The following is a 54440-nucleotide window of genomic DNA, read 5'->3' on the forward strand; positions in this document are numbered from 1 at the left end:
AAGTATGGGTGGTATTTGGCTTGAGGTTTGAATGGAGATATTCATTTTTGTCCAGTTCAATTACCTGGGAGCCGTCTATCTCCAATTCATATGAGGCAGCACCTGCCTGCGCATCCCATGTAACCTTTAATTTGTCATCCCATCCCTGAATTTGCATATTCAGAGCCGAATCAGGCAAAGTCGATTTGACAACCAGCTCACTCCATTGTCCTGCTCCGCTTGAATTTTTGGCTCTTACGCGATATGTCCTCTGTGAGTTTGACTGTAAGTCATACTGCGTGTATGTGGTATTATTCAAGTTATCCTCAGGTGAACCGTAAACCTCAACATCATAACCTGATGCTCCCTTTACAGGATTCCAATTCAAAGTTATAGTTGATTTTGTAGATGTTATTGATATAGCCTCAGGTGCTTCAGGCAATGTCCAGATTTCATATAACTCCGACCATTCTCCGAGCAGAGCATCGCCTTTTGCCTGAATTCTAACAGATTTCATGGTACCCGGCTCAAGACCGTCTATCTTATATGATGTCTGTTGTCCGTTGTCAATTCTATCCCCGTCGACCTCTATAAAATACTGCCTGGCACCTTCGACTTTATCCCATGAAATAGAGATGGCACTTTCAGATGCAGTTTGAATCAGCTTAAACTTATCGCTTATCGGCACTATACCTGTGACATAATTACTCCAGGGGCCTGCTATTATGGCATTTCTGAGTCTAACTCTATATGTATGCCTGGTCCCGGGTATCAGGTTTAAATTTGTATAGGTATTTGATGTAATATTTCTAACCAGGACCCCGTCTGCTTCAACTTCATAACCTGTACAACCGATTGCTTCATCCCAGTCAAGTGTTATTTGCCTGTCCGACTCTGTAATTTTGAGATTCAGAGGTGCAGCTATGGGCTCTACACCATAAACCAACTTATCATTAATATATCCTGTTACTCTGTTATAATCGGCATAGGTGTCACCGGATTTCCTGAATGAATAGTCGTCAGTCTGAATAAATTCAGTTTTATCCTTTTTTTCTATTCTGCATTGCAATTCAACAACATCATTTTGATTTAATAATCCCGCACCTTCCTTAAAGGTTATTTCAAGGCAATAATCCACCCCATCCGTTTTACCGGGTATTTTTACAAATCTCCCGGTCACATTGCCATTGCCTATATTTGACAGATCACAAAAAAAGTTTTGTTCACTTTCCCCATTTACTGTATAGTAATATCTGATTTTTACACTTGATAGTTTAATTGGGGTATTTCCGTTATTATACAGCTTGTATCTCGGAAATAAAGTATTTATATTGGAGGATTTATTAGGGCTGTATGTCTCAAGCTTTATTGATTCCAAAACCTTACTTCCCTGCTTTTCTCTGACAGTCTTTATCTTCTGGTAGCCGTTATTGTTTTTATCCTTGGCATTAACAGGATAAGTATTTGAACTGCCGGCTTCCTCGGCCATAACAATACTTCCTGCAGCAACCGTTTGAAATAACATAATTACACTCAATATTACCGCCAGCTTTTTTTTATGTAACAGCTTCTTCACGCTCTTTTCCTCCATTAAATAACAAGATTATTGTCTGCAGTCACTCTAATTTAAGGAACAATCGTTATCGGCACATCTTCAAAACCACCAAATGGCATACCCGACTTATATGTCAGTTGAGAGTCACTATCCAAATTGTCATGAATTGATGCTGAATAGGTAAGTGACGCCGTCGACCAGTCAATCTTTGATAATTCAACCGGTACATTTTTTTGGTTTATCACTATTTGACCATTATTATTAAAGACCTTCCCTCTCAAAGTGTAACTGACCCCATCAACCTTCAGGGTAAACAAACATCCGAACATGCCTCCGTCACTATACAAATTGTTAACCTGCGGAAGATTTACTTTTATTGAATTGGTACTGCTGCTGTAAGTTATGGAATCGGGCATTATACCGGCTTCCTGGGTAGTACCTGGAGTTATTTCTATGGCTATTTTAAAATTAACTGTTTCTCCGCTAAAGTTTGTAGCTGTCGTTCCGTCTTTAGGCGCCGGTGTCAGCATAATAAAGTACTTGTCACCCTCGGAAAGCGAAGGAACATTGTCCAAACAAATATACAGTTTATGATAATCTCCTGAATTGCTCCAGATCCTGAGAACGTCCGATTCAGTATTTACAGGTGTCAAATGCTGGCGGTCAGGTCCCTTGTCTATGGTAAAGTCATATGAATTGTAGTCCAATAAAGCAAAGTTCATTTTTATATAGATGTATTTCCCCTGGCTGGACACAGCTGTGTCATTTGATGAAATACCATAGTTTACAGTTTTTACAGGTATATTTAAAAAGCTTTCCACCTTGTTCGGTGCAGCAGCATTATCCTGTAGTGAGTCTCCCTGATACAGTTTGTTATAGCTTATTGTCAAATCGTTATTAAAATCATTTATACCGTCAACTGAGAGCTCCACAGTCCCCTTGTCCGGGGCAATATTCCTTAGGCTGATTCCGGTTATGCTTATTGCAGCCGGACTTGTTACATCACCGTCTGTTGTAATAGCTCCTGGACTTGTAGTATTGTTAGTTATTGTAAAAGCACCCGTCTCAGGTATTGAGTCGGTATTTAAAGCTTCATCAAAGTAGAGAGTTATTTTATTGTAGCTCCTGTTTATGTATATACCGTTGTTGTATACGACCGGAGCGGTATTATCCTGCTGAGCAGTGTCGGCAGACAGAAATTCTATCATCACGGGTTCTTGAGAAATGACGCCTGTGCTTCCCTTAAGTACAAAATACATCTTAATGTTATTAATACCTTTAACCGTAACCTGGGTTGCTACCTCATGCTCATTTGTGTCGCATACTTGGAGGAAAGGTGCCTCATCGACCTCAACCAGGCCATCTTCTGCACCGCAATGACCGTGTATGACTTCTTCTGACGTAGCATCAAAAAGCGGATTCATCTGATTTACAAGCATAAATACATCTACAGGATTTTCATTGCTTGCATCCTTAAGTTTTACTATCAGTTTTATTTTTTTATCGCCGGTCACCGAAAACTTCGGATATCCTTCTTCAAAACGTTCATCCAACGTTACCGGCTTGTTCCACCCACTCCATTTGGCATATAAAGTAATGTTTGAAGTAATAGGCATATTCTGATTAAATTCCGTTGTCAGATCCTTGTCAGTGAACCATCCCATAAAAATATAACCGCTGTATGAAGGAGCTGACGGTAAGGTTATTTTTTCTCCGCTCAATACCGACATAGCTGGGACAGTTGTACCGCCATTAGCTTGAAATGTAACAATATAACTCGTTTTAGCCGAAGACTGATTTGAGGATGAGGAAGCCGTTGAAGAAGCAGCATTGCTTTCAGGAACTTTTTTTCCATTGATAACTGAATCTGCACCCTCAGCAACCGATATGCTTTTTATGTATGCTCCGCCTTTTAATATGCATTTTTGATTGAGCTGCAGCTTTTCTATCGTACCGGTTGCTTCAATATCAATATCTTTAGCATTATTTATAACAAGCTTGAATATTCCATACAATTTGACAATATGCCCTTTTGGTATACTTGAAGATATCTCAACACACCTTATTTCTCCGGATTTTAAATCTCTTGAATCTATTATTGCTCCACTATTAAGTAAAATCTTTTCAATAGCAGTAGTTCCTGATGCTGTAAGACTTATTTTTCCGTCAGCTTTATTTATCGTTATTGTACCCGATACTGAAGAATTGCCAATATACACGTTGGCTCCGCCTTTTACAATAATATCTCCGTTTATTTTCACGTTTTCAAGGCGTACATTTCCGTCGGCAGCTCCCTGGGAAATAATAATATTCCCATTTACAGTCATATCCTTAAGGGTAATGCCGGGGTTGTTGATAATGATATTTCCATTAACTATATCGCTATTATATATACCTTCTTTGGAATAGATTGCTTTAATGCAATTATCAAGTATGGTAACAATTTCTGCACGGGTAATATTGGATTTTGGGTTAAACCTTTTCTTCTGATCCCCGTTTACATAACCATTACCAGCCATTGCATTCACACTGGATACAGCCCAACTGGAAATTTGGGCGGAATCGCTGAACTTCAAATAGTCATTTTCTGTGTTTGCTTTTATTGAAAATGCATTTACCAGTATGGCAGCAGCTTCTTCACGGGTAGCATTATCCTTTGGACGGATTTCTTTATTGCTTCCGTTTATAATCCCTGCATAATTTGCCTTTAACAACGCATCGGTATAAAATTTCTGATCAAGATCTTTAAAGGTATTTTCAGCTTTATCCTGGTATTTCATTATATTGTTTATGACAACAGCAAGTTCGCCCCTTGTTATATAATCATTGGGGCGAAATTTATTATTATAGCCGTTAAAAATTCCAAGACCTGTCCATCTGTCAATTCTATCCTTGGCCCAGTGTGTTTTGGTATCAGAATAATTGGATGCAACTACGGGAGAAATAGTAGATGAAATCACAACACAAGCAATTATAATTACAGACAACAGTTTCTTTACACTCCGACTCATAAGCTGACCTCCAGATATTTAATGCTGCTTTGTGAAATACAAAATGTTATAGAATTAAGCTATATTTACTTTTTATCACATTTTTTATGAATCAATGCAACATAAAACATTTGTTTTAATATTGGCCATTTTATCATATTATAAGTAAACAAGTCAATTTATGTAAATGAATTTTTGTAAAAAATTATCAGTTAAAATATTTTATTATTTCGGTAAAAAAATAAAACCCTCCGATTATCAAATCGTGGGTTTTATATAGTAAATTCAAACCATCTTATTTATTCCGGCCTTACACCGTTATTCAGCCAGTCAGCAAACTGGTTTTCTGTTATTATGCTGATTCCCAGTTCCTTTGCCTTTTTGTTTTTTGACGAACCCGACAGGTTGTCGTTATTTATCAGGTAATTTGTCTTTGAGGTCACTGAACCTGTGACCTTTCCACCCTTTGCTTCTATAAGCTCCTTGAGCTCGTCACGGTTTTTAAACTGCTCCACCGAGCCGGTTATGACAAATACAACATCCTCAAATACCTGTTCGGTTTGAGCAGCTTCGATAATTTCAAACTCCAGCTCCTTAAGCAGATCTTCAATTATTATCTTTTTCTTTGGGTCGGCAAAAAACCTTACAAAGGCATCGGCCATAACGTCACCTATCCCGTTTATTTCTATCAATTCCGAAAATTCTGCCTTTTGTATGGCATTCCAGTCATACTTAAAGTTCCTGCATATTAATTTTGCGGTGGATAAGCCCACATTAGGTATTCCAAGACTATATAGAAGCCTCACCACAGTTGTATTTCTGGCTCTGTTGACCGAGGCAACCAGTTTGTTGAAAGACTTTTCACCCAAGCCCTCCATTTCAATAATTTCCTCTTTGAACCTATCAATATGGAATATGTCTGCAAGCTCTTTGATCAGACCTTTTGCAATAAGCTTTTCAATGGTGGCTTCAGACAGGCCTTCAATATTCATGGCATCCCTGCTCACAAAGTGGGTAAAGGACTTGATCTGCTTTGCAAGACATTCGTCATTTATGCAGTAGAGGAACTTGATGCCGTTTTCCTGCCGCAGTTCGGTTTCTCCCTGACAGACGGGACAATGCCCCGGGATATCTGCCATCCCGCTTCTTGTCAGATTTTCAGATATCTGCGGAATTATCATATTTGCCTTATAGACTCCTACGGTGTCGCCGACTCCCAGTTCCAGGCCTTCCATAATACTTATATTATGGATACTGGCTCTGCTGACTGTTGTCCCCTCCAGCTCCACAGGTTCAAATATTGCAATAGGATTTATAAGGCCTGTTCTTGAGGCACTCCATTCTATTTCCAGAAGCCTGGTTTCTTTTATTTCATCACGCCATTTGAAGGCAATTGCATCACGCGGGAACTTTGAGGTCGAGCCCAGAGATTCTCCGTATGCAATGTTGTCAAAGATCAGCACCAGCCCATCGGACGGGAAATCATTTCCTTCAATGCGGTCAAAAAACCACTGCACCGAGTCCTCAATATTTTCTGAATTGACCTCTTTAAATTCCACAACCTCAAAACCCTGATCCTTAAGCCATTTCATCTGAGCCAGCCTTGAATTGTTATATTCGGCATAATCGGCCTTAACCAGTGAAAAGGCAAAGAAATGTACATTTCTCTCTGCGGTAATTTTGTTGTTCAACTGGCGTACCGAGCCGCTGCACAAATTTCGCGGATTTTTATATTTTGCATCCACATCTTCTATTTCGCTGTTGATCTTCTCAAAATCCGAATAGCGGATTATTGCCTCTCCTCTCAAAATCAGAGTATCCTTGTAGGCAATATTTACAGGAAGATTTTTGAACACTTTTGCGTTGTTGGTGATGACTTCACCGATTTCTCCGCTTCCTCTGGTAACGGCCTTGACCAGATTTCCGCCCTCATAGGTCAATACTATGGTCAGCCCGTCCAGCTTCCAGGACAGCACACCGGTCTGATCCCCAAGCCATTCCTTCAAATCAGAAACCTCTTTTGTTTTATCCAGCGAGAGCATGGTTTTTTCATGCCGCTCCTTCGGAAGGTTTGACAGTACTTCATAACCGACATTTATTGTGGGACTGTTTGACAAAACAATTCCCGTTTCCTTTTCCATCTCTACAAGTTCGTCATAGAGCCTGTCGTATTCGATATTGGGCATAATCTCCCGGTCTTCCATATAATACGCCTTTGCAGCCTGATTCAGTATTTCAATTCTATCCTTCATTATCTGAAGCTTGTTATCCATTTCGGTTCTCCTTGTAAGATGTGTATATAAATCTGTCCTTAATACTTTTTGGCCGACCTTCCCGAACCGCCCTTTTTTCTGAACAGTATGGCATATACTGCAAAAACCGATATTGCCAGCCATAATATTCCCCAGACTACGGCAGGTATATGTGTAAGTCTGGCTATGAGTACTGCATCTGTGACAGGCATTGGTCCGACCCGGAACAGGCCGAACATGTCGTTTACCTGCAGCAGCACGGTATCTACAAAGGTGTCATATATGGCATATGTAACACTTCCTATGCCTATTATCTCAACAACCCAATCGTGGAGCCTCTCATTCTGGATCATGTACACAATAATCGCAAACGCTGCAAAAATAACCGAATAAAGCATTGTAAACGATATTATTCCCGAATACTTGAAGGTAACTCCAAGAAAAATTATTGCTATAAAACCGATTATGTATTTCTTGAACCTTGTATTCTTTAATACCAGAATAAATATTGCGAATAATACGCTTCCAAGATATCCTCCGTTTGCTATAAGAAAAGCTGACAGCCAATCTTTCGGCAGTGAGGTAACGTGCCCGCTTTCATTGAAATAAATGCTCAGACCGGTAATATTGCTTCCCGTAACCACAGCCATAAAGGCATGTCCGATTTCGTGCAGGAAAACTGTAAAAAGCTTTATGGGCTTTACGATAATAGTATTCCATAATGCCATAAGTACTACAAAAATAACAAGAACTCTCCAGGTTTGCTTCATGCTTGTTTACTCTCCATTCCAGGCTATTCAAACAGTGCCAGGGCACTCTTTTGACTCTGTAATAAATTATAACCTGCAACAGCGTAAAAGAAAAGATGTTCTAATAAATAGAGGCCTGCACGGCAGACCTCCAAGTAACCTTTTACATCAAATATTTCCCCATGTCCTCCATGCTTATACCCTGGTGCAGGGACATGTTTATGCCGTTAGCCACAACTTTTGAAACTCTGCTGATAATATCGTCTATTTCCTTGGGAGTAACTATAAGCTGTCCTACAAATGGATTAAGCGCTTGCTTTATAAGCTGGTATTTCTCCTCCCTGTCAATATTTTTGAGAGTATTGTAAAAGCTGGAATCTGAAGGCGACTCCTGCATCAGGCTGTCAATAATAAGGTCCATGGCGTCATTTGTAAGAGTTGCCGCATCTACCACAGTCGGGACACCAATGGCAATGACAGGCATTCCCAGTGTGGTCCTGCTCAGTTCCATTCTTTTGTTTCCGACTCCGCCGCCCGGGGCGATACCTGTATCAGCTATCTGGATCGTGGTACTGACACGCTCCATGCTCCTGGCTGCAAGGGCATCTATTGCTATCAAGGCATCCGGTTTTATTTTTTCCACCACACCCTTTACTATCTCACCTGTTTCTATGCCTGTAATACCCATGACACCGGGAGAGATGGCACAAACCGGATTGACACCTTCATCCACATGTTCCGGAACAAATTCCAGAAGATGCCTGGTCACTGCCAGATTTGATATTACCTTTGGCCCAAGCGCATCAGGAGTTACGTTCCAGTTTCCCAGCCCTACAACAAGTGTTGTGGCATTGGGCTTCAAACCAAGCATGGATTTTAACTCCCTGGACATGGCATCTATTGCCTTTTGGTTAACCTCGGGATTGTTATCCTTCAGCTGCGGTATTTCAAGAGTAATGTAATTTCCCATAGGCTTTCCGATTGACTGTTCACCGGTAGGTGAAGTAATTCGTACTCTTGTTATTTTTACATCTTCATCACCGGCATTTTCCACATCAACTCCCGGAGGAGATTTGTGTTCAGCTGCCTGTTCCCTCGCCTGACTGCTGTTCATGAAAATCTCATGAGCCTCAATTACAAGATCTGTCCGCCTATTCGATAAATTCACCATAAATGTGTCCTTTCTTCAAAAATTGAAATTATTTATATTGATTAGTATTTCAAATAAACTTGGATTTTAGTATTTATGTTGAGTAACATTTTCAAGTAAAAGTTATTTTTTCTCACAAGTTTCTCAAAAGTCAAATTAGAAAAATAAGGGTTAATACTTGCATTTTAAAAAAGTTCATGGTAAAATATCATCTGTTATGGGCAAGAAGCGGTTTGTTAACCGATTAAATATTATTGATTTTTTTTGCTCACGTTTTACGCGAAATTAGGCTCGCAGGAGGTGAATACTTTGCCAAATATTAAATCTGCAATAAAGAGAGTTAAGGTTTCTGAGACCAAAACTTTAAAGAATACTATCAGAAAGTCAGCTCTTAAGACTACTGTTAAGAAATGTAAAGAAGCTATTGCCAGCGGTGAGGGTGCTGCTGATGCTTACAAAGCAACTACCAAGGCTATAGATAAGGCTGCAGCTAAAAACTTGCTCCACAAAAACACCGCTGCGAGAAGAAAGTCAAGATTAGCAAAAGCTTTGAATGCGGCAAAATAATATTGAAAAAAGCAAAAACTCAGGAAAACAGCCTGAGTTTTTTTGTTTTAATATACCCTCTGTTGACAATGTATAACACGCTTCACGCCGGCTATTTTGCCACTTTTCTTTGTCGTCGTCCTTGCCTTGCGTCAGCAAGGCTGCATCCATCCTCCTCGAAAATTGTCAAAATATCTCGGTGTGAGGTCGGTGATTTTTGAGTGAGATAATTTGGCTTGCGACAAGGCAAAGGCGTGCAGTAAGGCTTTGTGCCTTGCAAGCGGCTTCAACGCAGCCGCAGGGCAAATTAACCACTCAAAAACGTATTGTACATTGTCAATAGAGGGTAAAGTACCTCAAACACTAAACACTGTTAAATTTGCCGAGGTAAATTCAATTCTTTATTTACTTCCCTGCTATCTATATTTAAAAAAGGCTAAACAAACTCAACAAAAACCTGATTTGCCAGATCCAGGCCCAACTGGGTCAGTCTGATACTTTTATCATCGGTTTCGATAAGCTGTTTCTTTTTCAACCTGTCGATCTTAGCTGCATAGGCGTCGAATATATTCTGATTGAACCTGTCCTCAAATTTTTCTCTGCTCACACCATCTATAAGCCTGAGTCCCAGGAACATATACTCCGACATTTTTTCACAAAAATCTCTGACATACCTTTCTTCAACCGGCTTTTGACCTTTTGACAAATATTCTATATAACCCTCGATGGTGGCCTGGTTTTCAAATCTGATATCCTGGAGGAATGAATGCGCACCTGCACCCAGTCCAAGATACTCCAGACAGTTCCAGTATATGAGATTATGTCGGCATTCGCAGCCTTCCTTTGCAAAATTGGAAAGTTCATAGTGGTTAAAACCCTGTTGCTTTAGATATTCGATTGCATAATGGTACATTTCCCTGTCAAGCTCATCCTCCATCTCAATAAGCTTGCCTGTATCGCGCATATCACCGAATCTTGTGCCTTCTTCAACCTTAAGGTCGTATGCTGAAATGTGGGTTACACCCAGGTCTGTCAATACACTCAGGGTATCCTTCCAATCCTTTAACGTCTGTCCCGGTATACCAAATATTATATCGGCATTTATATTATCAAAACCGGCTTTTTTGGCCATTTCCACACTGGAAACAAATTCACCTGCAGTATGTCGTCTGCCGAGGTATTTTAAAAGGTTTTCCTGATACGCCTGCAAACCGATGCTGATCCTGTTTATACCGTACTGTCCGTATTCCTTCAGCTTCTCTTCGTTTATTGTGCCGGGATTACTTTCAATGGTTATTTCACAGGGCTCCGATACATGATACTTTTCCCTGCACTCATTGAGAATCTCTCCTATAAACCGGGGTTCAACACAGGTTGGCGTCCCTCCTCCGATAAAAATGGTACCTATCTTGTTGAGTGCCATTTCATCCCGGTACAGATCAATCTCTTTTTTCATACAGGCAAAGTATTCTTCTGCCAAATCCATTTTTCCAACGTAGGAATTGAAATCACAATAGTTGCATTTTGAACCGCAAAAAGGAACATGAATATAAAGACCGGTTTTATTCATGAGTGACATGCTTTCATCTCCTTTTGGTAATATTTTGATACTCATGTATTTATACTACCATATCATGATATGGAGTTCCAGTTATTACTATACCATTTTTTATCATATTCCTTACTTTCTCTTTACTTTAAAATTTATAGACATTTGACAAAAATTTTGCTTATGCACTATTCGTGCTCTATGGTATACTGGATAGGATTATAATGAAAATGGTGATACTTATGAAAAAAATTACGAATATTACAAATGACACAAAAGCTTTTTATAAAATGGCCTTTACCCTTGTTGTTCCCATGGCAATTCAGAATCTGATCAACGTCGGAATTTCTTCCATCGATGTCCTCATGCTGGGAAAAATCAGTGAAACTGTTTTATCTGCCGCTTCACTTGCAGGCCAGGTTCAATTTATCATGGTACTGATATTCTTCGGCCTGACTTCGGGGGCGGCCGTACTAACCGCGCAATACTGGGGAAAAGGTGATAAGGAGAGCATCATAAAAATAATGGGAATCTGTATGAGGTTTTCATTGATTATCTCTGTTTTTTTCACATCGGCAGTGCTCATTTTTCCTCATCAGATAATGAGTATATTCACAAATGAAAAAGATGTTATTGCTGAAGGAGTTAAATATTTACGGATTGTTTCACTGTCTTATATATTCATGTCGGTAACAATGATTTACCTGAATGTGATGAGAAGTGTAGAGCGGGTAGTGGTGTCAACCGTCATATATCTCATTTCGCTGGTATCAAATGTGATAATAGCCTCTATTCTTATATTCGGCCTGTTTGGATTTCCTCAGATGGGTATACGGGGAGCAGCCATTGCAACTCTTTCCTCAAGAGGTATTGAGTTTTTATGTGTAATAATATATGCCAGAAAATTCAACGACGTTCTGCACTTTAGGATATCCAGCCTTTTTGTAAGGGACAGGCTGCTTTTCGGCGATTTTTTAAGGTACTCCATTCCTGTAACCCTCAATGAATTGATGTGGGGTGCCGGAGTGGCAACCAACGCTGTTATAATAGGACATCTGGGAAAGGCTGTAGTATCCTCCAATTCTGTTGCCCAGGTAGCCAGACAGCTTGCCACCGTCATAGCTTTCGGCCTTGCAAACGCCACTGCCATATCGGTTGGAAAAGCTATCGGTGAAAACAACCTGGATACCGCCAAAAATTATTCGAACAGATTTATCAAACTCAGCATTCTGGCAGGAGCCTGCGGTGCCATAATTATCCTCATAGCAAGGCCAATTGCCATTTCTGTTCTGAATCTGACACCGGTAACACAGGGATACCTGTCGGTAATGATGTACGTCATGTCCTACTTTGTTATAGCCCAGGCCTTTAATACCACCCTGGTTGTAGGAGTATTCCGTGCGGGAGGAGACACCCGCTTCGGCCTGTTCCTTGATGTAGCTACCATGTGGGGAGGTTCAATACTATTCAGTGCTCTGGCTGCCTTTGTCTTTAAGTGGAGTGTTCCGGTGGTTTATATTATCTTAATGAGTGACGAAATAATTAAAATACCTCTTACTTTAGCCCGTTTCAAGAGCCGGAAATGGCTGAACAATGTTACAAGGTAACCTGGCTGACCTTAATTTCAAGCAATTTAATAATATCTCCATGAAATCTATAAATTTATCGGCCTGCCAATTTTTTTTATCAATTCTCCATTGAGGTGGATTGCCATCTTCTCCCCAGTATTCATTCAGTAATTTTATTTTACCGTTTAAAAATTCAAAGAAGGAGGTTGCGTGAAATGATAATTCACCAGAACCAGGTTCAACTTTAACAACAGAGATTACCAGATTGTTGATTGTCTCCAACCGTTCAATAACAATCCTCCAATCCCCTGGATATTCTCTATTTGCAGTAACAAATTCCTCTGCATTAAACTTTTCATTTGTATTATTCCAGTTGATTATTGCCTCCTGGTCAAAATATGTGTGTATGTTATTCCAATTCTGATTGTTTATATCATTCCATAAAGCTATTACCTGATCTGTGTTATTCATTTGACAGCCTCCTTTTTAATAAATAATTTTATTAACCAATTCAATATTTCTGTCAATAAGCTTTTCATGGAAGTCAACATTGTCTGAATATTAATGTTTTCATAAAAATCCCTCCAGTTTTAAATGCTGATAATAACAGTATTATATATTTACATAATTTCATAATTAGTAACTATTTCTCTTATAGCACATAATATAATAATATAGTTTTTATTAGGAGGCCCTGAAATGCTGGATTGTTTTCCCAAGAATGTTTTATGCAGCCCCAAAAAAGATGATCTCCTGCCAATACCCTCAGAAAGTATGGATGGCATGGACGGCATGCATGGTATGCACTGTATGGATTGCATGGACTGCATACATGACATGGACGGTGTATATGATATGAATTATAATGATGTATTTCATCACCATGCCCACCACCACTTTCTTCATCGTCGGTACTAATTCAATTCTATAACCGGTGTTTGAATGGGCTTGTCGCATATGAAACAAAGCCCATTTTATAATATAAGCCGTCAAATAAAATTGTCATAGTGCTTTTACCATAATAAGGCAGGGACACTCTTCGCCCCATATCTCCTTCAATTCCTCCAAAGGATAGAAGCCCATTTTACAGTAAAATTTTCTGGTTTTCATATAGTATTCATCAGGATGTGAATCACCCAGGGTCTTTACCATAAGAAACTTGACATTTTTATTAATCAATTCTTCCTGTGCTGTCTCCAGAAGCTTTTTACCTATTCCCATGTGCTGATATTCCTTTAACACAGCTGTTACATATATTTCCGAAGTATAAATATTAATAGCCTTTATACTAATAAACCCAACAGGTTCATCGAGCCTGTATGCCGCGTAAAAATCTGTATTTCCCGACCCGCCCGCATACTCCACGATGGCCTCTTCAATCCCAAACCATTCAGGCAGCAGTCTCAATATTGAATTTGTAATATTTGATTTTTGTCCGCTGTCTGTTAATTTAATAATATTAATCATAAAAATCCCTACATTCATATGCTAATTAAAAACCACCGGCTTAATAAGCCAATGCTGTACCCGGTTATCATAAAACATAAAAGTCAGGTTTTAATATAAAATTATGTTACCCCCTTGGATAATACATAATAATCCCAACTCCAACCAAGGCAATTGCTCCGCCTATTAAGTCAATTTTGTCCGGAACAACCTTGTCCACCTGCCACCCCCATAAAATTGACAAAACAATAAATATCCCTCCGTAAGTAGCATAGACTCTCCCGAAGGAAGCACTCTGAGGCTGCAAGGTAGGAACGATTCCATATAATATGAGGATGATTGCGCCTGCAATTCCATATAATATGCCTCTTCCCTCACGCAGCCATAGCCAGATCAAGTATCCTCCTCCTATTTCGAATATTCCGGCTATTATAAAGTAAAACAGCGATTTGACTATTTCCAATGGCTTCCTCCCCCTTTAACCTCCAATAACTTATTATCCAATAACTTATTATTAATAAATACTTGAAATTAATTTTTAATTCTGTCGTTAAGATATTTCAGCTCTTCTGCAATATCTTTACTTAATGCTCTAAATCCAATCCCTGTTAATAAGGACAGGACAAATATTCCAAACGAAGCAAACATCAGTATGGTATGACCCGGACTATTCATAATGCCGTTCATTATCAATTCACTGCCGCCCACGGCAAATCCGATAAAAGATAATACCAATGAAACTGCTGAAAGGCAAAACATAGCAATTATTGTTTTCTTAGTTCTATCTAAATCAAACATTGTATTCCCTCCTCAAAAATTCGTATAAAAAAATATATTCCTTATAACTTTGTCAAGCTAGATTCAATTATACCATACCCGGATATTATTTTAGTCAAGCGAAATCAACTATCTCTTTACAAATAAAATTGTTTATGTTATATTTTGGTTAATGGGTTAAATCATTAACCTAACAACCATGGAGGTGAGTTATATTTTTGAATAGTGAAAAGCCTGTTTTCATTCAGATAATGGAAATGATCGAAGACGATATTATAACAGATGTTTATAAGACCGATGACATAATTATTTCAACAACTCAGATCTCAAAGCTACTTTCAGTTAATCCCACCACAGCTGTTAAAAGTATAAGCTTGCTGACAGATGCAGGTATTTTATATAAGAAAAGAGGGATTGGAATGTGTGTGACCAGGGAAGCCAAATCAAAAATACTTCAAAAAAGAAAAGATGAATTTTACAGCAATACCATATCGTCAATGCTTTCCGAAGCTCGTAAGCTGGGTATTTCAAAGGAAGATATTATTAATATAATAAAGGAGAATGGTGATGATCAGGTTTTGTAATGTAACAAAGGAATATAGAAGCACTATAGCACTGGATGACATCAATCTGGAAATAAGCCGGGACAAAATCTATTGCCTGCTTGGAAGGAACGGTGCCGGAAAGACAACCTTTCTGAAGCTCATTGCAGGACACATAAATGCCACCAAAGGCCATGTATCTGTTGATGATAAAAAAGTATCAACCTTTAATATGCCGGAATGCGTGAATTTTATTGAAAGCAGGGCTTCACAGTTTAACATGCGCATCGGAAAACTGCTTGACCTGGCATACAGCCTCCAGCCAGAGTTTGATATGGAATATGCAAAAAACATGATGAAGAAATTCAAACTGGATAAAAACAAGAAATATAAACAGCTGTCCTTTGGCATGCAGACCATGTTCACAACACTGTTAAGCCTTGCAAGCAGGACAAAAGTAGTCATACTTGATGAACCCGTACTTGGCTTTGATGCCATAATGCGTGAACGTTTCTATGAGCTGCTTCAGTTAAGTTTTGAGTACAATCCGAGAATTATCATTGTTTCAACCCATTTAATAGATGAGATATCAAGAGTTGCCGAAGATATAATCATTATAGATGAAGGGTCTATCCTGCTTCACTCAAACATAAATGACATCGATGAAAAAGCATATTCTCTGACCGGTCCCAGCAGTGATGTAAAAAATGCCGTAAAAGGCCTTAATGTTATCGGAGAAAAAACTCTGGGCGGCTATTCCACAGCCTATATATTCGGAGACAGAATCACACCTGCTGAAAATGTAAAGCTTCAGTCGCTTGGACTGCAGGAGTTCTTTGTAAATATCGTCGGAGGGGGAGAAGATAAAGATGAAAACTAATTTGAAAAGCATTTGTGCAATAACGCGTATAAACTTCTACAAAACTACCTGGATAGCTTATTGGGTTGCGCTGTTATCATTTGCCAGTTCAATAATACAGATATTTATCATGTACCTGCTAAATACTCCCGACAGCAGTCAGGTCAGCGAAGGTAATGAGCTTATATTGGTGATAATACTTGCTGCCATACTGATACCATCCGTCAATTTCAGCAGACTGATGCACTTGAACGGCAAAAAGGCCGACTTTTTTTGGGCCTGTGCAATAAACTACGTTATCTTCTCTGCGGCTCTCTCATTGATAATCCTCGTGCTGAACCTGACAATCGACAGAATGCTGAGCCCGGTAGTTGAACTTTTAGATATAATTGACATATTCGGGTGGACTGGCAGCGGAATAATATTTGCATTTTTCAGGCAATTTGCGTTTTATCTGCTTTTAGGAGTTGCCTTACACACTTTGACCGCTATCCAGACTTTCTGGTGGGGTTGGGTGGTTGATTTGATAATTGCCGCTATTATCAGCGTATTTATTCCTATTCCGATGCTGCGTAAACTTTTGATCGATTTCTTCTACTTAATTATTTTTAATCCCAACCCAATTGCACATATTGGTGCTTGTCTTTCACTGGCAGCAGGAATCTATGCTCTGAATATACCAATCTTGAGCAGAAAAAAAATATAAGTCAAAAAGAAGCTTTAAAACCTGATAATTACTGGTTTTAGAGCTTCTTTTCATGTCTGCCGGCTGGTTCCTGTTACATCTGTATGTTTTCTCCTGCAGCCTCCTGTTCAAGGGGTGATTTTACACCTTCCTTCCCCGTAAACATCACACCGGATATTATGGCTGTAAGCGGGGCTACCGCCACCAGTCCAAAGCTTCCCACAAGGGTGTGGAATATCTCGGCCGAAACGTACTTCAAATTTAATATATTTATTATGGGAGTCCCCTGTGCCATAAAAACCATAAGGAGTCCGATATAACCGCCTGAATAGGCAAGCAGCAGGGTAGTTGTCATTGTCCCCATGACCACCCTTCCGATATTGAAACCGGATTTGATTGCCTCTCTGGCAGTCATACGTGGATTTTTCTCCACCAGTTCATAAACAGCGGCCGCTATATCCACAGCTACATCCATAAGTGCACCTGCAGAGGCAATAAACGTTGCGGCAATAAAAATCTCTGTCAGGTTCAAATGTCCGTAGCCCGAATAAAGCAAGCTCTCGGAAAATGCCATTATGGCCCCGTGAATCTTAAACAGGTGTCCGAATATGACCGCCAAAATACAGCTCAATACCGTACCTGACAGAGTGCCGGCTATTGCCGCGAAAGACTTCCTGTTGTAGCCTCCTACCAGCGTAATTATTACTATGGTAAGAAAAGCTACAATAAACAGTGAAATCCATATGGGATTCCAGCCTTTCAGGAGGGCCGGCACCAATACCTTCCACATAACCACTACCGCAAGTATGAAGGAGAGAATGGCTTTAGCCCCCGTCCAACCGGCGAAAGCAATCAGTAATATTATGAAACCCGCAAAAAGAATCAGCTCAAGATTGATTCTGTAATGATCAATAAGTGTAACATACTTGATATTGTCCCCTTCATAATCAATTACAGCCAGTGCTTTATCTCCCGGCACGAATATTTTGTCCATTTCAAGCTTCCCCAGCAGATTATTCGTACCCTCGGCGGTTTTATTCCTGAACTTCCCGTCAAGTACCCTTACACTGCATTTTTGTTCTCCCTGTTTGATAATACCGGTGTCGTAAAGGTTTGAATTGTTTGTCCCGACAATCTCTACAACTGCTCTTGTGCTACCGTCATAGACGGCAGATTGGAACCCGGTGGGCAAAAAGCACAGAACAGCAATCAACAAGAGTACAACAATGGAGGTTACACTGTTAGTAGTAAAAAACTTTTTCGGCATCAATCTCTTCCCTTCTGTCAGTAGTTATGATGATAATCGGCCGGCTCTTTAATAAAAAATTTTAATATAGCTTAAACCGCTTTGCTACAGCAGTTTTCTGCTATAACACAGCGGTTTTAAGCATTGGCCGGATCAAATTGTAACAGGCTCTATGGGTATTTATGTGAGTTTATATGATTTAGTTTATTTGGTTCTGTTTATCTGATTTAGCCTATTTGACTTTAGTTATAGCTGCCAGCTTTTTATTGATGTCGGTGTCATCATAAGCACCGTAGAACAGCTGATAGCCTGCACCGATTGCATATACCGGTACTGCGAGACCCGAATGGGAATAAGTTGCGAAGCTTATTCCGGCCTTATTGTCCAGAATATGGTTGCAGGTGACTGTCAATGGTTCATATGTACCGTACAGCAAATAATCTGTTTCAGTGCTTGTAACTTTTGAGGCGCTCATTGACTTTCTCAACGCATCTCTCAGCTTAACCATTTCGTAATCATTGAGTACCAATTCCGGGAAACTTTTAGCTTCGGGATCTGTAGGAGCAATCAGTCCATATGAAGTTTTTATCTGGGGAAGGAGATCTTCCAGCTTTGCATCTGCTGCTTTTGTTTTCTCCTTGTATTCAGCAACTATTTTATCAAATTCTACATAGGACTTACTCTGCTTTTCAAGCTTTTCAAAAAAGGTTGAGTACTCGGTTCCTGCGAAACCAATGCTCATTCCTCCTGTTTCATGGTCTCCTGTAACAATTATAAGAGTTTCGTCAGGATGCTTTTCATAAACCTTTAATGCTTCCTTGACGGCATCATTTAAAGCTATGGTGTCATGAATAGCTGCAGCTGCATCATTTGCATGACAGGCCCAGTCAATCTTTCCGCCTTCAACCATCATAAAATAACCGTTGGGATTGTCCAGTACTTCAATTCCTTTTTTAACGAAATCAGCAAGACTTAACTGATCAGATTTGCGGTCAAGTTCGTAGGGCATTGCATAGCTGTCGTTTGAAGCCTGAGCCGCTGCCGGGTCAAGAGCCAGCACTTTTCCCGATTTGTTATCAAGGCTCAAAATATCGGCCTTGGTAGCGGCGACCTTATAACCGTTTTTCTTTGCCTGTTCAAGAATGTTTACCGGATTTTTTACGCTGGCTTTCTTTCCGTCAGGATCCAGGAAATATCCCCCTCCGAAATAGTCAAAACCGCTTGTTACCAATTGTGATGCAAGGTTGTAGTAATTGCCTCTTGAAGGTTCACTTGCATAGAAAACCGCCGGTGTAGCATGATCCAGAGTTACAGTTGTAACTATTCCTACCTTGTAGCCGGCTTTCTTCAATTTTTTTGAAATAGGCTCATAGCTTACTTTCTTTGCAGGGTCCATGTTAATGATTCCCCCGAAAGTCTTTACGCCCGATGCCAGGGCAGTACCTGTTGAAGCTGAATCAGGAATGAATGATTCGGCATCATATGTATCCGCGCTGCCTACACCCGGAAACCTTGTGAAATCCAGAGTTTTAATGGCAGGAGTATCAGGGCTGTCCATATTTCCCAAATACATCTGAGCGGCGTTTATCTGCGGTGTGCTCATTCCATCACCTATGAACATGAAAACATATTTTGGTGCTGTACCCGAATAGGTATTATTTGTCGAGTACAGGGATGGAGCGGCAGAAACCAGACCGGCTAACAATGCAACACTGATGAATACAAATACAAGCATGATTGACGAAACAGCAACTATCCTTCTTTTCATTAAGACACCTCCAATAAAATTAGTAGTACAATGATAGAATAATTAATTAGTTTTAAAAGGGTATTTGCCCCTTGTTAATTTCACATTAATTAATTCCAGTTTGTTGGAAAAATTATAGTATACTAATTTTATATAAGGCCGCCATTGCAATTTATTAAAATTCAGCCTGCTTACTTCTAAATATATCAAGCAGTTCTTTGGCGGCACCGCAAATATCCGTTTGGGAAATAATTGCAGAGACTACGGCAATACCATCGATTCCCGTTGTGGCAAGCTCGCCTGCATTCTGCCTGTTTATACCTCCAATTCCCACAACAGGAATGCTTACAGCCCTTCTTATCTCCAGCAGCTGTTCTCTTGCTATGACCCCGGCATCGGTTTTGGTATTTGTTGAATAAAGAGCTCCGACCCCTATGTAATCCGCCCCGTCCTGCTGCGCCTTAAGGGCAGACTCAACAGAATTTGCAGAGACACCCAGAATTTTCTTCCCGCCTGTTATTTTTCTTACAACCCCGGCAGGCAAATCACTTTGTCCCACATGAACACCGGCAGCATCTATTGCAAGAGCAATATCCAGCCTGTCGTTTACTATAAGCGGGACATTATATTTATCGGTTACGGCTTTGACTTTTAGTGCATTTTCATAAAATTCCAGTGATGAAGCGTTTTTTTCGCGGAGCTGTACCATGGTACAACCTCCGCAGATGGCCTTTTCGACTGCCTCTTCAAGTGTTGCGGTACTCATAAGGCCGCGGTCTGTGACCAGGTATAAGGTATAATCAACGGTAGGTTTCATTTATTCTGGCCCTTTCAAATAGTATTTTTTCATCAAGCCTGCTTATGGCATCTATTATTGCCATATGAAAACTGCCTGTTCCCTTACTTCCCGCATTTTCAAAGGCTATTTCGCCTGCTATGCCCATTGCCGCAATTCCAGCAACTGCCGCCACAAAAGCATCCCTGCCCGCTCCGCAGAAGGAGCCTACCAGAGCCGTGGTCATACAGCCCGTCCCTGTGACGTCCGACAACATCTTATGTCCATTGGAAACAGCGGCAATCCTTTTTCCATCTGTAATGATATCGGTCGCTCCGGTGATTGCCGCAACACATTCCAGCTTTTCAGCCACTGCAAGTGCAACGGCTGCCTGCGCGGCATCGCCCGAAGCAATATCCTCTTCTGCCGCATCCACTCCTTTTGTGTTGGCATTCAGTCCGGCTATAAAGGAAATTTCCGACATATTGCCCCTGACCACGCTCACTTTTATTTCCGAGAGAATAGCCCTGGTGGTTTCATTTCTCAGCCTGGAAGCACCGGCCCCCACAGGATCGAATACCACAGGTATCCCCAGCTCATTGGCCTTTTTGCCGGCTGCCAGCATGGATTCCACCGTCCTGTGGTTAAGAGTCCCGATATTAATTACCAATGCCGAGGAAATAGCTGTGATATCTACAGCTTCGCCTATGTCATCGGCCATTATTGGAGATGCACCGATTGCCAGAACAGCATTGGCACAGTCGTTGACCGTAACATAATTTGTTATGTTATGTACCAGAGGTTTATTGCTTCTCAGCTGACCCAGCAGTTCAGCCGCTGCTTTAATAATATCGCTCATGTTTGTACCCCTTTGAAATTATATTTTATAAAGTTCAGTTATGTCTGTCATAAATTTCGTTTACTTTTCAGAACAGAATTCTACAGCCTCACCGGCCAGAATTTTGTTGGTGGTTCTCATGGCACACATTTTTCCGCACATGGAGCAGGAATGTTTATCTGCCGGCGGTGCACTTTCAAAATACCTTCTTGCCTTCTCGCCGTCTATGGCATATGAAAACATTTCTTCCCAGTCTATCCTGCGGCGGGCATCGCTCATTTTGTTGTCTATCTCACGGGCGTGGGGGATGCCTTTTGCAATGTCGGCGGCGTGAGCTGCTATCCTTGAGGCCACTATACCTTCTTTTACATCCTCCAGGTCGGGCAGGCGCAGATGTTCCGCAGGTGTCACATAACACAGGAAATCTGCGCCGCTGGCTGCCGCTATGGCGCCGCCGATGGCCGAGGTGATGTGGTCGTAGCCCGGCGCAATGTCTGTCACGAGAGGCCCCAGCACATAAAAGGGTGCCCCGTGGCACAGTCTTTTCTGTATTGTCATATTGGCAGCTATTTCATTTATGGCCATGTGGCCGGGGCCTTCCACCATTACCTGCACATCCTTTTCCCAGGCCCGCTTTGTAAGGTCTCCAAGCTCTATAAGTTCACTCAGCTGTCCCGCGTCCGAGCTGTCATGTATGCTTCCGGGCCTCAGGGCATCACCAAGGCTGATGGTGACATCGTATTCCCTGAGGATTTCCAGAAATTCATCATAGTACTCATAGAAGGGGTTCTCATTCCCGGTCATCTCCATCCAGGCGAAGAGCAGTGAACCTCCCCGTGAAACGATATTTGTCAGCCTTTTGGAACGTTTGAAGCACTCCACCGCCCTCTTGTTTATTCCGGCGTGGATAGTCATAAAGTCAACGCCTTCCTTTGCATGTGCTTCTACCACCTTAAAGAAATCCTTTGCTTTGATTTCCATCAGGTCCTTTTCAAGATAGCCGATGGCATCGTACATGGGAACAGTTCCTATCATGGCCGGTGAACGCTCGATCAACTGCTTTCTGAAGGTGTTGGTCTTCCCGTAGTTGCTTAAGTCCATTATGGCCTCTACACCGAATTTAACAGCCATATCCACCTTTTCCATTTCCTTTGTATAATCGGCACAGTCGCCTGAAATACCCAGATTGACATTTATTTTTGTCTTGAGCCCTTCCCCTATACCCTCCGGACTTAAGGACCTGTGGTTGATATTTGCCGGAATGGCAATTTTCCCACAGGCAACCAAATCCCTGAGCTTTTCAGCCTCCATAAATTCCTTTTTGGCAACCACTGACATTTCCTTTGTTATAATTCCCTTTTTTGCCGCTTCCATTTGAGTTTTGTATGTCATAAAAATCTCCTTTTCCGCAGGTTACCGGCTTTTGCCGGCAGTACCCGTCATTGAACAATAGTTTTTTCGCTGAGCCCTTCCCTGTAAAGCCTGTAAAAATGATTTGTGGGGCCATGCCCCTTTCCGATTTCAAGCGAATGCTCTATAGCCATGGTCACATATTCCTTTGCCTTTTCAACGGCTCGGACACAATCCATCCCAAGTGCAAGATTGGAAGCTATGGCCGAAGAAAGCGTACAGCCCGTTCCATGAGTATTCTTTGTATCAATCCTTCTGGAATTGAAAAAATAAAACTCTTTTCCGTCAAACAGCACATCTGATGCATCACCAGCTCTATGCCCGCCCTTTATCAAAACCCTTTGAGCTCCCATCCGATGGATGCTTTCGGCCGCTTTTTTTACATCAGTCTCGGATAGGATTTTTGAGCCTGTGATAGCCTCGGCTTCAGGAATATTGGGAGTCAGTATGTACGCCAGGGGAATCAGTTCCCTAATAAAAAAATCCAGAGCATTTTCCTGCATAAGAGCATGGCCCCCTTTAGCCAGCATGACAGGGTCAATGACAATATTTGAAGGCATATACTCCTTTAGTTTCCCGCATACGGCCTGCATGCACTCCCGGCCTGAAAGCATTCCCACCTTGACCGCATCCACACCTATGTCTTCAAATACCGCATCTATTTGTTTTTCAATGATATCAGGCCTCATATCCTGAACATCAATTACCCGGCACGTGTTTTCAGCCACAACAGAAACAATTACACTCATGCCGTATACCCCATGTGCCGAAAAAGTCTTTAAATCAGCCTGTATTCCGGCACCTCCGCTGCAGTCAGAGCCTGCAATAGTTAAAACCTTTTTCATTCAACTCCTCCTCTATAATTGTGCTTAGCACAACAGGCTAAATTATTAGTTTTTTATTGTCTGCGACAATAAAAAATGCCTGCCCGAAACAGGCAAGCACGTATAACAATCATACATCCGTGATTTGCTTCCCTACAACGGTGTTAACCGACAGGTTCCAAGGGTCAGGTTTTACCTTCTCAACCATAACAAATAAATAAATTTGTTTAAGTGGTCCCCCCACAAATATCTATTCAATTTTAATATTGTTATTGCAGGCAATAAAAAAACGCTTAACCGGTAAGGGTAAACGCTTTAACCAAAAATAAAATTTAAAATTTGATTTCTGCTTCCCTTCGACGGTGTTAACCGACAGGTTCTAAGGGTCAGGTTTTACCTTCTCAACCATGGGAATTGCATTCCTCCGGTCCCCCCGCAACTTGTTGATTGAATTTTAACACATTACTGATTATATGTAAAGATTTTCGAAATATTCCCGCAACAAAACTTCATTTTATAAAAAAAATGATAGGATTGGATCCTATCACCTTTATTGAGGTATTTCATTATACTGCATTATGAACAAATGAAGCTATACTGTTTAATGGAATATCTGTTACTGATCCGACGTTGTAGACCGGAACACCGTTACCGCCGCCATAATTCTGGTTGAAGTTGCAGCCGTAACCCATGTTATTATTTCCGTATCCGCCGTAGTTATTATTGTCGCCCATATCACTGCTTCCGCAGGAATTACCCAGAGAACATCCCGGTGCAGGGCCAATTCTTGTAATCAGTCTAACGAAACATTCATTTACACCTAATATTACTCCAGTAAAACCGCAGCCGGACTGACCTCCGCTCTTTGTAAAAATTGTTACAGTTTCGCCGATATATTTTGACAGCAGGTGGCAAAGATTATCGTTACAACCAAAGTTACCGTCTCCCATATTATTAAGCTCCTTTCTTTATAGTACTACGTCTTAATAATAATTTATGTTAACCCTAAATAAAGTGTTACACCAGGAGAGCATTTTTTTATATGAATGATTATTTGCCGGACAGCACTCCGTCATGCCAATGAGAACGACAAAGGCTGATATACCTGTCGTTTCCGCCCACTTCAACCTGTTCGCCCTCTTTTATTATTTTATCGCCCTGATATCTGGCATTCATTATTGCCTTTTTACCGCACCAACATATGGTCTTTATTTCCTCTATGGTGTCTGCCCAGGCCAGCAGGTACTGGCTGCCCTCAAAAAGCTCTCCCCGGAAATCGGCTCTGAGCCCATAGCAAATTACAGGTATTTTATCGTGATCCACAAGCCTTGTTAAATGATAGACCTGCTTTTTGGTAAGAAATTGTGCCTCATCAACGATAACACAGTTAATTTCGGAATTTTTATTTATATAGCTATGTACCATCCGGTATACATCGCTGTCGTTATGTATCAGCAGACACTCCTCGGCCAGACCTGCACGGGATTTAATAATACAGCCCCCATCACGGTTGTCTACCGAAGGCTTCATCAGAAGAACCTTTTGACCTCTCTCCTCATAATTATATTTAACCATGAGTGCATTTGCTGTTTTCGAACTGTTCATGGCTCCATATCTGAAATACAATTTAGCCATAGCTACCCCCAATTTAAAATAGTGATAATTCACCTAAATAGTATACCCTATTTCAAAAGATATGAGAATTAATCAGTTGCAAATTTTCTATAATTTCCGGCCAGCTCAAGGCCGGTATTTTCTCCCACATCTCTGAATATCAGCCGTCCCGACTTTTCAGCCAGTTCAACCTTCACGGTTGAGGTAATGGATTCGGTTATCTCAACCTCCATGATGCCTTTTTTCGGAGCTTTGAGAATTCCTCCCTTACCGTATGACGCCTCTAATTTCAGAATATGTTCAGAATCCTCGATTGATACTCTTAATATGCTGTCATTGACTGTTAACTCTTTGATTTTTGCTCCTGTATAGGTTGCAAATCTCAAAAAGCTACCGTTAATTCTTAAAAATGCGATCAGCCCGTCAAATTCATGACGGAACCATGGAATTGATGCTATTGAGAACATCAGAGAAGTATCCCTATGACAGAAATTATTGGACTGCAGCCATATCCAGGAATGAGGGAAGGATTTTCCCCAGTCCTTTTCAACATAACCGTATCCGCCGGTAAAATCAATTGATTGACCGTTAAAAAGCAGCTCTCCCCTAAGTCCGCTGTGTATGTTTATTATTCCATGGTGGCATTCCATAAAGGGCACAAAGGAATAAGGCCCCATTATTCCGGGATTCAGCAGTGTTTTGGGAAATGATACTATATCATTGAATTCTATATCACCTGAAATACTGAAATCATTGTCTTTCAAATTCAGACTCATTTGCTGCTTATTAAAATGATTGCCCTCTATTTCCACACTCAGTTCTTTTTCCGAATAGGTGAAGGCTTGTTTTGGAAATGTCAAATAGCGGGTAAACCCGGTTTTTGCATCTATAAATTGAATAAAGGAATGCTCACTGTGCCTTGATACTGCAACACCGGGTATTACTGCCAAAATATTCTCCGAGCTTTTATCTATTATTTTATAGTACCAGCCCTCAAAATAATTGTTTCTTTTATATTTTCCCTGAAATATCTCGGGATTGAAAATCCGTTTTAATGTGTACATTTTCCGCCGTTCCGCCGAAAGCTAACTTCCGGCTGGTTTTTAAGGCTTGAAATATGCGATAGCTCCTGCAATTCCGCTTTCAAGCCGTATAAGACGGAGTTTATCCAACAATCTGCTCTCTTATTCCAGTTTATTTATAAAATCAACAATATCGTCAATAACATATTCAGGTATATTTGTTTTGCTGTAATACTCCTGGGGAGTACTGTCCCCCTCACCTCCGGTAAGCAGGTGGTTTAATTCGGGATACAGTTTGAACCGGGCATTTATATTCTGCTCAAAAGCCTTTTTCCAATTGTTGAAATCTATATCGGTACTGACAATAAAATCCCTTTGACCCTGCATGACAAGCACAGGCTTATTAATTTTTCCGGCCTGGTCCATAACATCATAATCCTTCATATAACTGTAATAATGCAAATTGCCCATAGTATAGCCCTCGGGTGGCTTCTTGGGATTAAAACCAGGTGAAGACAGCATGTCCACCTGAGCTTTTACATATTCCAGCTGGCCTGCACTTGCCAGCCCCTTTCCCTCAAGGTATTCAAGATATTCCGGTATAAGCTCATACTGCGGTCTTGTAAAACCGTTCATAATTATCCCTGCCTTAAAGGTATCTCCGTCCGTCGCCAGTATTCTGGGTACTGCATAACCTCCCAGGCTGTGCCCAAGCGTGATAATGCGGGAATTATCTATGCTCTTTGCCGTTTTGAGGAATTCGGCAGCCGCATATGCATCCTGCTCGGTCTCTTCATTCAAGGTCACGTTTCCGATGAGCTTAAGCTTGGAACTATGGATCAAAGTTCTCTTATCGTATCTTAAAACAGCTATATTCCTTGAAGCAAGGCCATATGCAACATCTCTGAAGGGCTTTATATATCCCGTTGTTTCATCCCTGTCAAGGGCTCCTGAATCGTGGACCAGTATGACTGCCGGAAACGGCCCGTCTCCCTCAGGCATGGTCAATGTGCCGGGCAGAGCCCATACCCCTGTGCCAATGACAACCTCTGTTTCGGTAAAGCTTCCTGCTGAAGCATACTCCGGTGCCGGTGCCGCTTCAGGCTGCCGTCCCAAAATTCCAAGTTCGTCTATTTTTCCTTCATGATCAAACCGGATAGCATAATACGTATTTTGTCCATCCTTGAGAGGTATTCCTATGATCTGATGCAAAGAATCCTGCCAATACTCTGTATTTTCGTCGGCCGGCTGCAGCTGGGGAATACCTTCTGCCAGATACTCCATACCGTCTGATGTCAGATAGTTTGAAAATATCCGGCTAAGCAGTGCCTCAGCTTCCTCATAGCTTTTGTCATTAAGCAGACCGATAAACTTTTTTCCGACTATGCTCAGACAGTCCTGCTCCGACAGCCCCAGCCCAAGCTCGTTATTAAGCACGCTTACCGGCAGGAGGGCTCTTCCTCCCGAAGTACTTATTTCATTTTCTAAATTTTTTGGCTTTCCGTTTGATATTATTGTTTTACTGCCGATTCTCAGTTCCAGACTTTTGTTCCGGTAGTTTACAGTGACTGTTTTGTGCTGTGCATTCCACGAAATCTTTGCTCCCAGGCTTTCACACAGGTACCTGACCGGAAAGGAATTGTCCTTTTGTTCGGCCCCGGCCGTTTCTGCATATGCCGGAACACCCATAAGATTTAAAACCATTGTAATGCAAAATATCAGTACAATTTTTTTCATATCGAGCTCCGAAATTAGTTATTTGGTTTCCATAATTTGATTACATTTTAGCATAATAAATGTGTGATAAAATTACATTAAGCTCAAATTTAGATTTCAAATTCAATTCATGACAAACTTCGGTTGTGTACAAATTTCATACTTTTTTGTAAAATAAAAAGATAAGTCCGATCCTATGGATGAACTTACCCTAAAATGTCGACAATTCATTCATTCCTGCATTTGCTGCACAAACCATAAAACTGAACTCTATGGTCCTTAACCAGAAAACCGTTCTTTTTTAAAATTTCTTCTTCAAGAGAATCCAGAAGATCTTCCTCTACCTCTGACACCGAGCCGCAGGAACTGCATATCAAATGATGGTGTGTGTGATCCTCATTGGGCTTAACCAGTTCATAGCGGCTAAAGCCATCATCAAAATCCAGCTTGTGCACCAGTCCGAGCTTGTCCAGAAGAATCATTGTTCTGTATACTGTCGCCAGACCAATCTCAGGATGCTTTAATTTTACGATATTAAATATTTCTTCCGTACTTACATGCTGACCGGAGCATTGAAGCATGGTTTCCAGAATGGCGGCCCGCTGGCCTGTGAATTTGTATCCGCATTCCTTTAACTTTTCCTTTAAAAAGCCATCATCACCAGTATTCAAAAACACATCTCCTCTCAGGTGTTTTTACAGGATTTCCACTAGGGAACTCCTTTGCCGCTTGATAATCATTCTCAATTTTCTCCATACTATCTTAATCTAATTGATAATCATTGTCAATCAGCTTTTAGATTCCTAATGCGGTTCGATGGGTATGGGGCTTTTGAATTTACCGGGTGCTACCGAAAACCCGCCCGGGTAATCCAGCATGGCTGATATGACCCTCACGGCCTCGGCCCTTGTAATTGTATTTCCGGGTTTGAAGGTACCATCCGGATAGCCTGATAAAATGTTGTTCATGGAAAGCAAAATTATTGATTTGTTTGACCAGGGATTGGTTTCAGGACTTACGTCGCTGTAAATCTTCTGAGAAAAATTTACTGTGTCGGGGCTGTATAAAACCTTATCACAAATAACAGCAAACTCTTCCCTGGTGATGTTTTTATTTGGGTAGAATAAATTCCCGCCATATCCTGCAAATATGCCGTACTGTTTTGTGATTGAAATCTGTTTTTCAGCCCAGTGGCCCGCCGTATCGGAAAATGTGCCTGAACCGGGTTCGTTCCGCAGCCCCAGGAAATTTACAAATAATGCCGCAGCCTGTGCCCTTGTGAGATTTCCATTGGGAAGAAAACGCTTATCGGGGAAACCGGATATGATTCCCTTCTGAGTCAAATTGAGAATATAACTCTGCGCCCAGTGGTTTTCTATATCTATAAAGGGTTTGCCCAACAGCCACAAACCGTAATTTTTCCAGATGCGCTGGGGTTCCTGGCCCAAAGCCCAGCTTCCGGCACCTGCAAGACCGTACTTGGATACCAGTGAAAGCTTTTTCTCAATAGAAGTGTCATTTTCATACCAAATATCATAAGTACCGGCTGAAAGCCGGCTGCTTCCCCATATGACCGCATTATCGGTATCGGACAATACCAGCGTGGCTCTGGCGCACTGAGCGCTGCTGTCATACCAGGTCACAGCCTTATATGCCGATACAAGCCTTTCAACGTCTGATATGGTAATCCCGTAGCCGCCGGCGGCAGCGCCCTGCTTCCAGTATCTTCCGTAAAAAGGAATGCCAAGCATGACTTTTGCTGGCGGAACATATTTCAGGGCATACTTTACGGATTGCTCTGAAAAGGACAAACTTGCAACAGCTCCCGGTGTGCCGCCGCTGTAGTGTTCATCATACGCCATTATAAATAACATGTCACTGTTTGAACCCAAAGCCTTATAATCATAGGACCCCTGCCAGCCTGTTGTTAACCCCCACGGATTTGCAGCTGTGCAGACATACAGGACTTTGGATTTGGGAAGAGCAGCTCTCAGCAGCCTGATAAAATCGGTGAAAGCATCCCGGTCGGCCTCTGTAAGATTTTGAATATCGATATTCACGCCGTCGCATTCCACTTCCGACACCTTTGCAGCCAACTCAGCTGCAAAGGCGGACCTGTTTGCAACTGCGGCGCGACCCAGAGTCCGGTCCCAGTTGTTGCTCAAATAGGGTATTACCTTGATCCCTTTGGCATGAATGCTGTACACAAAAAGAGGATCAGCTTTTATTGTAGTTTTCAGAGTACCGTTACCGTTTATCTCAAAATAATCAGGGCAGACTGTCGTCAGATTTGCTCCGGTTACATTTACGCTGTTGATATAGGTTGTGGTGTTCCCTCCGTATAAATAGCTCAAACTTTCATAAGCACCGGCATTAATCTGAAATAATACCGCAAAGACAATAATAAAAATAGGGCATTTCTTTAAGTGCATTATTGGGTTCCTCCCTGATTTATTTCATTTATTTATTGTTTACATACCGGGTTTTGATATTCACAATAAAAACGAAATGGATTTCAATAATGCAAAAAATACCGCAGGCCCGGTTGGACAAGTTTCATCTCTTCCCGGGCTCTTGCGGTATTTCTTTGGATATTTGATATTTATCTGATATTTAATGTGTGCTCTTATTTTCCGCAGCAGAGCTTGTATTTCTTTCCGCTGCCGCATGGACAGGGATCGTTTCTTCCAACTCTGCTATTATTTGTAACAGGCTTCTTTGGTTCATCATCTCCATGGCTCGCGGCTACAGGTTCTGCAACCTTTTCACGCTGCGGAGCATGTTCTCTGTCTATTCTGGATCTTACCAGCAGTTTGATTGAGTCTTCCTGGATACTCTTGATCATTTCCTCAAACATCTGGAAGCCTTCAAATTTATATTCTATTACAGGATCCCGCTGTCCGTATGCTCTCAGTCCTATGCCATGTTTGAGCTGATCCATGGCATCAATGTGATCCATCCATTTTTCATCGACCACCTTGAGAAGAACAACTCTTTCAAGTTCTCTCATGAGATCAACTCCGATGTCATTTTCCTTGAACTCATAAATCTTGTTGACAATTTCCATGAGCTTTTCCTTCAAATCTTCCTTATCGAAGGTAGCCCGGTCTTCTTCGGTAACCTGTAACGCACCCTGCGGCAGGAATATACTTTCAAGGTAACCTATCATGGAATCCCAATCCCACATATCAGAATACTGGTTCTCGGCGCAATAGGTAGAGATCACGCCGTCAACAAGACTTTCAAACATTTTTATAAAGTAATCCCTGAGATTATCTCCGTTAAGAACGGTCTTTCTCTGTGCATAGATCACTTCTCTCTGCTTGTTCATAACATCGTCATACTGAAGAACTCTCTTACGAACGTCAAAGTTCCTGCCTTCGACCTTCTTCTGGGCATTTTCTATGGCATTTGAAAGCATTTTATGCTCTATTGGCTGATCATCCTCAAGACCAAGTGCGTTTACTATGTTTGTAAGTCTTTCCGAACCGAACAGTCTCATTAGGTCATCTTCAAGAGATATATAAAATCTTGAGGATCCGGGGTCACCCTGACGTCCCGAACGGCCTCTCAGCTGATTGTCAATACGTCTCGATTCGTGTCTTTCAGTACCTATTATATGAAGACCGCCGGCTTCAATAACCTTTTCTCTTTCATCATTGGTTATCTGCCTGTACTTGTCATTCATTTCTTTAAAGCGGCTTCTTGCCTCGAGAATAAGCTCATCATCGGTATCGTTAAAGCTTGTAGAAGCACTTATCAGTTCATCCGAATAGCCCAGCTTTCTCATTTCCTGCTTGCCCATGTATTCCGAATTACCTCCCAGAACTATGTCGGTTCCTCTACCGGCCATATTGGTAGCAATTGTAACAGCTCCAAATTTACCGGCCTGAGCAATGATCTCGGCTTCTTTTTCATGGTACTTGGCATTCAGAACCTGGTGGACTATACCCTTTCTCTTCAGCATTGCGCTGAGGAATTCGGACTTCTCAATGGAAATTGTACCTATAAGCGCAGGCTGACCTCTTTTATGACAGTCTGCAATATCTTCTATTACGGCATTAAACTTGCCCGCCTCATTTTTATATACCACGTCCGGATTATCCTTACGTATCATGTCCTTATTTGTAGGGATAACTATAACGTCCAGCTTGTAAATTGTGTTGAATTCATTTTCCTCAGTAAGGGCAGTACCTGTCATACCGGCAAGTTTACTGTACATTCTGAAGTAGTTCTGGAAGGTTATTGTAGCAAGTGTCTTGCTTTCTCTCTCAACCTTAACTCCCTCTTTGGCTTCAATGGCCTGATGGAGTCCGTCGCTGTACCGTCTTCCGTACATCATACGGCCGGTAAACTCATCAACTATTATTACTTCGCCGTCCTTCACAACATAGTCCTTTTCATTTTTCATAAGACCATGGGCTCTGATTGCCTGGTTGACATGATGGGATATTGTCATATTCTCAGGATCAGAGAGGTTTTCAAGCCCAAAGTACTGTTCGGCTTTTCTGATACCATTTGCCGTAAGTACTGCGGTATGTGCCTTTTCATCAACTATATAATCTTCGTCAAATACTTCATCACTGTCAACCTTGTCATCCATCTGCTTGATTACTTTAACTTTGAGCTTCAATGCAAAGGAGTTGGCTTTTTTATAAAGGTCGGTGGATTTATCTCCCATACCTGAAATAATAAGAGGAGTCCTGGCTTCATCAATGAGGATGGAGTCAACTTCATCCACAATGGCATAGCTCAGTTCTCTTTGAACCATATCCTCCTTGTAGATCACCATGTTGTCTCTCAAATAATCAAAACCCAGTTCATTATTGGTACCGTACGTAATATCGCAGCCATATGCCGCCCGTCTCTCATCATTTTCAAGATCATGTACGATAAGCCCTACTGTAAGTCCCAGGAAGGTATAAATCTTACCCATCTGCTCGCTGTCACGCCTTGCCAGGTAATCATTTACCGTAACAACATGTACACCTTTTCCTGCCAATGCATTAAGGTACACAGGCAAGGTTGCCACCAGCGTTTTTCCTTCACCTGTTTTCATTTCGGATATTCTTCCCTGGTGAAGTACAATACCGCCAATCAACTGGACTTTAAAATGTCTCATTCCAAGAACTCTTACAGATGCCTCACGGACCACAGCAAACGCTTCCGGAAGTATATCATCAAGCGTTTCCCCATTTGCAAGCCTCTCTTTAAATTCGGCTGTTTTAGCCTTCAGCTGGGTGTCTGTGAGTTTTTGTATTTCAGGTTCCAGAGACTCTATTGTATCAACTATGGGATAAATTCTTTTTAATTCTCTATCGCTGTATGAGCCTATTAATCTTTCAATAAATTTCTTCATTTTTACCTCCTCAAGCCGCTATGGCTCTGACGGCCCCATTGGACCTTTTATATTATTTAAATTTTAATTAAATTCAGCTAAATAATTAAGTTAAATTTCTTAATTTTTGGGTATATTTTTATTAAATAGAAAATTTTGACTTCAATTCAACAGGGATAACTACCCCATGAAGTCAAAAACATAAAAATTCTGCTATTGGATGGACAAGTTGATTAGTTCCGGCAAAGTGCCGGCGGTGAGGAATCTGAGATATTGAGCAGGAAACGTCCCGCATATGAAAATTTTTTTATGGTGAAAATTTTATAGAAAACAGTAATAAAAATCAGGCCGGCCGCTATAGGGACTATAGCAGTAAAATCCGGATAATTGTGCCTGACGGGATTTTTTACATCAAATGCATTTTGAGATATAATCTTATAAAAAGCTGCCGGAGTGCCTTTTGTTTTTGAGGAATTCTCAACACTGGCAGTTTGTTTGACAATTTGTGTATCCTGTATTATATCAAGCCGGGTAAAATTAACAAGGTAGTAGTCCAATATGTCCGCAGAAAAATAAGCCCCGCCTTCGGAAGCCAAAGCAGACAAAATTATTATGCTGAGAAATAATTTTTTTAGCATCTACCTTACCTGTCTTTCTTATTTGTCTTTATCCTTCTCCTGCAGTCTGTCAAGGACAAGGTTGTACCCATCCGCACCATAAACAAGGCATCTGTTAACCCTGCTGATGGTTGCAGTACTTGCGCCCGTCTCGTCACATATATCGGTATATGTTTTCTTGTCACGCAGCATTTTGGCGACCTCAAGTCTTTGGGCCAATGCTTTGATCTCTGCAATGGTACAGAGATCCTCAAAGAAATTATAACATTCTTCCCTATTATTCAAAAGAAGTATAGCATCGAACAAACTATCCGTATGTTCATCTCTTAACTTGGAATTCATATATGACAAACTCCTAACGGTTAACAATATATTATTTATCTAATATTATCTATCTCTAGAGTATACAATAACAGCTTTTTATAAATCAGTCAAGGTTGACGATCTCTGGTGTAACATTTTCCACAATGTAAATCTTAAGTCTATCCTATTCCCGTTTTGAATACAAATATAACATAAACTATTTGTTTACGTGCATTTTTATCAATATATAATCACTGTATGGCAGTGAAATGGAGGTCATAATGAATGGTTTGGTCATCATTACAAACAGGCAGAAATTATTAATATGTCTGGCAGCCCTGCTGTTTATAATATTATCTGCTTTTTTTTATAGCACAGCTGAATTTTCCCAAAGCGGTTAATGCAGATGTCTCACTCATTAGCAAAACCGTTTCTCCTGAAAATGAAAACCAGCAGTTGAAGGATATTTTATCAAGCATTTTACCCGCTGATAATAAAACTCTGTATGAGGATGGTAACAGGGCCGTCACTGTAAATAAACCCGCAGGCAAAAAAATAGAACAAACTCCTGCCGAGATTATTGCCAGAGGAAAAAATCTGTCCTACCTTTTTGTATTTTCCGACGAAGAATACCTCAGGCCCATATACACAAATCTATGGAAGCAATCCTTTTATCAGGGATGGCTGTACCTCCCCCGGAAAGTGATTTCGGCAAGACACAGTCTTTTTACCTATTCGGGAGGTGCCGGCAAAGTCTTCGACATTGAGGGACAATTGGGCTTTTATCCGAACATTACCATAGACAACCAAAATTATTTCAATTTTTTAATTTATAATTTTGTCGTTGATAACGTTTCCCAGTTGGGAAATCAGATAGCCATATCCGGTACCCCTTCCAAAAAAGGCGTACAAATAATTTCAATAAAAATTGAGGATGTATCCGCATTAATAAATGAAAACGGTAATATAACCGTTCACTTGTGCACACCATTGGGCTATGAAATAGATTACCAGGACATACCGTTTTCAAAGGAGTCCAACAGAATTGAAGACTTTGGGCCGGTACAGGAATCCTATACCGAAAGCTCGTACAACGAAACCGATCTTTCCTCCCTTGAAATAGGCCAGCAGAATGTAATTCTTAAGAAAGAGCTTGCCTATTTTGTATCCGATTCCAAAAAACCAATATACTTTCAGCCCAACGGCACTTACCAGACCGCGGATACGCTCAATACAAGTCCTGATCTTGAAGAGGCCATACATAATTCAAAAGCAGTTAAATTCTCTCTGCTTTATAATAATAAAAAATATGTCAGCCCTGTTTACCATCCCCAGTGGAAAACTCACTATGACAGGGATTGGTGCTATATTCCACGCAAAATGTATTTAAATATGAAGAGAGTATATGTACTTCCGCAGGATAAGGAGATTGCAGGCGATTTGCTGGGAGAGTTGGGCTTTTTTGATAAGTTCTCAGGTGTTGCAAAGGATCAGACCGCTGTGGTTGTCAAAAATTTCATGGTGAAAAGTGCCGGTATTTATGAAAACAGCATTTTATTGGAAGGTACTCCTGCCAGAATAGGAATGCAGATCATCGGAATTGACAAAAAGAATCTTGCTGGTTCTAAAGAATATGCCGTGAGGTTGGTTACCTCAGATGCATGTGAAATTGATACCGATGTTTTGAAGAATTGATATTTAGGAGAATGTAAAAATTTTTTACATTCTCAAACACTCTGATATAATCCTCTTTAATTCAATTTTTTCATAACGTTTGTCTTATCCAAAATTGCTATAAATATATAAGCTATTACCGCACTGACACCGCCCTGAACAAGATTTCCCGGAACTTCCGATATAATTGCCGCCACAGCCAATGAATTGTCTATCATTCTATAGAAGGTCAACTCCAATATAAAATAACCTGCAACAATTATAATGGCACCGGCTGCCACTGCTACAATCCTCCTGATATAATCAGGTCCCTGATCGGCCTTTTTATGTGCAATGGCTCCCACAACATAGCCTTCTATACCCTTGACAATAAAGGTAATTGGTACGAATATAAATGCCCCATATGCCAGATCGGCCAAAGCCGCTCCTATTGCACCCGCAGCAAGCCCTGCCTTCCTTCCCAGCAATATTGCTGCTACCATAATGGCGGCATCACCGATATTGAAGTATCCCGGCGGTACAGGGCTGGGTATATGCAAAAAAGGAAGATAGGTAATAATGAATACCAGTGCAATCATCATAGCTGTTAAAACTATCTTTCTTGTGGAAATCTTCATTTACGTGAAACCTCTATTCTATATAATATCTATGAATATCCTGTATTCCTGCTGTCAGTACTGCAGCAAATCATCATACCATCGCGGCTACTCTTCCTCTACCCTGATACTGTTGGCAATACCTAATACAGAATTCTTTTCCTTTAACACCGTCAGCTTTTCTTTTATTTCCCTCTCTGTTAAAACAGGAGTGATAAAAGCGACTTCAACTCCCTGCACTTTTGAACCCAGATCAATGTATTCCGCTTCTCCGAATACGGCTTTAATATCGCCTTTGGCATCCGCAGTCTTTTCGGTAGCCACTCTTACAAGAAACTTTGCAGGACTTTCTTCTATGGCAATAACATTATTTTCATTAGTTCTGACCCATACGCTTTTGGTTCCAAAATCCGGGTGCTTGGCTATGTCGATAACATCGGCAACAACGGCACTTGCAGTTGGAAGCTTTCCTGCTCCTCTCCCGTAAAACATCGCGTCACCTATGGCATCGCCTTTAACTACAATGGCATTGAATACATCCTCCACATTTGACAGAGGATGCTCCTTTGATATAATTGCAGGACTCACCCTTGCAAATATTTTGTCTCCGAGCCTTCTGCTCACTGCTATCAACTTGATTACACCGTTCATAGCCTCGGCATATTTCATATCGGCTGTAGTGATCTTTGTAATCCCTTCGGTATAAATATTTGAGTAGTCAACAAATTCATTATATGCTATTGATGAGAGTATTGCCAGTTTTCTGCATGCATCGTGCCCCTCTACATCGGCGGTAGGATTCTGCTCGGCATAACCGTTTTGCTGCGCCTCCTTCAAGGCTGCTTCAAAACTCTTTCCTTCCTTCCTCATCTGAGTGAATATATAATTTGTAGTTCCATTCAAAATACCGGTAATTCCATTTATCTCATTGGCGGCAAGACATTGGTTGAGCGGACGGATTATAGGTATTCCTCCTCCGACACTGGCCTCAAACAAATAGCTCACACCTTTTTCCCGGGCCAGCTGTAAAAGCTCGGGTCCTTGAGAAGCAACCAGTTCCTTGTTTGAGGTTACAACGCTTTTTCCCGCTTCAAGAGCCCTTTTTGTAAATTGTGCGGCTATGGTAGCTCCTCCTATTGTCTCAACAACAATGGATACATCCTTATCATTAAATACATCATCTGCGTTTTTTGTCAGCACATCCTTATCCGGACTGTCGGGAAAATCTCTTATATCAAGAATCCATTTAACCCTGATTTCCGTTCCTGCCCTCTGTGCTATACTTTCACTGTTTTTTCTAATTACCTCTGCAACTCCCGAACCGACAACTCCATAACCTAAAATCGCAACGTTTACCATTTAAACCTCCAAATCTCCAAATATGAATAATCAACAAAGCTGATTCTATTTGTCAACGAGGTAGCCTCTGTCCTGCCGCTACCTGGCCAATATTTCGCATCTCCTTACACCCTCTATCTTGCTTATCTCACCCATCATATTCTGGATATCCTCTTTCATTTCAAAGGTCTCGATGGATATGGTGACATCGGCAAGACCATTGATGGGAATATTCTGGTTTATAGTCAAAATATTTGCATTAGCGACAGCGATTTTATTTATAATACTTGAAAGTATTCCGGAAAAATCCTCTACTACAAAGAAAAGAGTTATAACCTTTCCTCTGGATGTCTCATAAAAAGGAAAAACATAATCCTTGTATTTGTAGAAAGCACTCCTGCTGATTCCGACTTCCTTTACAGCATCATTTACGGTCTTAATCCTGCCTGTGCTGAGAATTTTCTTAACTTCAATGACCTTGGCAAAAACCTCCGGCAAGATCACAGAATCAACTAAAAAAAATACCGCTTCCTGTTTCATTAAGCCCTCCTGTCCACCTGATGCGTACAATTGTGTTTCCTACGTGTAATATTAGCATATTTTTTTTATTAATGCAACACAAAAAGGAGCATTAATCCTTATTTAAGATTAACACTCCCCGATAACCAAAATACTATTTAATTTATATGCCAAGTGTCCGTTTAACCTTTTCGGCCATATCCATGGGCCGGCAGATTTCCTTGTGAAGCACCGGCTTCCTGTCGAGTTCCTTTAACGGAGACGGAATTGCAAGTCCCGATTTCTCAGAAAGTACCGAGAGCAGTTCAAATTCTGTTTTACCTGCAACTGCCTCCTCACCGGCTATGGCTTTCACCACACTTTCATTAAACTTGAAAGGACTTGCAGTGGATACAATTACCGCTTTGGTGACATCACTTGTGGATATGACATACTTGTCATACACATCAACGGCAACAGCCGTATGTGTATCCAGAACATATCCGGTTTCGGCATAGACACTCTCAATGGTTTTTAATGTATCCGAATCGTTTGAGAAACCCGCCCAGAATACACTTTGTATCTTCTTTTTGGTTTCCTGGTCAACAGAATAAAAACCCTCATTTTTCAATTTGCCCATCCAACCCGAAACCGCTTCCGAATTCCCGTCTGTAACCAGGTACAACAGCCTCTCAAGGTTACTGGAAATAAGTATGTCCATGGATGGCGACAGGGTTTTCTTAAACTCTCTGTTCCTGTCATAAACGCCTGAATTTATAAAATCAGTAAGAACATTGTTATCATTGGAGGCACATATCAGCTTGTTCACAGGAAGTCCCATCTGCATTGCATAATAGGCTGCAAGGATATTTCCAAAATTGCCTGTGGGAACAACAAAATTTATTTTTTCCCCTGTCTCTATTTCCTTATTCCTGATCATATCGGCATATGCCGAAAAATAATAAACTATCTGAGGAACCAGTCTTCCCCAGTTGATGGAATTTGCGGATGAGAACTTATAGCCGTTTTCATGCAAAAGAGCAGCTACAGCTTCATCACCAAATATCCGTTTTACTCCGTTTTGCGCATCATCAAAATTACCCTCTACCGCTATTGAACAGACATTGCTCCCCTCCTGGGTAACCATCTGCATCCTTTGCACCTGGCTGACACCCTCACTGGGGAAAAATACGATGATTTTTGTACCCTCGACATCCTTAAACCCTTCGAGAGCAGCTTTACCGGTATCTCCCGAGGTTGCGACCAATATAACTATTTCTTCCTTTTCACCTGTCTTTTTCAAAGCCTTCACAAGGAAATGGGGAAGGATTTGCAGGGCCATGTCTTTAAAAGCACTTGTAGGTCCATGCCAAAGCTCCAAAACACTAACTGAATCATAAAGCTTATGCAGAGGTGCTATAGCCTCTGTTTCAAATTTCTGAGCGGTATATGCCTGATTTACACAATCGGTCAACTCACCAAGTGTATAATCATCCAGATAACCTTCCAGAATATTGAGAGCTCTTTCCTGATATGTCATTTCACTCATTTTCAGTATTTGGTCCTTATCAAAATGAATGATCTTTTCCGGAACAAATAGGCCTCCATCAGCTGCGAGCCCCCTCTTTATGGCTTCAGCCGAGCTAACATTAGAACAATTCCCTCTGGTGCTTCTATATAACATTTTTACCTCCTGCAAGGTGAACCCATGATGCCTGGTTCAAACTTTCTATTTTCTAAGAGTAATTAGTGATCTTTCCTGTTTCATTACCCCTTATAATATAATAAATGCTCCAAAAATGCAAATGCATAACCAATGAACAGTGCTGATTATTACAGCTTAAACTGTGATATCAGATAATGAAGCTTTTCAGCACCGGTTTGCGAATTTCCTGCGAGCCTGGTGACCAATTCGGTCATTTCCACTATTTCTGAAGTCTTCTGGGCTATGTTTGTAGTCCCTTCGGCTCCCTCGCCGGCAGCTCTGGTGACCTCTCCTATGGCCTTGCTGACATCCTGAACCGAAGCCAGCAGCTCTTCCGAGGTAGCGCTGAAGTCGTTTACAAGTTCATTGATCATTGCAGCATCTTTGCTGTATTGTTCGCCGGTGGCTACCATTTTCTCGTAATCCTGGACCACACGGCCTTCTATAAATTCCAGAACTTCACCCGAACTTAACTTCAGGTTTTCAACCGCCTCAATTACTGTTTTTGTAACTCCCTGTATTCTGACAACAGTGTCTTTGGAATCGTCAGCCAATTTTCTTATTTCATCGGCAACCACTGCAAAGCCCTTTCCGGCTTCACCTGCACGGGCTGCTTCAATAGCCGCATTCAGCGCAAGAAGATTTGTTTGTGATGTGATTTGAAGTATCTCATCCGCCAAAGAACTGATTTCAGCTACTGCATTTGACTTTTCAATGGCAATTCTCAGCTTTTCATCAACCGAAGCCTGTATTTCATGGGCTGCCTGCTGTGACTGGCGGGCGGTTGCCTTTAGTTCTTCCGCTCTGTTGTTTATTTCAGCAGCGGACTTGGCGCCCTCCTGTGCCTTTGAGGCTATTTCGCCTACCGCATTTTCAATTTCGGCTGTTGATGCCGTCATCTCTTCCGAGGAGGCGGCTGTTTCTTCCATACCGGCAGCAAGTTCCTCAGTGGTTGCCGACACATCCTCCACACTTGCATTCAGACTTTCCATTTTGTCAACAATCCCGGTTACATCGCTGTCAACTGTTTTGGCCACATCCACCACAGAGTGGAAGGAATTGCGTATACTGTCGGTAAAAGTGTTAAAGGCCTGGGCCATCTCTGCTATCTCATCCCTGGTTTTCGGCATGAACTTTACGGTGAGGTCCCTGTTCCTGCCGGCGTTCTCCAATGCTTTCTTAAAGGCATTGATGGGTTTCAGTATTGCCAGTACAACCAACAGTGCAATTAAAATTACTACCAGAATAGTCAGCAGAGAAATGAATATAAAATTGTTTCTCAATGCAAAAATGTCGCTATAAGCCTTGTCAGCTTCAACTTCCAGGGCAAAAACCCAATTGGTGCTGGGTATTTTTTTGTACTCTATTATTTTGTTTGTTCCATTGTATTTATAGTCTATATGTCCTGCTTCCTTGGACATTACTTCTGCTGCAAGATTTTTATATTGTGCATTATCCTTAAAATTCGTGTTTACGATTTCTTTGTCATGATGTGCCAGTACCACCCCCGAGGCGTCAACCAGAAAGCCTTTACCTATACCATCCACATCCAGGCCGGTTACCATGCCGGTAATTGTTTCCAGCAGTATATCTTCAGCAATTACACCGTAAAATTTTCCGGACTTATCCAATAACGGATATGAAATTGAAACCGCATATTTATTTGTCACCTTATCCAGATAAGGTTCGGAAAAGTGCAGCCCGTCGGGTGATGCTTTCACTCCTGTATACCAGGCACGTGTTCTGGGATCATAATCCTTGTCCGGGGTCCAACCTGAACCATCAATAAATGAGCCGTCCTCAAAACCCACATATATATCTGAAATATTTTTTGAATTGGTTTTTGCTTTAAGAGCAAGTAAATGTTCTACTGTAATATTTTCCTTGGTTTCGGCGTTATTAATCACCAAACCGATGGTTTCAACCACCTTTGCATTCTCACTGATCCACCCGTTTAACTTGTCTACAACTCCAACAGCAGTAACTGAAAGTTTTGAATCAATATTTTTGCCGGCCTGATTACTGATAAAGGAATAACCCAACAATGCCACAGGAATAAGTGAAATAAGTGCTACTACAATAAATAAAAGCACAAGTTTGAATTTAAGCTTCATCCGACACCCTCCATTATTCCGTCAATATTTTATCTCCTTTGACAAAATAGCAACAAATATAAGTGTTTTTTTCCTAAATATACTATCTTGTAAATTTAATGTCAATGTCAACTTAACACCAAAATTAGGCCTTCTTTTCCTTATTTTTCAGTTACTTTAAATTACAAATTTCACCTCCAGCCCCTCTATTTTTTTTGTACATATTTATAAGAAGCTTTTGTACGGCGATTTTCCCCTGTTCATACAGGAATTGCATATTTTCAGGGCTGATATCAAAATCCAGAAAGGAAATACTGCCGGTATTAATGTGCGCTATGTTATCAATGTTGTAGGAATTTTTCGGAACTCCCGTATCATGTGAAGCCGACAGCAGTTTTTTTAACATGTTCTCGGCATTCTGCAATTCCTTGGGTTCCTTACCCTCCAGCTTGAGCCCGATAATATTTGACTGCGCGCTGTCGATGAGCCACACGGGGAAATTGTCAAGAACACCTCCATCAATAATAAAATGCTGTTTCATAAAGTTGCCGGATTTTTTCATAAGCACGCAGGGCCTGAAAACAAACGGAACTGAAGTACTCATTCTTACGGCCTTTGCCACCTCAAACTTATCGGGATCGATATTATACAGGGCTATATCATCCGGGAGCACCAACACCTTCCCTATGTTGGCATCAACAGCGGTCATTCTTACCTTGTAGCCTCTGGGGTTGACCTTGTCGGCAATGCCTCCCCTGAAGTCGCTGAAGGTATATATCCCTTTATTGGCCAAAAGCTGGGCAACCCACTTTTCAAGCAAATCACCGTCCAGAAAAGCATTTTCCTGACTGAAGGCGATCAAATTGCTCAGGAAATTGCCTCTTATCCCTTTAAAATCCTCTTTATTTCTTTTGATATGCTGCAGCTCAGGATAATCCTGCATATACAGCAAAGCTTCTATATCACTGTCATTGAGAGTATTCCTTTCCTCCAGAAGCTTCTTTATTCTCCCGCTGATAGTAGTATTTAAGTATTCACCGCTCCTTATTTTCAATATGCTGAAATCAAATTCCTTGAGAATCCGTATCAACTCCCTGGAGGTATATCCTGCACCGATCAGGGCTCCAATCAAGGCCCCCGCTGAAACGCCCGCTATATTTCCAAATTTTCTGTATCTTCTTTCAAGCTCTTCGTATGCTCCAACAAAAGCTATTCCCTTTATGCCTCCGCCGCTGAGTACCAGATTTAATGGATTAATAATATTCATTTTGAAATTCCCCAAAAACATAAATCTTTCTATTGTATATATATTATCGCTTTGAAATATTTAGTATATTGAACAACCCCGTAAACTTCACAAAGTTAATTTTTAATTTAATTCTGAAAAAAGGTTTGCAAAACTTACAGCTCATGGTAGAATTTTATGTAATCGTGTTTTTATGACCTGCTGCTTAACAATCATGTCTTTAAGCAGTTATCAAATTATTACTAAAATACATACAAATTAGAGGTGCTAAATGGATATATTCTTACTGATTGGTGTCGTTGTAGGATTCCTGGCTGTTGTTGTGGGAATGATTGTGAAAGGTGCTGATGTTTCTGTTCTGTTAAACCCGGCTGCCGCCATAATTATTTTAATAGGAACAACAGCCGCGGTTATGAATTCCTTTCCTAAAAAGGAATTTCTGAAAATCCCCAAAATTGCTTCTGTTTTATTCAGGGAAAGGAAAAAAGAAAACTCTGCCGAAATAATTGAAAAAATCGCAGACCTTTCCCAAACTGCAAGAAAGGATGGTCTTCTGTCCCTGGAATCGGTTTTACAGAACATAGATAATAAATTCATGAGAAAAGGACTTGGCATGGTAATCGACGGAATAGAGCAGGAGTACATTACAGAAGTCCTGAACAATGAAATTGACAGTATGGAGGAAAGACACAGAGCAGGGGCAAGTATTTTTTCAACTGCCGGCGGTGCAGCACCCACGCTTGGAGTTCTGGGTGCCGTTATCGGTTTGATAGGAGCGCTGGGAAACCTGAATGATACTGAAAAACTCGGCCATATGATAGCTGCCGCCTTTGTTGCCACACTTTACGGCATATTCTTCGGTTATGTCATATGTCATCCCTTCTCTTCCAGGTTAAAAAGAAAATCACACGAGGAAATAAATATCATGAGAATTATCCTTGAAGGTGTATTGTCCATACAGGCAGGCGAAAATCCAAAAAGCATTATTCTTAAACTGTCAGGAATGCTGGAACCAAAAGAGAGGGCCAAACTTGAACAGAGTACCGAGACTCCCTCAAAGGCGGAATAAAATTTATTTGAGCGTGCATTCGGCTAATGGAGGCTAATATATGTCCAAGAAAAAAGTGCATCATGAGGAGCACATTGATGAAACCTGGCTGATTCCTTATGCAGATATGCTTACTCTGCTGCTTGCTCTATTTATAGTAATGTTTGCCATGAGTAAGCTGGATGTTGAAAAGATGGAAAAGGTCAGCCAGCAATTTAATATCATTTTCTCCGGAGGATCGGGTGTTCTCGAAAAAAACGGAACTTCTCTTATTCCAATGGATAACCTGCCAACCCTGAATGAGCAGGAAGAAGATAAAATGGTTGAAATAAAACAGGATATTGAAAAAGAAATAAAATCAAGCGGCTATTCAGACAAAATAAGTGTTACTTTAGGTGAAAAGGGTCTGGGTATATCTATCCAGGATGTGGTACTTTTTAATTCAGGGAAAGCTGAGGTGCTGACCGATGTACATCCAATGCTGCTGCATATTTCCGAAATGCTTGAAGACCTGGATAATGATATAAAAGTGGTTGGGCACACCGACAATGTTCCCATAAGAACTTCACAATTCCGTTCCAACTGGGACTTAAGTGCTATGAGGGCAATTAATGTCATGAACTTCTTTATTGACAACGGAGGTTTGGAGCCTGCCAGATTCTCTTTTGAGGGTTATGGGCAGTATTCACCAAAGTACGATAATTCAACTGATGAAGGGAAGGCAAAAAACCGGAGAGTCGAAATAATCCTAATCCGCAAATACCCCTTGAATGAAAGTAACAGCGAAAAAGTGACCATCTCAAAATAGACAAAAGAAAATAATTTCAAAAATGAAAAGCCCTATTAAAAGTACATGCCTGAATTTGTAGGTGAAACTCCTGTGATGAACCGACAAATTTCAGGCACATTTTTTTACGTAAACTTAATAACTGTCTATTGAATAGAGCTGAGTCTGCTCTTGGCATATTTTACGTATGAAGATTTGGGATACTGTTCGATAAGCTTCTGGTAAGCTTCAGCCCCTTTTTGATTGTCTCCCGTCTCCACATAACTCTTACCCAGTACATAGAGCGCTTTGTCTCCAAAACTCCAATTGTCCCCCAGAATGAATACCTTTTCAAGCTTTTCTATTGCCTCGGCATATTTCTTGCTGTTAAACAGGGTATTACCCTGAGTATATAATGATGATGCCTCTTTTTGATATACATCTTTTTTTACCGAATCATATTTCTTCTTCTGATCGTCATTGAGTTCGGTCACAGGGATTTTGCCCAATTTATCCACTGCCTCGGCAGTTTTTTCCTGCTTATACAGGGTGGATATCTCGTTTATTTGATCTGTGAGCTTATAGCTTTTTAATTCAAGATTGGCCGCATCAAGCTGTCCCTGCAGCTTTTTGTTTTCTTCCAGCGTCTTATCCAGGTTTTCATTGACCACTGTGTTGGCACTGGGCTCATTATCTGTTTTTTCTTTCTCCAGATTCTTCATGGTGAGTACAAAGAATACCAAAGCCGCTGCCAGGCATACAATCCCGAATAAATTGAAAGCCAATGCGATCTGAGGTCTTTTAAGCAGATCTCCGATTTTTTTAAAAAGGATATACTCGGCCCGGACCTCTTCCTCTTTATAGGTCTCCTGCTTTTTTCTCACAGTTCTTTCTTTTTTTGCAGCATCGCCGTTAGCAGCTTCGGGGGCTTTTATTCTCATGGCACTGCTCCTGGCTGCTTTTGAACTCTTTCTTGAAGAGCCGCCGTCCCCGTCTGTGATATAATTAAGATAATCGGCCGCCTTTAAAACATTATTTTCTCCCTTGACAACCTTGCCGAACAATTCCTGAGCCTTATCCATCTGATTTGTATATGCATAGCACAGTCCCAGGAGATTGACTGCCTCATAGAAATCAGGGTTTACCGCAATGACCCGTTTCAGTTCGATCATTGCAATATCTTCACTGCCCGTCCTGAGATATTCAATCGCCTTGTTATAAGCTCTAACAGAATCAATTATTTTCTCGGATACCTGGTTGTCTTGAGATAATTTATCAATGTCTATAGGTGTGAAACTTCTGATCTCCTGATTCAGATCCATGAAAATCGGCTCCCTTCAAGTATATAAATACTTTTATTTAAAAATTTCTCTGATCCGCCCTATCATGTACAGCGATCCAAAAGCACATATCATGCTGTTGGAATCCATATTTTCCAGGGCCAGTTTCAAGCCATTCTCTAAAGTAATTCCATCCTTAACGTTCCTGGAATATCTATCAAGTTTTTCTGCCAGTTCGCCGGACGGTACTGCTCTTGGATTGTCGGGAGTTACGGTAATAATGAGCCTGGCCTTTCCTGCCAGAAGCTCCATTATGTGCTGGTAATCCTTGTCCCTCAGAAATCCGACTATAAATACCTTTTCCCTGTCACTGAAGTATCTTTCAAGTGCAGCATTTAATGCCTGCCCGCCTTCCAGATTATGTGCACCGTCTATGAGCACCAGAGGCTGAGTATTTATAATTTCGAGTCTGCCGGGCCATGCAGTTTTGGCAATACCGTTACCGATGTTAGTATTTGCAATTTTATAACCTTTATTTATTAAAACTTCACAGGCATCAATTGCCACTGCTGCATTACAAAGCTGATGATCCCCAAGGAGCCTGATATGAAGATTTTTATAATCCTTGTAGTCAAATAGTTGCCCTTCAAGGCCAAATTCCTTTAATTTCAAACTTTCAAAACATACATCGTGAAAAAATGAATTCTGTTTGTTACACTCATCCCTGAAAATTTTCATTATTTTATCCGGTTGGGGATATACGACGGCATCACTGTCCTGCTTGATTATGCCGGCCTTTATATATGCTATTTCTTCCAGAGTGTCGCCCAGCTTGTCTGTATGATCCAGACTGATTGTAGTAATTACCGATACTTCGGGAGAATCAATAATGTTGGTGGAGTCATACCGCCCTCCCAGGCCGACTTCCAGGACTACAATATCGCAATTTTTTTGGTAAAAATATTCCAAAGCTGCAGCTGTAATAATTTCAAATTCAGTAGGATGCTCCAGTCCCATTTTCAGCATAATTTCGATTTTAGATTTGACCAACTCTATAATATCAGCCAATTCGTCAGGCTCAATTTCAATATTATCTATTTTTATTCTTTCTGTAAACCTTTGTATATATGGTGATGTAAATATACCTGTTTTATAACCTGAATCTATTAGAATATTGCTGATAAACGCCGTAGTTGAGCCCTTGCCGTTTGTACCTGTAACGTGCACAAACTTTAATTTTTTCTGGGGATTTCCCAACAGCTCCATCAGCTCTGTAATTCTTTCCAATCCCAGTTTACTTCCAAATTTCAGGGTACCATGTATGTATTGCATCGCTTCTTCGTAGTTCATGGTATTCCGATTCCTCCAATTGTAAAAGATCAATCACAGCTGCATCTCTGACGTACAAATAAACAATATCAGTTTTTTCCAATACAGTCAATTACAAAAATGTAAACGCAATTAAGACTCTTTAATTAATTTACAGATAAATATTTCCAGCAGGTTTCTAAACCCTGATTTATTTTAGCAATTGGTCTATATCAGTTTTTGCAAGATGTGTTGTAGTTATTCCCATACTGGCCAGCAAAGCATGATCAAAAATAACCATTTTGGAAATTTTTAATTTTTCTTCCTCGTCAAGATCCACAAAAGCAGACAGATTACTCTCTGAATTTTCAAAAGGTAAGTAATACCTGATACCAACTTCAGGTATTACTTTTTTAAATTCGGGATCGCACCATATTTCATTGGGAATCAGTGCATATATTTCATAACCGTCCACTTTTCTGCCTTCAAGAGCGATGGACAATACCCTTCGTTTTTCATTATCCGTAATCTTTTTGCTTATGAACTGTATGCCGAAATTCTGAAGTTCTTCTCTGAATTTCGACGCCAGCACCATTTTATCATTTGTCCCCATATTGAGCAGGGTGCTGTTCAGCTCCAGAAACAAAAATGTCTCTGCCTTCAGCGCTGAGATGATTTGATAACTTACCTCCGACTTATCCAGCTTTTTTCCTGAATAGATCAGTGAGAAGCTTGATACATCGGAATTATTTTTATTTGTTATATTTGACAGCTTCAGCTTTATCTGCTTATCCATACGGTCTGCTCCTTTTCCCACCATTTATGCTGTTACAATTGATTACATTATATACTTACTGTACTTATTTGTGAACAAAAAAGGCCGCCCATAAGAATAATTTTTTTCTTGTGAGCCGCCTTTAACTGCTGTAATAAGATGTTTATTATTTGCCCAATCTGGCTTCAAGCTGCTTTTTCTGCTCTTCATATCCCGGTTTTCCCAGAAGTGCGAACATGTTTTTCTTATAAGCTTCCACACCCGGTTGGTCAAATGGGTTGACTGCCAGCAGATATCCGCTTATACCGCACGCTTTTTCAAAGAAATATACCAGGTTTCCGAAATAGTATTCATTTAGCTCAGGTACATTAATAACGAAATTCGGTACACCTCCGTCGGTATGGGCCAGTAGGGTTCCTTCAAAGGCCTTGTTGTTCACGAAGTCCATTTCCTTGCCTGCAAGGAAATTCAAACCGTCAATATTGTCCTTGTCCTCTTTGATTGTAATGCTTTTCTTTGCTTTTCCCACATGTATTACCGTCTCAAACAGATTTCTGAGGCCATCCTGTATATACTGGCCCATTGAGTGCAGATCTGTCGTAAAATCAACACCTGCGGGGAAAATTCCCTTTTGGTCCTTTCCTTCACTTTCCCCATAAAGCTGTTTCCACCATTCTGTAAAAAAGTGAAGTGACGGTTCGTAGTTAACCATAATTTCCGTAGTCTTGTTTTTATTGTAAAGAGCATTTCTTGCTGCTGCATATCTATAGCAGTCGTTGTTCCTGAAATCCACATTGCTGTATAGCTTGCAGGCATCGGCAGCACCCTGCATGATTTTGTCAATGTCGGCTCCGCATACTGCAATTGGTAAAAGACCTACAGCCGTCAAAACTGAAAATCTTCCGCCAACATCGTCCGGAATAACAAAGGATTCATAACCTTCTTCGTCGGCCAGCTTCTTCAAAGCTCCCCTGGCCTTGTCGGTTGTGGCATATATTCTCTTCCGGGCTTCCTGCCTGCCATATTTATTCTCCATGTATTCCCTGAAAATTCTGAACGCGACTGCCGGTTCGGTGGTGGTGCCTGATTTGGATATGACATTTACCGACACTTCCTTGCCTTCAATGAGCTCCAATAAATCTGTCACGTAAGTCGAACTGATATTGTTTCCCACAAAATATATTTCAGGAGTTTTGCGCCTGCTCTTTGGCAGCATATTGTAGAAGGAATGCGAAAGCATTTCGATTGCTGCTCTTGCACCAAGGTATGATCCACCTATACCTATAACTATAAGTACATCTGAATCCGCTTTGATTTTCTCAGCCGACTGCTTTATTCTGGCGAACTCCTCCCTGTCATAATTCAGAGGCAGGTCTACCCAGCCTAAAAAGTCATTGCCGGGGCCGGTTTTACTGTGTAGCATCTCATGAGCCTGTTTTACAAAACCTTCAAAATAATTGATTTCATATTCACTCAAAAAACTTGAAGCTTTTGAGCTGTCAAAAGTTATTTTTTCCATCAAATTGCCCTCCCGTATTACAAATCCATAATTTTTTCATTATTGCCGTTTCTGCATTGGAAAATTTTTATCTTTTCTAGTATACCAAATGAATTTTCTAATTAAAAGTTTTATTCCAATTTTTATACATTTTTAAAAGTGCTTTATCAATCTTTTATCATTTTGACCCAATTATCGAAATATTTACAAGGTGTCAAAATCCTTTTTTGTTGCAGAATATTATCAGGAACATTTTTTAACCGACTTTAATATTTGTTCCTGAATAACTTCCTTAATTAATATTGACCAAAAAAGGAGAATTATTATGTCAAGACCAAAGACACCACTTGTTCCAGATAGCAGAGATGCATTAAACAAATTCAAGATGGAATGTGCTGCAGAAATAGGCAGAACTCAATTCACAAAAGAAAACAACGACCATTATAAAGGTGATCTTACAGCTAAGCAAAATGGCTCGGAAGGCGGTCCTATCGGCGGACAAATGACCAAAAAAATGGTTGAATTTTACGAAAACAGCGTTAAAAAATAAATAAGCAGTATCTGCTATTAATGTTCTCATTCCAGAAATCAAACGGGGTGAATTAGTTATATCACTCCCTACCTGCGGTAGAAGGGCTGCGTAATAACGCAGCCCTTCTACCGCAAAGCTTATTCAACTTGCCGCTACATATGTATTTTGCCATATACCTCTTTGAGGACGTTTAAGACCTCTGTCAGGGTATGCAGTACTTTTATTAATCCTTTAAACAGCAGGTTCTGCTTGCATTAACAGTATTTCTGGTGGATTTATTAATTCATCTGCTAATATTATTCTCGATTTAGGACAGTCATTTTGTACAAATACAAATTCATAGACATCTAACTTATCCTTACCATTTGGTATTATGTTAAATACTAGTTCGTATATTCCAGAAGGAATATCAACTATAATTGCATCTGTTATACTAGCAATTTCAACTCCACATTCTTCAACCTCAAAAGGAACAACTATTGTTCTTATAGAACCATCTGAATATTAACACTTCATTTTGCATACTAATATTAATATAGCACTAATATCTAATATTTTAAGTATTCCTCTTCAATGTTATCATATACTTTATTAGCAATATTTCTAAGAAATCCACTAAAAGTTTTACAAACTTCTGGCAGGCATTCCTTTATCAATTCATAAGAAAGCATTATTGGTTCATCAGCATCATACCTTTGCGAAACTGCATCAGGTACATTGACTATTTCAACTCCACTTAAATCCTCGTTATGGGAACAAAATGTATAATCACAAATAATTACTCTTGGCTCCCCACCACTTGTTTCATTCAAATCTAGACATATTGCATTTCCTCCAATAGTTGTTGCAAAAGTAATAACTCCATATTTAATTAAATACATTCCTGGTGCAGCACTAGAATTCTCTTCCTTTATAGCGTTTAACCCCAATAGGTTTATTCCCCCATTGAGTATAGGCAGTCTTTTAGGTTCAAAATTCCGGTAAAAATTAATTATAACTTCTGGCACAGTAACATTTTTTAAATAATTCAACTCAAATTCTTGATAATAACTTGACCAACTGGCATATGTTTCAAATAATTCAGAAATATATTTCAAATCCTCTCTTTGTGCAAATCCAAAAGCGGTATCAACTTCATTTTTACTTATACCCTCATTAATTAAGTTTAATTTAATCGTATTCACTATTTCATTAATATCTTTCATACAAACATTCCTCCTCTGAGGTCAAATAGATTACGTAAAAAATATTTCTCAAAATAATAACATTCTTAGCTATCAAATAAAATCTTTTACTTGTATGGAATACCCAACGGGCTAATATATTTATCATAAACCGCTTTAGCCCAGCTATTCTGTCCCATTCCTTCATAAACAACCCTATGTGCCTGCCATACTTGCTCAGGAGTAGCGCTACTTACTGCTCCCCTTTGTGTACTTGAATCTGTGATTGTTTTTAATTGTTTTTCAATCGCATCATTTATATTCTTTCCTTCAGCAATCAGTTTTTCCCCACCTGAACCTCTATGCCATTTAGGAGTTAATGCTACAGAAATAATTTCACCTTGTTGTACTCCAAATTTACCAGCAAATTGTTTAGCTAAAAGATGGTGTGCTTCAAATCCAGCATTACTACCAGAAAGACCCGCCTGTTTAATCATGGAATGTAGTTCATCATAAGAGTAATAAGTTGACGGGTTACTCCTCAATCTTTCAGCTAAATCATTAGCTTTACTTTCTCCAGCCAAACCCTCTTTATCATTACTTTTTCCCTTAGAACCATCTTTACCCTTATCCCCGGAAGCAACAGTTTCTACGGTATCAGCCAGTTCACCTACATTAGAAGTAGCATTTCTTTCATTCTTTGTATCCTGTGTTTTCTTTAAGTCATTATTTACTTCTCCATTATTTGGTATTTTTCCTGCTTGAATTTGATCTTCCAATGTTTTTTCATCACTGGCCATCATAACCACATTTCTGTTTTCGCCTTTTTCCACCCACAGTTCATGGGTTTCGTTGCCCAGCTTGAATTTGACCTTCGGAGTGAGCATTTTCCTTATGGCGCCTGTTATTTTGGCTGCTCCGGCTGCCAGTATCTGCATTCCAAGCTTCTTAAGGTTTATCAGGCCTAGTGTCATGAGATTGTTATGTATGCCGCTCCTGACGGTTCCGAAGATGTCTCCTCCGCCTTCTGCTTTGCTGCCTCCCTGGGCCTGTCCGGTTTCCTTGCCGCCTGCTTTGCTTTCGTTTTTGCTCTGGCCGCCTATTCCCATGGCTGTCATCAGTTTGGCTCCGCTGCCCATGCTGGATAAGGTTGTTTTCTCGGCACTGTCCACCATTCCTGTTGTCTGGTCCGTGACCTGGTCTATCATTCCTCCCACTGTTTTTACAGGGCCCTCCAGGGGTTTCATTATGCCCTGTACCGGACCTGAGCCTGCTATTTTGTCCAGTATCTTGTCGGCATAGGGTATGTATTGTCTGATCAGTTCTACTATGGATTTGCCGGCTATTGCCTCTATTCCTTTGAATACAGCTTTTATCAGGGCTGAGGGCGGATGTGTGATGATGAAGTTCAGCACCATGTCCACTGCCTTGTTGGCTATGGTTTTTATGAGCTGGGCAGGCTGTCCCAGCAGCGTTACTTTTTCCTTGATGCTTCCCGAGATTTCTTTTACTTTGGTTTTTATGCTGCCAAAGAAGTTTCCTACTGCCTCTTTTAGTTTTTCTGCTCCTTCGCTGAGGGCTTGTGCGGGATTCCCCACTTTTTCTATTACTGTCACTATTCCTGCATATATTGCGCTGAAGTTTTCAAACCAGGGCTTTGCCACTATGTTTATGACCCCCAGTATTTTGTTCAGTCCTCCTGCTATTTTGTCATATATTCCTTTTAGAACGTTCAAGACTTTTGTCAAGGCATGCAGTACTTTTATGAGTCCTTTTTCTTCACGGCCTGCTGCCGGTTCTTTTTCCTCTTCTTCCTTGGGCTCCTGGGGCAAGCCTCTCAGCTGTCCGAACAGGCCTTTTACAAGGTAGCCTCCTATTCCCGCTATGCTAAGTATTTGCTTTACATCCGACAACTTTATGCTTCTGATTGTGTTGACAATGTTTAATACCGAGCCTACCTGTTTTAATAGCTGGGGCAGTGTTGTTGTGAGCCAGGTTACTATCTGTACTACTACACTCCCTCCGCCTGTTGCAACTGCTGCCGCTATTTCTGCTGCTATCTGGGCACCTTCGAGTACTACACTGAACACTTTCTTAAAGTCCATGCTCAGGAATTTCTTTATTCCCGACATTACTGCCTTGTACAGCTTCTGTATCCCGGTGAACATGCCGTCCACTGTTTTTGCCATGAAGTCCAGTGCTGCCGTGACTCCCTTTTTCAGCTTGTCTGCGGCTGCATTTACTATTTTTGTGGCCTTGTTTACTGCGTTGTCTATAAAACCGCATATTTTTTTGGATATGCCGGGGAATCTGGCAAATACTTTTTTCACAAGTCCTTTCAGTACGGTTCCAAGTCCTTTGATTGCGCCTGCTATAAGCTTTCTGCCTGCTTCTATCAGTCCCAGTGCCGCCTGTTTTGCTTTTTCGAATATGATTTTTACTGCCTGGCGCAGCTTGTCAAATACAAAGCTTACTGCTTTCTTTACGATGTCCACCGCTTTTTCTACTTTGTCCTTGGCCCAATCCCAGGCTTTTTCCAGTATATTCTTTTTGTGCTCTTTTTCGCCTTCCTTTTTCTTTTCTTCGGCTTCCTTTTTTGCTGTTTTACACTCCTTGTCGGCATCCTTTTCTGCCTGGGACATTGCCTTTTTGACTTGGCCCTCTTTTTCTTCTTTTATCTGTCCTACTTCTTTTTTCTTTTTGTCTGCCTCGGTGCTTGCTTCTTTGTCATATTCGGAGGTTGCTGTGTTTACTTCTGTCCTCCACTGTTTTCTATAGCCTTCCACCTCTGCTTTTGCACTGGCCTGCTCCTTGAGCTGGGTA

47 protein-coding genes and 1 pseudogene (1 of these 48 only partly in view) are annotated in these 54440 nt (G+C 40.8%); 10 read left to right on the forward strand and 38 right to left on the reverse strand.

The features are described from left to right. The 5 genes from CTER_RS19225 to gpr form a co-directional block, all read right to left on the reverse strand. Window positions 1-1555, reverse strand: partial view of a fibronectin type III domain-containing protein gene (locus CTER_RS19225; protein WP_004628415.1) — the 5' portion only. The gene continues 1640 nt to the left of window position 1, outside the view; only the first 1555 of its 3195 coding nucleotides appear in the window; its start codon is at window positions 1553-1555; its stop codon lies off the left edge, out of view. Window positions 1556-1605: 50 nt separating this feature from the next. Next, window positions 1606-4545 (reverse strand): S-layer homology domain-containing protein, encoded by a 2940-nt coding sequence (locus CTER_RS19230; RefSeq protein WP_004628317.1) that lies wholly within the window; start codon window positions 4543-4545, stop codon window positions 1606-1608. Between the two features lie 278 nt (window positions 4546-4823). Then, window positions 4824-6797: an NAD-dependent DNA ligase LigA gene (gene ligA / locus CTER_RS19235; protein ID WP_004628485.1), complete on the reverse strand. Its 1974-nt coding sequence runs from the start codon at window positions 6795-6797 to the stop codon at window positions 4824-4826. Window positions 6798-6835: 38 nt separating this feature from the next. Beyond that, a complete protein-coding gene (locus CTER_RS19240) occupies window positions 6836-7546 on the reverse strand; it encodes a M50 family metallopeptidase (protein WP_004628319.1) in 711 nt (236 codons plus the stop codon). A 142-nt stretch (window positions 7547-7688) separates the two neighbouring features. Beyond that, window positions 7689-8696 (reverse strand): GPR endopeptidase, encoded by a 1008-nt coding sequence (gpr, locus tag CTER_RS19245; protein ID WP_004628417.1) that lies wholly within the window; start codon window positions 8694-8696, stop codon window positions 7689-7691. A gap of 288 nt (window positions 8697-8984) precedes the next feature. On the opposite strand from gpr, the gene rpsT reads away from it, so the two are divergent. After that, window positions 8985-9242: a 30S ribosomal protein S20 gene (gene rpsT / locus CTER_RS19250; protein WP_004628314.1), complete on the forward strand. Its 258-nt coding sequence runs from the start codon at window positions 8985-8987 to the stop codon at window positions 9240-9242. 415 nt (window positions 9243-9657) lie between these two features. Here the strand turns inward: rpsT and hemW are convergent, their stop codons facing one another. Continuing rightward, on the reverse strand, window positions 9658-10800 hold the full coding sequence (gene hemW, locus CTER_RS19255) for a radical SAM family heme chaperone HemW (RefSeq protein ID WP_004628240.1): 1143 nt from the start codon (window positions 10798-10800) through the stop codon (window positions 9658-9660). Window positions 10801-11012: 212 nt separating this feature from the next. Between hemW and CTER_RS19260 the strand changes: the two genes are divergently transcribed. Further along, entirely contained in the window at window positions 11013-12377 is a 1365-nt protein-coding gene (locus CTER_RS19260; RefSeq protein WP_242835019.1) for an MATE family efflux transporter, read from the forward strand. Here the strand turns inward: CTER_RS19260 and CTER_RS19265 are convergent. Then, window positions 12330-12809 (reverse strand): hypothetical protein, encoded by a 480-nt coding sequence (locus tag CTER_RS19265; RefSeq protein ID WP_004628268.1) that lies wholly within the window; start codon window positions 12807-12809, stop codon window positions 12330-12332. The two genes, CTER_RS19260 and CTER_RS19265, sit on opposite strands and share 48 nt — an antisense overlap. 228 nt (window positions 12810-13037) lie before the next feature. Here CTER_RS19265 and CTER_RS19270 point away from each other — a divergent pair, with 228 nt between their 5' ends. Continuing rightward, a complete protein-coding gene (locus CTER_RS19270; protein WP_004628372.1) occupies window positions 13038-13256 on the forward strand; it encodes a hypothetical protein in 219 nt (72 codons plus the stop codon). An 84-nt stretch (window positions 13257-13340) separates the two neighbouring features. Here the strand turns inward: CTER_RS19270 and CTER_RS19275 are convergent, their stop codons facing one another. The 3 genes from CTER_RS19275 to CTER_RS19285 all read right to left on the reverse strand — a co-directional run bounded on the left by CTER_RS19275 (window position 13341) and on the right by CTER_RS19285 (window position 14582). Then, on the reverse strand, window positions 13341-13805 hold the full coding sequence (locus CTER_RS19275) for a GNAT family N-acetyltransferase (protein ID WP_004628242.1): 465 nt from the start codon (window positions 13803-13805) through the stop codon (window positions 13341-13343). Between the two features lie 106 nt (window positions 13806-13911). Further along, entirely contained in the window at window positions 13912-14247 is a 336-nt protein-coding gene (locus tag CTER_RS19280; RefSeq protein WP_004628501.1) for a YnfA family protein, read from the reverse strand. Between the two features lie 68 nt (window positions 14248-14315). Next, a complete protein-coding gene (locus CTER_RS19285; RefSeq protein ID WP_004628253.1) occupies window positions 14316-14582 on the reverse strand; it encodes a hypothetical protein in 267 nt (88 codons plus the stop codon). A gap of 197 nt (window positions 14583-14779) precedes the next feature. Here CTER_RS19285 and CTER_RS19290 point away from each other — a divergent pair, with 197 nt between their 5' ends. Genes CTER_RS19290 through CTER_RS19300 form a run of 3 tightly spaced genes read left to right on the forward strand, consistent with a single transcriptional unit; the run spans window position 14780 to window position 16668 of the window. Further along, window positions 14780-15145 (forward strand): GntR family transcriptional regulator, encoded by a 366-nt coding sequence (locus CTER_RS19290; protein ID WP_004628390.1) that lies wholly within the window; start codon window positions 14780-14782, stop codon window positions 15143-15145. Continuing rightward, entirely contained in the window at window positions 15129-15983 is an 855-nt protein-coding gene (locus CTER_RS19295; RefSeq protein WP_004628356.1) for an ATP-binding cassette domain-containing protein, read from the forward strand. The genes CTER_RS19290 and CTER_RS19295 overlap by 17 nt, the downstream gene beginning before the upstream one ends. Beyond that, a complete protein-coding gene (locus CTER_RS19300; protein ID WP_004628335.1) occupies window positions 15973-16668 on the forward strand; it encodes a hypothetical protein in 696 nt (231 codons plus the stop codon). Before CTER_RS19295 ends, CTER_RS19300 begins: the two co-directional genes overlap by 11 nt. Before the next feature lie 73 nt (window positions 16669-16741). Here the strand turns inward: CTER_RS19300 and CTER_RS19305 are convergent, their stop codons facing one another. From CTER_RS19305 to CTER_RS19375, 15 genes are all read right to left on the reverse strand, one after another. After that, window positions 16742-17914, reverse strand: a complete 1173-nt coding sequence (locus CTER_RS19305; RefSeq protein WP_004628376.1) for a YibE/F family protein — start codon at window positions 17912-17914, stop codon at window positions 16742-16744. A 211-nt stretch (window positions 17915-18125) separates the two neighbouring features. Continuing rightward, window positions 18126-19661: an alkaline phosphatase gene (locus tag CTER_RS19310; RefSeq protein ID WP_004628298.1), complete on the reverse strand. Its 1536-nt coding sequence runs from the start codon at window positions 19659-19661 to the stop codon at window positions 18126-18128. 154 nt (window positions 19662-19815) lie between these two features. After that, the gene (gene thiE / locus CTER_RS19315; protein ID WP_004628382.1) at window positions 19816-20457 is read right to left on the reverse strand and encodes a thiamine phosphate synthase; all 642 of its coding nucleotides are present in this window, start codon (window positions 20455-20457) and stop codon (window positions 19816-19818) included. Next, window positions 20441-21274, reverse strand: coding sequence for a hydroxyethylthiazole kinase (gene thiM / locus CTER_RS19320; protein WP_004628500.1), 834 nt, complete (start codon window positions 21272-21274; stop codon window positions 20441-20443). The genes thiE and thiM overlap by 17 nt, the downstream gene beginning before the upstream one ends. A 60-nt stretch (window positions 21275-21334) precedes the next feature. Beyond that, window positions 21335-22645: a phosphomethylpyrimidine synthase ThiC gene (thiC, locus tag CTER_RS19325; protein WP_004628307.1), complete on the reverse strand. Its 1311-nt coding sequence runs from the start codon at window positions 22643-22645 to the stop codon at window positions 21335-21337. A 47-nt stretch (window positions 22646-22692) separates the two neighbouring features. Then, on the reverse strand, window positions 22693-23508 hold the full coding sequence (thiD, locus tag CTER_RS19330; RefSeq protein ID WP_004628420.1) for a bifunctional hydroxymethylpyrimidine kinase/phosphomethylpyrimidine kinase: 816 nt from the start codon (window positions 23506-23508) through the stop codon (window positions 22693-22695). 545 nt (window positions 23509-24053) lie between these two features. Further along, the gene (locus tag CTER_RS19335) at window positions 24054-24437 is read right to left on the reverse strand and encodes a hypothetical protein (RefSeq protein ID WP_004628278.1); all 384 of its coding nucleotides are present in this window, start codon (window positions 24435-24437) and stop codon (window positions 24054-24056) included. 100 nt (window positions 24438-24537) lie between these two features. Next, a complete protein-coding gene (locus CTER_RS19340) occupies window positions 24538-25122 on the reverse strand; it encodes a thymidine kinase (RefSeq protein WP_004628247.1) in 585 nt (194 codons plus the stop codon). A gap of 68 nt (window positions 25123-25190) precedes the next feature. After that, window positions 25191-26165: a tocopherol cyclase family protein gene (locus CTER_RS19345; RefSeq protein WP_004628265.1), complete on the reverse strand. Its 975-nt coding sequence runs from the start codon at window positions 26163-26165 to the stop codon at window positions 25191-25193. Window positions 26166-26285: 120 nt separating this feature from the next. Then, on the reverse strand, window positions 26286-27860 hold the full coding sequence (locus tag CTER_RS19350; RefSeq protein ID WP_004628431.1) for an alpha/beta hydrolase family protein: 1575 nt from the start codon (window positions 27858-27860) through the stop codon (window positions 26286-26288). 206 nt (window positions 27861-28066) lie between these two features. Beyond that, window positions 28067-28510 (reverse strand): Fur family transcriptional regulator, encoded by a 444-nt coding sequence (locus tag CTER_RS19355; protein ID WP_004628418.1) that lies wholly within the window; start codon window positions 28508-28510, stop codon window positions 28067-28069. Between the two features lie 132 nt (window positions 28511-28642). Then, window positions 28643-30271 carry an S-layer homology domain-containing protein gene (locus CTER_RS19360; RefSeq protein WP_004628323.1) on the reverse strand — a complete coding sequence of 543 codons (1629 nt, stop codon included), beginning with the start codon at window positions 30269-30271 and terminating at the stop codon, window positions 28643-28645. 194 nt (window positions 30272-30465) lie between these two features. Beyond that, window positions 30466-33198 (reverse strand): preprotein translocase subunit SecA, encoded by a 2733-nt coding sequence (secA, locus tag CTER_RS19365; protein WP_004628457.1) that lies wholly within the window; start codon window positions 33196-33198, stop codon window positions 30466-30468. A 212-nt stretch (window positions 33199-33410) separates the two neighbouring features. After that, window positions 33411-33815 carry a hypothetical protein gene (locus CTER_RS19370; RefSeq protein WP_004628333.1) on the reverse strand — a complete coding sequence of 135 codons (405 nt, stop codon included), beginning with the start codon at window positions 33813-33815 and terminating at the stop codon, window positions 33411-33413. An 18-nt stretch (window positions 33816-33833) separates the two neighbouring features. Further along, window positions 33834-34136 carry a YerC/YecD family TrpR-related protein gene (locus CTER_RS19375; protein ID WP_004628228.1) on the reverse strand — a complete coding sequence of 101 codons (303 nt, stop codon included), beginning with the start codon at window positions 34134-34136 and terminating at the stop codon, window positions 33834-33836. A 417-nt stretch (window positions 34137-34553) separates the two neighbouring features. On the opposite strand from CTER_RS19375, the gene CTER_RS19380 reads away from it, so the two are divergent. Further along, window positions 34554-35792 (forward strand): hypothetical protein, encoded by a 1239-nt coding sequence (locus CTER_RS19380; protein WP_004628299.1) that lies wholly within the window; start codon window positions 34554-34556, stop codon window positions 35790-35792. 56 nt (window positions 35793-35848) lie between these two features. On the opposite strand, the gene CTER_RS19385 is transcribed toward CTER_RS19380, so the two are convergent. The 6 genes from CTER_RS19385 to CTER_RS19410 all read right to left on the reverse strand — a co-directional run bounded on the left by CTER_RS19385 (window position 35849) and on the right by CTER_RS19410 (window position 43268). After that, entirely contained in the window at window positions 35849-36388 is a 540-nt protein-coding gene (locus CTER_RS19385) for an ECF transporter S component (RefSeq protein WP_004628275.1), read from the reverse strand. Between the two features lie 87 nt (window positions 36389-36475). Then, on the reverse strand, window positions 36476-37726 hold the full coding sequence (locus CTER_RS19390; RefSeq protein ID WP_004628262.1) for a homoserine dehydrogenase: 1251 nt from the start codon (window positions 37724-37726) through the stop codon (window positions 36476-36478). Window positions 37727-37804: 78 nt separating this feature from the next. Then, entirely contained in the window at window positions 37805-38245 is a 441-nt protein-coding gene (locus CTER_RS19395) for an ACT domain-containing protein (protein ID WP_004628406.1), read from the reverse strand. Between the two features lie 142 nt (window positions 38246-38387). Then, window positions 38388-39887 carry a threonine synthase gene (gene thrC, locus CTER_RS19400; RefSeq protein ID WP_004628325.1) on the reverse strand — a complete coding sequence of 500 codons (1500 nt, stop codon included), beginning with the start codon at window positions 39885-39887 and terminating at the stop codon, window positions 38388-38390. A 149-nt stretch (window positions 39888-40036) separates the two neighbouring features. Next, the gene (locus CTER_RS19405; RefSeq protein ID WP_004628423.1) at window positions 40037-42022 is read right to left on the reverse strand and encodes a methyl-accepting chemotaxis protein; all 1986 of its coding nucleotides are present in this window, start codon (window positions 42020-42022) and stop codon (window positions 40037-40039) included. Window positions 42023-42173: 151 nt separating this feature from the next. Then, window positions 42174-43268 (reverse strand): patatin-like phospholipase family protein, encoded by a 1095-nt coding sequence (locus CTER_RS19410; RefSeq protein WP_004628494.1) that lies wholly within the window; start codon window positions 43266-43268, stop codon window positions 42174-42176. A gap of 250 nt (window positions 43269-43518) precedes the next feature. Between CTER_RS19410 and motA the strand changes: the two genes are divergently transcribed. Together motA and CTER_RS19420 are read left to right on the forward strand one after the other, a co-directional pair. Next, window positions 43519-44316 (forward strand): flagellar motor stator protein MotA, encoded by a 798-nt coding sequence (gene motA, locus CTER_RS19415; protein WP_004628369.1) that lies wholly within the window; start codon window positions 43519-43521, stop codon window positions 44314-44316. A 40-nt stretch (window positions 44317-44356) separates the two neighbouring features. Further along, entirely contained in the window at window positions 44357-45103 is a 747-nt protein-coding gene (locus tag CTER_RS19420; RefSeq protein WP_004628435.1) for a flagellar motor protein MotB, read from the forward strand. A gap of 125 nt (window positions 45104-45228) precedes the next feature. Here the strand turns inward: CTER_RS19420 and CTER_RS19425 are convergent, their stop codons facing one another. The 4 genes from CTER_RS19425 to CTER_RS19440 all read right to left on the reverse strand — a co-directional run bounded on the left by CTER_RS19425 (window position 45229) and on the right by CTER_RS19440 (window position 49946). After that, window positions 45229-46383 (reverse strand): tetratricopeptide repeat protein, encoded by a 1155-nt coding sequence (locus CTER_RS19425; RefSeq protein ID WP_004628305.1) that lies wholly within the window; start codon window positions 46381-46383, stop codon window positions 45229-45231. A gap of 33 nt (window positions 46384-46416) precedes the next feature. Further along, the gene (locus tag CTER_RS19430) at window positions 46417-47691 is read right to left on the reverse strand and encodes a bifunctional folylpolyglutamate synthase/dihydrofolate synthase (RefSeq protein WP_004628367.1); all 1275 of its coding nucleotides are present in this window, start codon (window positions 47689-47691) and stop codon (window positions 46417-46419) included. 169 nt (window positions 47692-47860) lie between these two features. Continuing rightward, window positions 47861-48445 (reverse strand): hypothetical protein, encoded by a 585-nt coding sequence (locus tag CTER_RS19435; protein WP_004628296.1) that lies wholly within the window; start codon window positions 48443-48445, stop codon window positions 47861-47863. Window positions 48446-48590: 145 nt separating this feature from the next. Beyond that, window positions 48591-49946: a glucose-6-phosphate isomerase gene (locus CTER_RS19440; RefSeq protein ID WP_479725117.1), complete on the reverse strand. Its 1356-nt coding sequence runs from the start codon at window positions 49944-49946 to the stop codon at window positions 48591-48593. 301 nt (window positions 49947-50247) lie between these two features. On the opposite strand from CTER_RS19440, the gene CTER_RS19445 reads away from it, so the two are divergent. Then, window positions 50248-50472, forward strand: a complete 225-nt coding sequence (locus tag CTER_RS19445) for an alpha/beta-type small acid-soluble spore protein (protein ID WP_004628347.1) — start codon at window positions 50248-50250, stop codon at window positions 50470-50472. Window positions 50473-50685: 213 nt separating this feature from the next. Here the strand turns inward: CTER_RS19445 and comJ are convergent, their stop codons facing one another. From comJ to CTER_RS28910, 3 genes and pseudogenes are all read right to left on the reverse strand, one after another. After that, complete coding sequence (gene comJ / locus CTER_RS29300) at window positions 50686-50943, reverse strand: competence protein ComJ (RefSeq protein ID WP_117387257.1); 258 nt, start codon at window positions 50941-50943, stop codon at window positions 50686-50688. A 59-nt stretch (window positions 50944-51002) separates the two neighbouring features. Further along, complete coding sequence (locus CTER_RS19450; protein ID WP_004628472.1) at window positions 51003-51659, reverse strand: SMI1/KNR4 family protein; 657 nt, start codon at window positions 51657-51659, stop codon at window positions 51003-51005. An 86-nt stretch (window positions 51660-51745) separates the two neighbouring features. Continuing rightward, window positions 51746-54440, reverse strand: a pseudogene (locus CTER_RS28910) (hypothetical protein); the annotation flags it as partial.

The organism is Ruminiclostridium cellobioparum subsp. termitidis CT1112 (assembly GCF_000350485.1).
GTDB classification, from domain to species: domain Bacteria; phylum Bacillota; class Clostridia; order Acetivibrionales; family DSM-1351; genus Ruminiclostridium; species Ruminiclostridium termitidis.

What these genes read in the sequence shown, in the direction of transcription:
- CTER_RS19345 (WP_004628265.1), bottom strand. Translation starts at nt 26,165, where the DNA reads ATGTACACATTAAAACGGATTTTCAATCCCGAGATATTTCAGGGAAAA.
- CTER_RS19260 (WP_242835019.1), top strand. Translation starts at nt 11,013, where the DNA reads ATGAAAAAAATTACGAATATTACAAATGACACAAAAGCTTTTTATAAA.
- thiM (WP_004628500.1), bottom strand. Translation starts at nt 21,274, where the DNA reads ATGAGCGATATTATTAAAGCAGCGGCTGAACTGCTGGGTCAGCTGAGA.
- CTER_RS19305 (WP_004628376.1), bottom strand. Translation starts at nt 17,914, where the DNA reads ATGCCGAAAAAGTTTTTTACTACTAACAGTGTAACCTCCATTGTTGTA.
- CTER_RS19295 (WP_004628356.1), top strand. Translation starts at nt 15,129, where the DNA reads ATGATCAGGTTTTGTAATGTAACAAAGGAATATAGAAGCACTATAGCA.
- CTER_RS19420 (WP_004628435.1), top strand. Translation starts at nt 44,357, where the DNA reads ATGTCCAAGAAAAAAGTGCATCATGAGGAGCACATTGATGAAACCTGG.
- CTER_RS19405 (WP_004628423.1), bottom strand. Translation starts at nt 42,022, where the DNA reads ATGAAGCTTAAATTCAAACTTGTGCTTTTATTTATTGTAGTAGCACTT.
- CTER_RS19395 (WP_004628406.1), bottom strand. Translation starts at nt 38,245, where the DNA reads ATGAAACAGGAAGCGGTATTTTTTTTAGTTGATTCTGTGATCTTGCCG.
- CTER_RS19385 (WP_004628275.1), bottom strand. Translation starts at nt 36,388, where the DNA reads ATGAAGATTTCCACAAGAAAGATAGTTTTAACAGCTATGATGATTGCA.
- hemW (WP_004628240.1), bottom strand. Translation starts at nt 10,800, where the DNA reads ATGTCACTCATGAATAAAACCGGTCTTTATATTCATGTTCCTTTTTGC.
- CTER_RS19435 (WP_004628296.1), bottom strand. Translation starts at nt 48,445, where the DNA reads ATGGATAAGCAGATAAAGCTGAAGCTGTCAAATATAACAAATAAAAAT.
- CTER_RS19335 (WP_004628278.1), bottom strand. Translation starts at nt 24,437, where the DNA reads ATGGGAGACGGTAACTTTGGTTGTAACGATAATCTTTGCCACCTGCTG.
- CTER_RS19310 (WP_004628298.1), bottom strand. Translation starts at nt 19,661, where the DNA reads ATGAAAAGAAGGATAGTTGCTGTTTCGTCAATCATGCTTGTATTTGTA.
- CTER_RS19425 (WP_004628305.1), bottom strand. Translation starts at nt 46,383, where the DNA reads ATGGATCTGAATCAGGAGATCAGAAGTTTCACACCTATAGACATTGAT.
- CTER_RS19390 (WP_004628262.1), bottom strand. Translation starts at nt 37,726, where the DNA reads ATGGTAAACGTTGCGATTTTAGGTTATGGAGTTGTCGGTTCGGGAGTT.
- CTER_RS19300 (WP_004628335.1), top strand. Translation starts at nt 15,973, where the DNA reads ATGAAAACTAATTTGAAAAGCATTTGTGCAATAACGCGTATAAACTTC.
- CTER_RS19230 (WP_004628317.1), bottom strand. Translation starts at nt 4,545, where the DNA reads ATGAGTCGGAGTGTAAAGAAACTGTTGTCTGTAATTATAATTGCTTGT.
- thiD (WP_004628420.1), bottom strand. Translation starts at nt 23,508, where the DNA reads ATGAAAAAGGTTTTAACTATTGCAGGCTCTGACTGCAGCGGAGGTGCC.
- CTER_RS19275 (WP_004628242.1), bottom strand. Translation starts at nt 13,805, where the DNA reads ATGATTAATATTATTAAATTAACAGACAGCGGACAAAAATCAAATATT.
- CTER_RS19410 (WP_004628494.1), bottom strand. Translation starts at nt 43,268, where the DNA reads ATGAATATTATTAATCCATTAAATCTGGTACTCAGCGGCGGAGGCATA.
- CTER_RS19240 (WP_004628319.1), bottom strand. Translation starts at nt 7,546, where the DNA reads ATGAAGCAAACCTGGAGAGTTCTTGTTATTTTTGTAGTACTTATGGCA.
- CTER_RS19370 (WP_004628333.1), bottom strand. Translation starts at nt 33,815, where the DNA reads ATGCTAAAAAAATTATTTCTCAGCATAATAATTTTGTCTGCTTTGGCT.
- CTER_RS19360 (WP_004628323.1), bottom strand. Translation starts at nt 30,271, where the DNA reads ATGCACTTAAAGAAATGCCCTATTTTTATTATTGTCTTTGCGGTATTA.
- ligA (WP_004628485.1), bottom strand. Translation starts at nt 6,797, where the DNA reads ATGGATAACAAGCTTCAGATAATGAAGGATAGAATTGAAATACTGAAT.
- thiE (WP_004628382.1), bottom strand. Translation starts at nt 20,457, where the DNA reads ATGAAACCTACCGTTGATTATACCTTATACCTGGTCACAGACCGCGGC.
- thiC (WP_004628307.1), bottom strand. Translation starts at nt 22,645, where the DNA reads ATGACATACAAAACTCAAATGGAAGCGGCAAAAAAGGGAATTATAACA.
- motA (WP_004628369.1), top strand. Translation starts at nt 43,519, where the DNA reads ATGGATATATTCTTACTGATTGGTGTCGTTGTAGGATTCCTGGCTGTT.
- CTER_RS19340 (WP_004628247.1), bottom strand. Translation starts at nt 25,122, where the DNA reads ATGGCTAAATTGTATTTCAGATATGGAGCCATGAACAGTTCGAAAACA.
- CTER_RS19450 (WP_004628472.1), bottom strand. Translation starts at nt 51,659, where the DNA reads ATGAAAGATATTAATGAAATAGTGAATACGATTAAATTAAACTTAATT.
- gpr (WP_004628417.1), bottom strand. Translation starts at nt 8,696, where the DNA reads ATGGTGAATTTATCGAATAGGCGGACAGATCTTGTAATTGAGGCTCAT.
- thrC (WP_004628325.1), bottom strand. Translation starts at nt 39,887, where the DNA reads ATGTTATATAGAAGCACCAGAGGGAATTGTTCTAATGTTAGCTCGGCT.
- CTER_RS19350 (WP_004628431.1), bottom strand. Translation starts at nt 27,860, where the DNA reads ATGAAAAAAATTGTACTGATATTTTGCATTACAATGGTTTTAAATCTT.
- CTER_RS19375 (WP_004628228.1), bottom strand. Translation starts at nt 34,136, where the DNA reads ATGAATTCCAAGTTAAGAGATGAACATACGGATAGTTTGTTCGATGCT.
- CTER_RS19430 (WP_004628367.1), bottom strand. Translation starts at nt 47,691, where the DNA reads ATGAACTACGAAGAAGCGATGCAATACATACATGGTACCCTGAAATTT.
- secA (WP_004628457.1), bottom strand. Translation starts at nt 33,198, where the DNA reads ATGAAGAAATTTATTGAAAGATTAATAGGCTCATACAGCGATAGAGAA.
- CTER_RS19445 (WP_004628347.1), top strand. Translation starts at nt 50,248, where the DNA reads ATGTCAAGACCAAAGACACCACTTGTTCCAGATAGCAGAGATGCATTA.
- CTER_RS19285 (WP_004628253.1), bottom strand. Translation starts at nt 14,582, where the DNA reads ATGTTTGATTTAGATAGAACTAAGAAAACAATAATTGCTATGTTTTGC.
- CTER_RS19270 (WP_004628372.1), top strand. Translation starts at nt 13,038, where the DNA reads ATGCTGGATTGTTTTCCCAAGAATGTTTTATGCAGCCCCAAAAAAGAT.
- CTER_RS19265 (WP_004628268.1), bottom strand. Translation starts at nt 12,809, where the DNA reads ATGAATAACACAGATCAGGTAATAGCTTTATGGAATGATATAAACAAT.